This window comes from Virgibacillus litoralis (genome assembly GCF_017873675.1).
In the GTDB taxonomy this organism is placed as follows: Bacteria; Bacillota; Bacilli; order Bacillales; family Amphibacillaceae; genus Lentibacillus; species Lentibacillus litoralis.
In genome coordinates this window covers 1-57,671 of the sequence record NZ_JAGGKK010000019.1, presented here as the reverse complement: position 1 = coordinate 57,671, position 57,671 = coordinate 1, and the positions used below count along the sequence as shown (strand labels likewise).

Here is a 57,671-nt window from a genome sequence, read left to right as displayed (position 1 = left end):
ATGACAGCTCTGAAAACAAAGAAGATCCAATGCGCGTTAATGAAGTGCCCCGAACTTCAGTAACCGATTCAGGAGATAAAGCATCTCAAACCATTAATAAACAAAGTACATCTAAGGATGATATGAGTCCTGATGAAAAAGAACAAAGCGGAAAGTCAAAATCCATTCCAATACCTAACGAAGATTCAGAACGTCAGGAACTGATGATTAAACCTGGTTCATTACCGTCATCAGCATCAACGAGTGGTGGTGATTTTGGTGGACAAACCAGTTTTTCTTCAGTGGTAAAAGGAGATTTGCCAAATCCCCTCATGTTCTTTTCTAAGTCGCAAGTAATCGGCAAGAGATCCGAAGTTCTTCGGGATCAGTGGGTGAATGCACCGCCAGCAGAACCGCCAAAGATTGCTTCTTAATTTTTTAAGAGTGATAAATATATAAAAAATTAATTAAGGAGCGATTAAATTATGAAAAACGTACGGATGAAATCTCTAGTATTAGCAGGAGTTATGACATTAGGAGTATTTGCAGGTGTTCAATCAGCAGATGCAGCTTCTTCTAATGCAAAAAAAGAAGTACCTGTTGAAAAGAAACAAGAAGTAAAAGCTGAGAAAAAAGCTAAATCTCAAGGAAGCGCAAATGCCAGTGAAACAGCAAAAGCTAATGCATCATCACAGTCATCTATTGTAGCTGAATCTACAGAAGAAGAGGCTAATGTCGAAGTGACAGCTGAAGCAGATGGTGAGGCAACAGAAGAGGGAACAACAGAAGAAACTGAAGAATCAGTAACAGAGGAAGAAGCAACGGAAGAGGAAACAACTGAGGAAGAAAACACAGAAGAAACTGAAGAAGGAACAGAAGAAGAGGAAGTAAATAAATCTCAAGAAAATAAAGTAAACTCACAAGCTGCAGAAAATGCAAGTGATGTAGCTAAAGCGCATGCATCAGAAAACTCAGCAGTACTAGCTGTAGAGGCTGAAGAAGAAGCAACAGAGGAAGAGAGCACAGAAGATGCTGAAGAAGGAACAGAAGAAACCGAAGAATCAGTAACTGATGAAGAAACAACAGAAGAGGAAACAACAGAGGAAGAGAACACGGAAGAAGCTGAAGAAGGAACAGAAGAAACCGAAGAATCAGTAACTGATGAAGAAGCAACAGAAGAGGAAACAACAGAGGAAGAGAACACGGAAGAAGCTGAGGAAGGAACAGAGGAAACAGAAGAATCAGTAACAGAAGAAGAAGCAACAGAAGAGGAAACAACAGAGGAAGAGAATACGGAAGAAGCTGAAGAAGGAACAGAAGAAGAGGAAGTAAATAAATCTCAAGAAAACAAAATCAACGCACAAGCTTCAGCAAACGCTAGTGATGTAGCAAAAGCGAATGCTTCAGAAAACTCAGCAGTACTTGCAGTAGAAGCGAGTGACGAAGAAACAGATGAAGAAACAACTGAAGAGGAAAACACAGAAGAGACGGTAGAAACATCTGTGGAAGAATCTGCTGAATTAGAAATGGAAGCAAAATAAATAATTATTATTAAAAGCCGGGGGTTTTCCTCCGGCTTTTTCTAATGGTGCACGTCATTTGAGAAACTGTAATCCAAACGTCTGATTTTTTGGAACCTTTTGCAGTTATAATCGTATTACTTTAGTAAGAACGTTGCGATTGGCGGGTGAAGGTTATAGTTCGTCTTGGTGTTATCTTATTTCGCTGTGGTGTTGTTCTTGTTGGGATTTCCATTTTAACATTTTTGTTATCTTATACTGTTGATTTTTTTGCGATTAACATTTGGTATAATACTATCTTTTTGATTAGTTCTATTGTGATTGGAATGACAGGTGTTCTGGCAATTCTCATCGGAGTTATAAGAGACAGAATCAAAGACAAGAAGGAGGAAGATCAACATGATGTTAGTAAATACTGAAACCATTCCCGGGTATGAAATCACAGATGTGAAGGGTATGGTTAAGGGGAATGTTGTGCGTGCGAAACATATTGGTAAGGATTTTGTCGCGGGTTTCAGAAATATAGTCGGTGGAGAAGTGAAAGAGTATACGGAAATGTTAACAGAATCCAGACAAAGGGCTACAGAGCGAATGGTCAAGGAGGCAGAGAATTCCGGTGCTGATGCGGTTGTAAATGTTCGCTTTGTAACGTCCCAGATTGCCAATGGTGCTGCAGAACTTTTGGTGTATGGAACGGCCGTTAGTATTCAAAAAAAGTAAATGGAATAATACGTTAGCCGCATCTTCAGTTGAAGAACGCGGCTTTTTTCAAAGTGATTGAACTTGAAACAGAAAGCTATGAGTTGTTATTTTGCTGTGATATTTCTTTTTCTGCAAAGTATTCATTGGCTGCTTCAAGTTCCTTATGTTCATCAACAGAATCTCCAGCAAAATTGTCTTCCCCGGCAAAAGGATGCTTAGCATCTAGCCCGTCTTGAACACTTATCTCACCATCTGAATTTGCCACCGTTGGAATGGGAAACTCCTTTTTGCGTTGTTTTTTCATTTTTTCACCCCAGTAATAAATTGTGTTTCGTAACTATTTTTATACAGAGTATTTCTAGTTTTTTGCGATTGATATAAACTGCGACATAATCTGGAATAAGACTTGTATTTCTTTGTGAAAAGGTCCATTTAATGGAATGTGATTTCTACACAAAACTCGATAATTATCCTGGTATGAAGTTGTTCCGTTAAGCCTAATTTCACACTTGCTACGGCGAGAAATTAGGCTTTAATACAATTCCTTTGCTATGCTTTGTATTACATTTGACTGAGAGCGCAGATTGCTCCGGCCGGATATTCAATTACCGCAAAACTGCCGCACCCGGATCCTCCTGGTTCCCGCAAAACTTTTCCACCTAGCTTTCGGCATGTTTCCAAACTATCGTTCAGGTCGCTTACTTGGAAGTAGACCATCCATACGGGCGGCAACCCTTCATTGCTACCTACTTGGTGACAAACGCCGGCGACAGGTGTCCCATCCTTAGTGGTCATAATGTAATCGTTGTAACTTCCCATATTGACCTCGCTGTGCTCCCAGCCTATCACGTACTCATAGAAGTTGCGTACCTGTTCAGCCTCATGAACGGTCAAATCGGCGGAAATAATTTTTCCTTCTTGTTCCATGCTACCCATTCTCCTTTTTGTTTAACTTCATTTTGAGTATATCGTAAAGAGCCATCTTTAATTTCTTCAGGATTGCGGTTTTATTCGAATTCTGTTGAAGTTATTTTTTCATTAACAGTGGAAGCGAAACTAAGGTAGTAGGGTCTGTACTCTGTCTTGATCGCATTGTAAGATTGATTCCTTCTCTGAAATGAAAGGTTTGTTCCTTACCATTAGATTGGATCGCAGTTTTTAAGACTGATTGCTTGGAAATAGCAACAATCATCCATTATTAAATCAATATAAACCTTATTTATTGACACTAAGGTTTATCAGTATTATATTTATCTTGAATTAAAAATAAATATAACTGATTGAAGATAGAATTACAGCCACAAATAATTGGAGGAATTTTAAATGAATGGTTTAAAAGGTATGCACCATGTAACTGCCATAACAAGCAGTGCAGAAAAGAACTATGAATTTTTCACATATGTTTTAGGAATGCGTTTGGTGAAAAAGACCGTTAACCAGGACGATATCAAAACATATCATTTATTTTTTGCGGATGATAAGGGAAGTGCTGGTACGGATATGACTTTCTTTGATTTTCCTGGCATTCCAAAAGGATCACATGGAACAAATGAGATTTTTAAGACATCATTTCGTGTACCAAGTGATGCGGCACTAGATTATTGGGTGAAACGTTTTGACCGGCTGGAAGTAAAACACTCCGGAATTAAAGAGCAATTTGGTAAAAAGACACTTCCTTTTGTTGATTTTGATGATCAAAATTACCAACTGATTTCAGATGAAAATGATAATGGAGTTGCTGCAGGTACTCCTTGGCAAAAAGGGCCGATCCCACTAGAGTATGCTATTACCGGATTAGGGCCAATCTTTGTTCGTATTGCTAACTTTGATTACTTCAAAGAAATGATGGAAAAAGCTCTTCTATTTAAAGAAATAGATCATGAAGGGTCCTTCCATTTATTCGAAGTGGGAGAAGGAGGAAATGGTGCACAGGTTGTCGTAGAGTATAATACAGTTCTACCGCAGGCGAGACAAGGTTTTGGGACGGTTCATCATGCGGCATTCCGTGTTGAAGACCGTTCTGTGTTAGATGAATGGGATAAACGAATGAGAAGCATAGGATTCCAGACATCAGGCTTTGTTGATCGATTCTTCTTTGGGTCATTGTATATTAATGTGGCGCCACAGATTTTATTTGAATTTGCCACAGAGGGTCCAGGTTTCATGGGGGATGAGCCTTATGAAACGCTTGGAGAAAAACTATCGTTGCCTCCAATGCTGGAACCAAAACGTGAAGAAATTGAAAAAATGGTTCGCCCAATTGATACGGTAAGAAGTACAAAAGAATTTACGAAAGAGTAATTAAAGGCATTAAAAGCCCTGTCATGGAATCAATCCATAACAGGGCTCTTTTACTGTCTAGGAAATTATAAAATTTGAGCGCTGTGGATAACTAACTAAGCTATCTAGCCACGTCCAGCTCCAGCGCCTAGCGCCTAGTGGACTTCCCTCCCCGTGTCTACGATAAGTCAGCATCGAATCGCTTACGCTCTTCGTGTATCCTTTATCTCACACGGGTCAGTCCAGTCCATACGGCGCTGAACAGGCGCTTGCGCTTTTGTTCCTCTCACTGCCAGTTGCTAATAAGCTCACCAGCAGCGTTATTCAGGTCTTCCTTTGCATTTGTTGTAATGAATTTATTCATTGCTTTGTTATTCAAATGCTTTAGGAATCCTTCTGCTTTTTTAATCGCCTGTTTTCGATGCCCTTTATCTAATTGGTGTTCTGCTTGTTTCAGTTTATTCGTTAACTGAACTGCCAATGGATGATCGATTTCACCTGCTTGTTTCAAGTCCGCAACGTTCTGCTGGATAGATGAAAGTGTTACAGGCTTAGATAAGTCAATGTTAAATTTGGCAAAACCATTTGTTCCTTCACCGGAATAGCTGATATTCCCATCTTGCTGGATAAATTGCTGTGCATCTGGTGATGACTGGAATGTAAGCTTGGGATTGCCATCAATTGGTGCAAATGACCAATTCCCGTCAGCTGAAGGATCAATTGTTTCGTTTTCCTGAATATACTGAATTACCGCCTGACGGTTTTGTACCTGTGGAGATAGGACAATTTGACTTCCGTCTAAGTTAGGGAAGTTACCGCCTCCACCAGCACGATAGTTGTTTGTTGCAACAAGAAACTCCTGCCCGTCATTTACTGGTTCACCATTATATTGCAGGTTTACAATGCGTTGTGCATCCGGATTAATCAGCTCACCGTCATTGTTATAACGGGATGGTTCGGTCACATCGAACTCATAAGTAACACCATCAATTATGTCAAAATTATATGTTGAAAAATCAAGATCGACTAATGATTGCTGTTCTTGGGCATCTGGATCAACCTGATTAAATTGCCCGGCAGACATTTCGAGCCATTGACGAATTTGCTCCCCGTTTAGCTTAACTACCTTCAAGGTGTTCGGATATACGTATAGGTCAGCCACGTTTTTAATGGCAATTGGACCTTCTGGTATATACGTGTAATAGTTAGCTCCACTTCTGCCACCTGCTTTAAATGGTGCAGCTGCTGACAGGACTGGTAACCCTTCATATTCCGTTCCTTCTACTGCGTTTTTTGTATACCATTTCTGTGCATTGGATACGATTTGTACAGATGGATCGTCCTTAACAAGCGCGAAATAGCTGTGAATCGGTGCAGTTGTTTCGCCTACTTCAGAACGTACATAATCTAACGTTGCCTGATGTTCTTCTGAAACAGCATCAATGATTTCCTGATCTGGCTCGACAAGCGCTTCACCTGTTTCTTCGTCGTAAATGGACCGGACTTCCGCACTGGAATCAATCACATCCCAGTCTTCGCCATTTTTTTCGAGTTTCAGATCAACGAATCCCATGTGGTTCCCCCAAAAGCCTGCTTCTACAGATGGAACACCGTTAATTGTTCCTTTTTCCAAGTCCACACCGGGAATTCCTGCAAATGACTCGCTAGGAAAAGCTTCATGAGCATGGCCGAACAGAATCGCATCAATGCCCTCTACTTCCGTTAGATTGTAAGTAGCATTTTCTTCTCCTTTTTGCAGTTCAACTGAGCCAAGTCCAGAGTGTGGGACTGCTACAATGATATCGGCGCCTTGTTCTTTCATCTGTGGTATAAACTTTTGAGCTGTTTCATAAATTCCCTTGGTAATTACTTTTCCTTCCAGGTTAGTGCTATCCCATTGCATGATTTGTGGTGGAACAAAGCCAATTACCCCAACGTCAACGGTTTGGGTATTGCCATTTTCATCTTCCACTTGCTTGTCTATAATTTTGAATGGCTGGAAAAAGTTTTCGTCGTTGGTTGGGTCGCTGTCACCATCATCATAGTAGACGTTTGCATTGATATATGGGAAGTTAGCATCGTCAATGGATTCCTTTAAGTAGTCGATACCATAGTTAAATTCATGGTTCCCAATATTTGCGGTGTCATAATCTAAGAGGTTCATTGCTTTGTAGACAGGATGGACTTCTCCTTCTTCAAGACCGTTTCTGGCAACGTAGTCTCCAAGTGGATTGCCCTGAATCAGGTCCCCGTTGTCAAACAACATATGGTTCTTCGCTTCACTGCGAGCCTGTTTAATGAGTGTTGCTGTCATCGCCAAACCAAATTCATTAGTTGGCTTGTCCTGATAATAGTTGTAGTTAACAAGATTTACATGAATATCCGTCGTTTCCATAAGTCTCATGTTGACTATACTGCTGTCAGTTGTTGCCGCATGAGAAGAATTATTTTCGCCAAGCGGATTAAACAGAAGCAATGCTGTTAAAAATATAAAAGAGAACTTTATTATTTTTTTATTACCCAAATTTGTAACCCCTTTCAATAAATTGTTACTTACTAGATTAAAGGAATGTAACATTTTTTAAAATAGTCTGATTGTTGGGGGTCGATTGAATCAAATGGCATAGTTATTTTTAGCTATGTTATCATGGACGTTGATTTTTACGTATAAGGAGTTTAGATTTATGAATATACCTATCCTGTATGAGGATAATCATCTGCTTGTAGTTGAAAAACTGGTGAATATTCCGGTTCAGGAAGACCCTACCGGAGATCGGGATATGTTATCAATGCTAAAAGCAGATTTAAAGGTTCGACATAATAAACCTGGTAATGTTTTTCTGGCATTGGTTCATCGTTTGGACAGACCAGTGGGTGGAGTGATGGTATTTGCCAAAACCTCAAAAGCCGCCTCTCGATTATCTGATTCGATTCGCAGGAAGGCATTTGATAAAAAATACCTGGCTGTTGCAAGGGGAAATCCTCCCCAAAAGCAGGCAACGCTGGAACATTTTTTACTGAAGGATCGAAGTGAGAATAAAGTGTCGACCGTTTCTTCAAAGCGTCAAGAAGCGAAAAGAGCATTGCTGGATTATGAAGTAATTGGTAAGAAGGAGCAGTTGAGTTTATTGCTGATTGATCTTCATACCGGACGGCCACACCAGATACGAGTTCAGCTGTCTGAAACCGGTAATCCGCTTTTTGGTGACCAAAAGTACGGACTTAATATGAATCGTAAAGGGCAGCAAATTGCTTTGTGGGCTCATACATTGGCATTTGAACATCCAACTAAAAAAGAAAAGGTAGAATTTAAATCTTTACCGCCAAAAGAATATCCGTGGAACCTATTTTTCAGAGAAGGGGAGATGATAACTTGAGTAGTACATTATTTACTTTTAATATTTCCACGAAAGCAAAACAATCGTTTGTCGAGTTGGATCGTTATTTGGACGAAGCGCTAACTGAAAGTGGTATACAAGATGGAATAATGATTGTCTACTGCCCACATACGACTGCAGCGATTACGATTAATGAAAATGCGGACCCAGATGTGAAGACTGATTTAAAACTGGGGCTTGATGAAACGTTCCCGAATAAGTCTGCATATGTGCATATGGAAGGTAATTCAGATGGACATATGAAGTCTTCTGTTGTTGGGGCGAATGAAACATTAATTATTTCTGAGGGCAAGTTAATTTTAGGGACCTGGCAAAGTGTCTATTTTTGCGAATTTGACGGTCCAAGAACAAGGACGTTTCATGTCAAGGTGTTAGAGGGATAATTGATTACTATTACTGGTTAAAAGCCCTTTCTTCAAGTACAATGAGACTAGTTGTAATTAAAAAATACCAGTATGGAGGAATCACGATGGTTGAATTAAAAGAACTGCAATCAAATGAAGAATTGGAACAAGTTTGGGAGAAATCTCAGCAAAATCCTGTTCTATTATTCAAGCATAGTACGACATGTCCAATCAGCGCAGGCGCATTCGAGCAATATCAATCATTCCTGGAGTCATCTGAAGATAATCTGGATGGCTATATCGTGAAGGTGATTGAAACAAGAGATGTCTCCAATCAGGTGGCGGCCGAAACAAATATAAAGCATCAATCACCACAGATCTTTTTGATAAAAGACAAAGAAGTACTATGGCATACCTCCCATTCAAAAATAACTGCTGACTCTATAAACAGAGAGCTTAAGAATGCATAATTAGAATCGATGCTAACTGCTGCAGTATTAATAAAAACCTGTAGCAGAATGCATCGAGCTAACAATGACACATAACCTATTCATCCACTTTGGAATCATCAATCATCCTCAACATTATTATTAAACTCGCTATCTTTTAAAACCATTTTTTCTGGAATACGTATCTAAGAATATAAGTATTATAGGAGTAATGTAGAACAGTATATTTTATTCTTGTATATGGTGTATCATCATAGACAAGGAAATAGTGTGAATATCAGGGGGACAAACTTTGGATACTAAAGGAAGTTTTAGTGAAGAACAAAAAGAAAAATGGAAAAAGCGTTTGAATTGGATTGGCTACATATTAGTTGGTATTATTTTGATCATCATTGTAGGTTTAATAGCTAATCAATGGATTATAGATTATATTTGGATGGGCTCGCTTGGATTTGAAAACGTGTTTACTACCATACTGGGAAGCAAAGTATTGCTTGGCATAGTAGGGTTTCTTTTGTTTGCGGGAGGTACCTTCTTTACGTTATTTTGGATAAGGCGATCGTACATTAATCAATTTGATAGCAGTCAATTGTCACAGGTGATAGTTGATCGCAAAATGAGCTTATTGATTGTCGTTGGGATATCCATTCTGATAGGTCTTTTTGGCAGTAGTATTACACAAGGGTTTGGCTGGGAACGTACACTTAAATATTTAGAGCACGTTTCTTTCGGACAAACGGATCCCTATTTTAATCTAGATATTTCATTCTATATGTTTGTTTTACCATTTCTAAGATTTGTTGTTTTTCTTTTATTAGGATTAGGTATATTTTTCTTAGTTGCAGAAGTTGGGGCTTATTCAGTTTACAACATGTATAGGTTAAACCGCTCTGCTCAATTACAACTTGGGGTAACTCTTGGTTTCATAGGACTGCTGTTAGCAGCAATTCACCTTTTGGCTCCATATGGAACGCTTTTGACAAATCAAGTGAATCTATTTCAGGAAAGCGTTGTGTATGGTTTAAGCTACACAGATGATATCATCAACATTCCTAAGTCATACGTATTGGCTGCAGCTGCAGTTATTGCAACAGTATGGATGATTACAGCCCTTGTTCGGGGGAAGTTGAGTTCAATCGTAGTTCCAATTGTTGCATATATTGGATTAGTAATTGCAGGGCAGCTGACATCTGTTGTTGTTCAGAACTTTATTGTGTCCCCAAGTGAGTTTTCAAAAGAAAGTCCTTACTTGGAGCATAATCTGTCCTTCACAAGAGCTGCCTATGACTTGGATGAAATGAATGAAAAGCAACATCCGGCAAACGAATCATTAAGTGAGGCGATGATAGAACGAAATAAGAACACCGTGGACAACGTACGCATGAACGACTCAAGGCCACTGCTTGACGTTTATAACCAAAAGCAGACATTTCGTACTTACTATGAGTACAATGATGTTGATATTGACCGTTATATGATAGATGGAGAGTACCAGCAAGTATTCTTAGGAGCAAGGGAATTAAATACAGATGATCTTCCATCACAAGCAAAAACTTGGGTAAACCAAAACTTAAGGTATACACATGGTTATGGAATTGCGATGAGCCACGTTAATAAAGTGACACAACAAGGTCAGCCGGAGTTTATTGTAAATAATCTTCCGCCAAAAGGTGAATTGGATGTAAGCCGTCCGCAAATCTATTTTGGAGAAGAGCCTTATCAGAATGTCATTGTTAATAGCGGAGTTGATGAATTTGATTACCCTTCAGGAAGTGAGAATGTCGATACTCGCTTTGATGCAGATTCGGGAATTCCTTTAGGTGGAATCAACCGATTTTTATTTGCATTAAACGAAGGCTCATTTCGCATGTTTGTATCCGACCAAGTAACAAAGGACAGTCAATTGCTGGATACACGAAATATTATGGAACGTGTCAATCGAATCGCGCCATTTTTTAATTATGACGAAGATCCTTACATCGTTGTCCGTGATGATGGAAGTCTTGTATGGATTATTGATGCATACTTAACGGCAGAGCGTTATCCTTACTCTGAATCATATCAGGGGAACGTTAATTATATAAGAAATTCTGTCAAAGTAGTTGTTGATGCATATACAGGTGAAGTGAATTTTTATGTAACAGAACCAGATAATCCTTTATTACAAACGTATGAAAATATGTTTCCTGAGCTATTTACTAGTGAAGCTCCTGAGGATATTAAAGCTCATTTTCGATATCCGGAAAACTTGTTTTCTATTCAGGCTTCTATGTACGGCACATACCATATGACAAATTTAGAAGTATTTTATAATCGTGAGGATTTCTGGCAGTTCCCAACGGAGAAGTATTTTAATGAAGACACTGAAATGGAACCTTACTATATCACTATGAAATTGCCTGATCAAAATGAGGAAGAATTTATTCTGATGTTACCGTATACGCCAAAAAACAGGCAAAACATGATTTCCTGGATAGGCGTTCGTAATGATGGAGAACATTATGGTGAGATGTTTGTATATCGTTTTCCAAAACAGAAAAATGTATATGGTCCTCAACAAATTGAAAACCGAATCAATCAGGATAGTGACATTTCGCAGCAATTGAACTTATGGTCACAAGGTGGGTCACAGGTAATACGAGGGAATCTGCTGGCTCTTCCAATAGAAGATACCATTCTTTATGTCGAACCAATTTATATTGAATCCTCCAATGCAACATCTCTTCCTGAAGTGAAGCGAATTGTAATGGCATATGGTGACAATATTGTAATGGAACGAACTTTTGATGAAGCGCTTGACGAGATGTTGAACAAAATTAATCCGGATCGTCAAAATGAAGACCAAGCAGAAGAAGATGATGCAGCAGAAGAAGAGGACGATGGAACAGAAGAATCGGATGAAAACGCAGATGAACCTTCACAGGAGATAAATGAAGCAGAAGAAAAACTGCGACAGTTTGGTGACTTATTTAATGCCTATCAAAAGGCAATGTCTGAAGGAAACTGGGAAGAAGCGGGAAGGATTATGACTGAAATTGAGAACCAGTTAGCGGAACAAGAATAGCTTGATGAAAAGGATCTCCAGCACGGAGATCCTTTTTTTGGCAGACAAGAAAGTATAGATCCTTTCTTACTGCATAAGTGCAACTAAGGCTTATCTATATTAAGCTTGGCGATAAGCCAAGTTTTCTAACAGTATAGGAAATTATAAAATTTAAGTGCTGTGGATAACTGGACTTCCGAATCAGCGACGTCCAGCTCCGACGTACAGGACGTACTAGTGCCGATGACGCCACAGGACGTGGCGTTTTCATCGGCCAGCGCCTAGCGCCTAGTGGACTTCCCTCCCCGTGTCTACGATAAGAAATAAAGGATGTTCGACTAAAACCACCACATCCTGTGGCAACGTCGATCTACCCCACGTCCTGTGGGGCAGCTTACGCTCTTCGTGTATCCTTTATCTCAAGGAAAAGGAAGATCGACTAAGACCGCCACTTTGCGCGGCAACGTCGACCCACCCGCGATGCGCGGGCGCAGTCCATACGGCGCTGAACAGGCGCTTGCGCTTTTGTTCCAGCTAATTCTTTGGCGGTAAGCCTAATTTTCAAAAATTACATGTTTAAAGGCTAAATTTCATTTTTCGTATCTGCTTTCCATCTTTTTCTCATAAATAGAGTTACAATACCAATAATTGATACGAATAATAAGCTTATATAAAACCCTGGGCGAATACTTTCATCCATTAACGTTCCAATTACTGCACAAAGAATTAATGCGAGACCGGCCAGCGATACGACTTTATCCAAAATTTTCTTCTCTGTTAGGATGCTGAATGAAGAAATAATGATAAACGACCAATTGTAAAGCAGTAAAATACCTGCGGCAGTAGTAATGTACTCGTAAATTTTGCCTGGTAACACTAAAGCTGTTACAACTGAGACAAGAAGTCCTACTGCTCCAAGTCCTAAGGATGGCAAAGGCAAGCTCTTAAATTTCGTTAATTTCTTTCCAAAAAGGTGAGGAGCATTCCCATCTTTAGCTATCGTTACCATAAGTGTTGTGACCCCATATAATGCAGCTGTCATCGTTGAAAAACCAGCAATTATTATTGCTCCATTAAAGAGATGTGGAAAAAACGGAAGATTATAACTAGATAATGCTGTGACAAAGGGACTTTCTTCTTCATGAAACATATTTATAGATACCATAGTTACTGCAAGGCTGATCGATATGACATATATGGTCGTTAGTCCAACCATCATTACTTTACCAGCCTTTGGAGCATCTTCTTTTTTTCTGAGCTGCATTGCCATCAATCCAATAACCTCTACGCCTCCATAAGCATAGAAGGCGTAAATAAGTGAAGCCCAAAATCCCTTAAGTCCATTAGGGAAGAGTTTTTCTGCTGAAACAGGTATGCCTGGCTTCTCACTTCCTTCACCAGGTATCCAACCCAGTAGGGCGACTGCACCTAAAATAATAAAGATGATAATAGCTGCTGTTTTAATAACTGCAAAGATATCTTCTATTTTATCAAAGCCTTCTGTTCCCAGTAACACTACAGAAATGGAAAGAACAGCATACCCAGCAGCAAAAATCCACAAGGAAATATTCGGAAACCAAAATTGTGAAAGGATTGAAAGGGCTATTAGTTGACTGCCCATGATTAGAACATTCGAGCACCAGTAATTCCAGCCACTGCTAAAGCCTGCCCATCGACCATAAGCCTTTTCAGCATAGTAACAAAAAGATCCTTCCTGTGGATCCTTGGCTGTCATCTTTGCCAATAAGTTAAACACAATATAGGTTCCTAGTGAGGCAAGTATAAATGAAAAAACAATTGATGGTCCTGTAATGCTTATCCCTATACTAGAACCGAGAAAGTAGCCAGTCCCAATAGTACACCCTACACCAACCAAAGAAAGCTGCCACCACTTCATGCCGGTTTCTTTTGACCCTGTCCTCTTACGATCAGCGCCTGATTCTGTTCCACCCATTCATACTCTCCTTTAGCAATTAGTGCATAAGTGTATATTGTCCAAATAAGAGAGCAATTATCGATTTTTAGGAAAATCAAATATAGAATCCCTGATTGCTACGCTTGTTTCTGAGGACGGGATTAATAGTAATATTCAAATGTGAAAAAGTATTTTAATTGTTTGGATACCGAAGTATAAGCCGAATCCACACAGCACAAGTCCTGTAAAAACGGAAATGCCCTTTAGAGTACGCTGCGTAAGGAACTTCCTAAAGCTGCTGGAAACCCCAGCCATTGTTAAATCCCATAACATTAAACCGACTAGCATCGCTACGCCATATAAGATTAGATGGAAGTTATCATATCGGTTAATTGTATTTGCTAATACAGAACCATAGATACCTAGCCAAAATAAAATAGACAGTGGATTACTGATAGATATCAAAAAGCCAGTAGTAAATGTCTTTTTTAAGGATTCTTTTTTTCTGCTTTGATTAATTTGTAATTTTTCTGAGCTAACGATACTTTCAATACCAGTATAAAATAAAACAAAAGCACCAAATGACCATAAAAATGTTTTCATGAATGGAATCTCTAAAAAATGTACAACTCCAAAGAAGACAGCGATAATAAAGAATAGTTCCGCCACGATGGAACCTAGCCCAATTAACCAGGAATGGAAAAATCCATTTTTAATACCTTGATTAATCTGGGCAGCATTGATTGGGCCAAGTGGAGCTGCTAATGATAACCCAAGAAAAATATAACTGATGAATACACCCAAAGTTTTCACTCCCTAAGGATAAATATGGCTCGTACCATTGATATTCATCAGAATGATAATATATTACTTTAAAAGTTAACATAAAAAGGACATACTGCATGTTCCGCAGTATGCTTCATGTTTGGTGATTAATGGCCTGGTTTGTCTCCTCAATCAGTCTTAGCAAGTCAGTAGCACGCTGCATTTCTCGTGCGTTAACTTGGTTATTAATCACCGGATTATGTTTAGCTTCGTTCAAAATTTCTTCTGCTAGCTTCACTTGTTGTTGAGCCTCGCTAAATCCTGTTTGATCTTCTTGAGCCTTTTCCACAGCAAGCTTCGCACTATTCATATATTCCATAACAGTTTCCATGTCCTTGTTGTTTGAATGCATAGCTGTCCTCCTGTCTTGTTAACTAATTTTCCATATCAGAAATTTTTTATTCATCAAGGAAATTCATCCTAAGATGTAAAAGGCAGAAAAAATCAGGTATCCTCCCACAACTATTAGTGAAGGTGAAATATATGTCATTGTATTCCGTGTATTATCACGCTTTAAAATGCTAATTACAATTAATGTCAGCATGAATCCTACGGCCGCTGTAGAGATCTGCTGTTTGGATGCATCGGCCCAAATGCTGCCACTTCGATAGAAAATATCGGCAATTGGAATGACAAAAACGTTGAAAATGTTTCCCCCAAGAATAGTGCCTATTGCCAGATTGACATTTGCGGCCCGAAGCGCGACTAAAACACTTACTGCGTCTGGTAGTGAAGTTGTAGCTGCTATTAGTATACTACCTATCGCACTTGCGCTAATGCCACTTGACTGTGCAATAAAATCGCCTGAAACTGATAAGGAACTTCCTGATGCAAAAATGATAAATGAGAATAATATGAATCGAACAATGGCTTTCTTTACAGAAACAGCTGTTTTTTCTGTCTCCCGGGGTGCTGTTTCCTCTTCATGGATCTCTTGTTGGTGTTTTAACGATATGAGCCAAAGCCCACCTAAATAAACAACTGCAATTGCGATGCTTGGAAGTCCAATACGGATGAACTCCTGGTTTAAGTTAAAATAAAGTGACAAGATGATAATCGTGCATAAAGTCAATCCTAAAAGTCCTGTGTAAAAGTGGTTATTTGATACCTTTAGAAATAAACGTTTCTTACGAAAATATATATCAAAAAGGAATAAAGCAAATATGTTAAATGTAATGCTTCCCAGACCGTTTCCTACCGCGATGTCAGCATTATCGATAACTGCTGCTGAAATTGTGGCGGTTAACTCAGGGAGTGATGTTGCGACAGCAAGCAATACCGTACCTACAACAAGCCCGCCAGCCTTTGTTTCTCTGCTAATTATATCGGCGTAAGTTGCTAAGCGAATAGCTGCAAGTACAGATACCGCAGCTGCAATAATAAATATAATGATAGATGTAAGTAGCAAATAGTAGCTCCTTTCATACTGCTTAGTCATATATACCCACTAAATAAAGCATATAATCATAACATGAGAAGAGGCTGGGACATAAGTAAAACTAAGGTATTCCCAATTATGGCTTGCACTCCAAAGTAATAACGGTTCTTAGAAAGCATTGTACGTTTTCAAAAGAATCCCTTTAACGAAGGCCACGTTTTATGGAAGTTCATTTCCTGCTGCACGATAAATTTCGTACCATTCTTGTCTTGTTAGGTCGATATCAGCTGCCTCGGCTATTCCTGTTAAACGATCTGGGTTCATAGTACCAACAATTGGCTGGATATTTGCAGGATGCCTTAGAATCCATGCTATAGCAATGGCGGAGTCAGTTACCCCTTTTTTAGATGCTAATTCTTGAAGTTTTGCATTTATTTCCGGGAATTCATCATTTCCAATAAATGCACCTTCAATCATTCCATATTGGAAGGGTGACCACGCTTGAATCGTCATATTGTTCAGGCGACTGTATTCCAGAATACTGCTGTCTCTTACTGTTGCTGAGTTATTTTTCATATTTACATTCAGCCCTGCATCAATCATGCCAGTATGCATGATACTGAATTGAAGCTGGTTTACAATTAAGTCTTGCTTAAGGTATTTCTTAAGCAGTTCAATTTGCATTGTATTCTGGTTGCTCACACCAAATCGGCGTACTTTACCACTTTCTTTTAATCGTGTGAATGCCTCGGCAACTTCTTCTGGTTCAACCAATGCGTCAGGTCGATGTAGCAGTAAAATATCGATAAAATCGGTGCCTAGTCGTTGCAGACTATCATCAGCAGATTTTAGTATATGTTCTTTGGAGAAATCAAAATAACCATTGCGAATTCCGCATTTTGTTTGTAAAACCATTTCCTCGCGATTAGCAGGCGATAATTTAAGTGCCTCAGCAAAGACTACCTCAGATTTTCCATCACCATAGATATCTGCATGATCAAAGAAGTTAATTCCTAAATCTAAGGCATTATTGATTACGTGTTTTGCTTTCATTGGTGTAAGATCACTCATGCGCATACAACCTAATCCGATTGTGGATACTTCTAAGTCACTGTTGCCTAATGTGATTTTTTTCAAAAAAGCACCTCTTTTCATTTTATTAAGTCTATTTTAACATTCTTAAATGATTGACAGGGAAGATAGTGCTTTAACTAACTTGATTCTCATCCTAGAGGCGTAAATTCGCTACTTTGATAGCAGGGGTTATTTGTGTCTAATTATCATCCCATGTACCGATGACTGAAAGCTAGTTCTAAAGGTATGATTAATACAGAAAGTAACACACAGGGAGGCATAAATAATGGATTTTAACGTAAATGTTCTCGAGTATGAGATTAGTAATTATAAAGCACAGACAGAAAAAGCCGCAAATGCAAATTGCAGATTTGATAATTCACCAAGTACTTATCAAGTAAAACCAAAAAGAAGACGATGGTTCAAATCTTTTGTTCGGCAGTTAAGAAAGTAAAAAAACTTCCTTACTGCATAAGTGCATCTAAGGCTTAACTATATTAAAGCTGGCGATAAGCAAAGCTTTCTAATATCGCAGCCAAGTAAGCAATGCTGTTAACTTCATCTAGAAACCTCCAACGCTCATTACTTCGAAAAAAGAAAGGTTTATCCATCAATGATTTCTTATAATAAATACCTGCTCATCCAGATAACGAGGTCAGTTAAACACTAATATCAATGTAAATAACAAATCAACAGCATATCTTTCGACAGCATATTAGCACTATAAGCAGCAAGAAAAAAAGCTCAGAATTTATTCTGAGCTTTGCATATTGACCTTACTTCAGCTAAGGTTACCCGCTAGCATTCTTGTGCTTATTCACTAGACAGTCTGGTGTCCACCGATTTGGCGGATCCTCATTCCGTTATTTCCTTAAAAACGCCTATTTTGATCGTGTTATGTAATCCTCATTCCGCTATTCACCCTAATCAGCCACTTTTTTCATTGTTATTGGGTAAATAACGGAACCAGGGACCGTTTGAACCTTCTAAAACAGCTTTCTTACCCATTTAGCGGAACCACGATTCACTTCATTGGTTTGTGGATTCATATCCTGCTCCTAAACCCCTCATTCCTATATCATTCAAAATAACATTGATATATCAATAAAAATAAGTGCGATGGAGATTGAATAATCGCTGGGAAGACTGAATCTGATCCTTCCCTAGCTAATTCGGCCAGCGCACCCTCACATTACTCAATTAATATGGTTCAGCATCATGTGATTTTTTGACAGCTTCTTCAGGTGCTTTCTCGCTATCTTTATTCCCAAGCGGATTTTTACTTGTACCTCCTGTCATCATCTTGCTTGTCTCAGCTAATCCTTCTCGAAGGCGGCGGCCGTATTCTTCATCTGCCTCTTCAGCAAGTGCTACCATTTTATCCTGGATTCGCTGGTCACATTCTGAAATATCGCCAACAAGGTTAGCGATTAACTCATCTTTTTCCCAATCTTTGAACATGCGATATGTTTCGCCAGCTTGTTTTGTATTATTTTGGCGATCAATAGGTTCTCGAACGAGGTTTCCTTCAACTTTTGGAGTATATTCTTTACCAACCTGCTTTGCTTCTTTTAACCCGCCAAGCGTTGATGGCTCGTAGTTAACGTGCGGGTTTTTTCCTGATGAATTTTCTGGTTCATAGCGCATTTGTCCGCCTTCATGGTTTGTTGCCACCCTTTTTTTTGCAGCATTAATCGGTAACTGTAAATAGTTTGCTCCGACACGGTAGCGTTGCGTGTCTGAGTAGGAGAATGTCCGGCCTTGCAGCATTTTATCATCTGAGAAGTCAAGGCCATCTACAAGAACTCCTGTACCAAATGCAGCTTGTTCTACTTCAGTAAAGTAATTTTCTGGATTTTTATTTAATACCATTTTTCCAACAGATAACCATGGGAATTGGTCTTTGGGCCAGATTTTTGTGTCATCAAGCGGATCAAAGTCTAATTCCGGATGCTCATCGTCGCTCATAATTTGCACGTATAGCTCCCATTCTGGGTAATCACCTTTTTCAATAGCATCATATAAATCCTGTGTTGCATGATTAAAATTTGTGGCCTGGATTTCGTTTGCTTCTTTAACTGTCAGGTTTTTAATACCTTGTGTTGGTTCCCAATGATACTTAACAAGCACAGCTTCTCCGTCGTTGTTAACCCATTTATACGTGTTGACGCCAGAACCTTGCATCAACCGATAATTAGCTGGAATTCCCCACGGTGAATATACAAACGTAACCATATGAAATGATTCAGGAGAATTTGAACAAAAGTCAAAAAAACGCTCGCTGTCTTGAATGTTTGTTACCGGATCTGGCTTAAATGCATGAATCATATCTGGAAACTTGACTGCATCCCGAATAAAAAAGATTTTTAAGTTATTACCAACAAGATCCCAGTTTCCATCTTCCGTATAAAATTTAACAGCAAACCCTCGTGGATCGCGTAATGTTTCCGGGGAATGTCCACCGTGAATAACTGACGAAAAACGTACAAAGACAGGTGTTTGTTTACCCTTTTCCTGAAATAATTTAGCCCTCGTATATTTTGATACGGGGTCATCTCCAGCTGTTCCATATGTTTCAAAATAACCATGCGCACCTGCTCCCCGTGCATGAACAATACGCTCTGGAACTTCTTCTCTATCGAAATGGCTTATCTTTTCAATGTAATCGTAATTTTCCAATGTAGAAGGACCGCGATTTCCTACTGTTCTTATGTCCTGGTTGTTTGTAACAGGATGTCCTTGTCTGTTTGTTAATGTGTCTTCGTTTTCAATATTTGTTTGATTTTTATGGTCTTCTGCCATTTCCTATCACCCTCCATTCAAATTATCTACCGTTACGTTGTCCAAAATTATCCTATTTATGATTTTTTTTAATAAATTTGATTTGCATCAAAGTAACCGACGGCATAACAGCTTAAAATGAAGTTAGAAACAGGGAGGGAGCAATTAAAATGAAAACAATTAAATTTCAATTAGAACTATTAACATGTCCATCATGTATCAAAAAGATTGAAGGTAAAGTAGGGAAAATGGATGGAGTTGAAGAAGCAAAAGTCATGTTCAACTCCAGTAAAGTCAAAGCAACATTTGATCAGGACAAGGTAACTTCAGAAGACTTGAAAACAACCATTGAGAAACTAGGCTATCCGGTAGTATCTTAATAGCTCAAGACTGCTCTTTATATAACGTATTCTGTTATAATGTAGTTAGAGAAATTACTTTGAATTGTTGCGGAGGCGGAAAAAATGGAGAGCGATAGTCTTGAACATAATGAGTCTGCTAAAAAGCTTTGTGTGTCATTGGTGCCAATTTTTAACCACCTTGATCATTCAGAGCAGGTTGATGTTGCCCGAACAAGCAGAAGTAAAACATTTGAAAAAAAAGAAATCATCTTCCAGGCTGGGGATCCCTCAGAATATTTATATATCGTGCATCGAGGAAAAGTTAAAATCTATAACTTATCGGAATCAGGAAAAGAACAATTGATCCGAATATTAAATCCAGGAGATTTTATGGGAGAATTATCGGTCTTTACAGACGAACTGCTGACTAGTTACGCGGAAACTGTCGAACGGACAGAAATTTGTGCTATTCATAAGAATGACTTACAGGAATTTCTTGTCGAAAAGCCGACAATCTCCTTTAAAATTCTTGCCGAAAGCAGCAAGCGGCTAAAGGATGCTGAAAAGTCAATTGAACGATTAAGCTCACAGGATGTTGAGAAACGGTTGGCATCTTATTTAATGGAACAGGTAGAAAAAAAGAAAAGCTCAGGGCATGCTTCTGAAATTATTTTGCCAATGAGCAAGAAAGATCTCGCCTCTTATATAGGTAGTACGCAGGAAACACTTAGTCGCCGATTAACGAGCTTTGAGGAAAGAGGCTGGATTAAGCAAACGGGTCAGCGGAAAATCAGTATTGTTGACTTGGAAGCATTGCATGACATTGTTGAATAATGACTTAGATTGCCACATCAGCTTAAATGACAAACGAAATGTTAGCGGACATATTGGTGTCCGCTAACATTTTTAATATTATTTATTTTCTATACCAGAACAATGTAGGACGCGGTTATCCAACAATTAAAACAAGAAATATCGAGATTGTTATAATCGAAACTAACGTGGTGGCGAGTATGTATAACGGCACTTGCTTAACCAATGTATTATATTTTTCAGCAAAGACGTATACAATTGCCCCTGTTGGTAACGCGGAAAGAATAATAATTGTAGTTGCCCATAAATCGTCGTCGATTGGAAAAACAAAATAAACGAAAAAAATAGCCAGTAAAGGCAGAAATATTAATTTCAAGCTTAATAGCGTAATAAATTCAGATGCATTGTACTCTTTATTTTTCAGCACACTTCGTTCACCTGATAGACCTAGCCCAAGTGCAAATAAAGCAGTGGGACCTGCAGCAGGACCAAGTACCTCTGTAAATACATAGACAGATTCAGGCAATGGGATTTTTAAAAAGGCCACGATAATTCCTAATGCTAAAGAAGCGTTAATTGGATTTAACAGAATAGGCTTTACGATAGATCCAAACATAGGAACTATTTTCACCTTTTTGCCGTTCTTGGTATTCATCGCTTTTGCTGCTTCAAAGGAAACGATAATAAGTGTAATAACTGTTAGATCGTATATAAACGTTGCGATTGCGGCTGGTATTGCCGCTTCTTGTCCAAACGCAGCAATTAATAAAGGGATACCGAGAAATCCTGTGTTTCCGTATGTGGTAATCATGCCATACATCGTTACTTCAGGAAATTTCTTTTTAAAGATGAATTTAAATATAGCTACGGTCACAGCAAAGCAAATTAAAGTAATAACTAAATTTATAATAATAAAATTTGTATTCGTGATTTGCTCTATGGGTGCAGTAGATAACGAGAAAAATAGTAACGCTGGGAGTGCAAAGTAATAAACGAAGTAATTCAAAGATGATGTACCATGAATTGGTAATAAGGAAAGCCTTCCAGCTAAGAATCCACATAAAATAATAGCAAAAATCGGAATGACTACCTGAAACATTGTCCCCATCTGTTTCCCCCCTTAACGCTAGAATACATAGCATTTTCCATCGTAACAGTAAGCCGTTATCTATAAATTGTAATTTTGTCAGAATTTTATTGACCAATATGGTCTAAAGTGTTAATCTAAAATCGACCAACATGGTCTAACTCAGTTTGATTTGGAATAAACTAACGCAAAGGAGGGGATTGGATATTACAAAAAAATTTGAAAACCTCGATGATAGTAAACAACAGCGAATTATAAATGCTGCACTAAAAGAATTTGCTGAAAATGGATATGAACAAGCTTCCACAAATCGAATAGTAAAGAGCGCCGGAATTGGCAAGGGAATGCTATTTTATTATTTTAAAAGTAAAAAAGCACTTTATCACTATCTGACAGATTACACATTAGACATTGTAAAAAATGAATATCTAACCCTAATTGATACAACTGAACCTGATTTTATTGAACGAATGAAGCAGGCATCACGAGTGAAAGCGAAAGCTCTTTCGGATAATCCCGATACGTTTAATTTTCTTGGGACTCTACTGTTAACCAGTGAAGAAGAAGTATCAGCTGACCAGTTGAAGAAAATTCAGGAGTTACAAAAACTGGGGAACTCAAAGATTTATGACAACATTGATAATACTTTATTCCGTGCTGATATTGATGTTGATAAAGCGTTCAAGCTGATTCGCTGGTCCATCGAGGGCTACCAGAACGAAATATCAGCTCAACTTGCAGGTCGAAAAATGTCTTCTGTTGATTTACATCCATACTGGGAAGAGTTTTATGAATATCTGGACATCTTAAAAACAAGTTTTTATAAATAAGAGGGGGATTTTATATGAGCTTATTGAAAGTAACTAATCTAACAAAGAAGTTTGGCAAATTTACAGCATTGGATGGCATTAACATTGACGTCAATGAAGGGGAAATTTATGGCTTTATTGGTCCGAATGGTGCTGGGAAGTCAACCACCATTCGTGTGTTATTAGGTATTTTAAAGGCAACAGAAGGCGGTGCGGAAATTTTCGGCAAGGATGCCTGGGCAGACGCCGTTGAAATTCATAAACGTATTGCTTATGTGCCGGGGGATGTAAACTTGTGGCCGAACTTAACTGGTGGAGAGGTTATTGATCTATTTGTAAAATTACGGGGTGGTAACAACAAAAGTAAACGTGAAGAGCTGATTAAGAAGTTCGACTTGGATCCATCAAAAAAGTGCCGAACATATTCAAAAGGAAACCGTCAGAAGGTCGCATTAGTTGCTGCATTTTCATCAGAAGCGGATCTTTATATTCTGGATGAGCCGACATCAGGACTAGATCCGTTGATGGAACAGGTTTTTCAGGAATGTGTAATGGATATTAAAAAAGAAGGAAAAAGTGTCCTGCTTTCCAGTCATATTTTATCTGAAGTCGAAAAGTTATGTGACAGAGTTGGGATCATTCGTCAGGGTAAGATTATTGAAACAGGCTCTTTAAGTGAGTTACGTCATTTAACCCGCTCGAATTTACTTGTTGAAACGAAGCAGACAATCACTTCATTAAATGAGTTACAAGGTGTTCATGATATTGTAGAAAAAGATCAAGCACTTTCGTTCCAGGTAGATGCGGAAGAGTTAGATGCTGTTATTAAGCATGTTAGCCAATTTGGAATTGTGAGGCTTGAAAGCGCACCGCCTAAATTAGAAGACTTGTTTATGCGTCATTATGAAGGTGGGAAGCAAACAGAGGCAGGAGCAGGAGGTGTATCCTAATGGCTAGTAATTTATATAATAAAACCGGGCATCTTTCGCGGTTAATTGTAAGGCAGGATCGCATCCGTATTCCTTTGTGGCTAATTGGACTAACTTTTTTTACACTAATCGTACCACCAGCATTCGTTAGTTTATACCCTTCTCAAGCAGATAGAAATGTTATGGCTGAAACAATGATGAATCCTGCTATGACAGCAATGGTAGGTCCTGGTAATTTAGAGAACTATACACTTGGGGCCATGAATACACACCAGATGCTGCTTATGACGGCATTAGTTGTTGGGCTTATGAGTATCCTGCTTGTAACCCGCCATACCCGGGCCAATGAAGAAGATGGACGTATTGAAATGATTCGTTCCCTGCCAGTGGGACGTCTTTCTAATTTAAATGCGACATTTCTTGTTTCATGTGTAACGAACTTTGCGTTAGCGTTAATAACGGGATTGGGATTGTACGCGTTAGGTATAGAAAGTATGGGGTTAGAGGGGTCTTTATTATATGGTGCTGCATTAGGTGCAACAGGTATTTTCTTTGCAGGGGTTACGGGTTTGTTCGCACAGCTTTCAGAAAGTTCTCGTGGGACAATTGGATTTTCAATAACAGTGCTGATAATTGCCTATCTCGTGCGTGCTATTGGTGATGTGAGCAACGAAACGTTGTCAGGTTTCTCGCCTTTAGGATGGGTCACTTCGACTGAGGCATACTCCTCGAATAATTGGTGGCCGATTCTGTTGTTGATTGGAACATCTATCATTCTATTTATTCTAGCAAACTATTTAAATGCTATCCGTGATTTAGAAGCTGGCTTTTTGCCATCAAAACCTGGCAGAAAATATGCCGCGAAGCTTCTGCAAAGTCCTATAGGTCTAGCCTTCAGACTGCAGCGAACCGGAACAATCTCCTGGGCGATTGGCCTGCTTTTAATGGGATTATCTTATGGATCTATTTTCGGCGATTTGGAATCATTTTTTGAAGGAAATGAGATGCTGGTGAAGATGTTAGCGTCTAAGGAAGGCTATTCAATGACTGAACAATTTATTCCCCAGCTAATGATTGTTATGGCACTGCTGTCAACGGTTCCTCCTGTGATGGCCATGAATAAACTTCATGGTGAAGAGAAGAAAGGTCGTATAGAGCACTTACTTGGCAGAGCTGTTTCACGTACACGACTTATGGCTAGTTATTTGGCCATTTCAGTTGTCAATGGATTTGTTATGCTTTCACTTGCTGCACTTGGGCTCTGGGGCGCTGGAACAGCTGTTATGGAGGAAGGACTTAGCTTAGGGATGGTTTACGGAGCAGCTATCGTATATTTCCCGGCGATGTTAGTGGCTATAAGTATTGCGGTGTTACTGATTGGCTTTGTACCTAAGTGGATTAGTTTCATTTGGTTATACGTTTTTTATTCATTTGTCGTTCTTTATTTAGGCGGGATATTCCAATTTCCAGAGTGGGTTGGAAACCTTTCGCCATTTGGTCATGTTCCGCAGCTTCCGGTAGATGAAATGAACTTTGTGCCAGTTATCATCCTGACCATGATTGCGATCGCTCTGTTAATTATTGGGTTTGTTGGATATAATAAGCGGGATATTGAGAGTTGATTTATGTAATTTAATAGTGACTAGTATCGGTAATAATGATACACTTAAATTTGCGATGAGCTGATTTGTGTAAGACGAAGGACAACGCAATTCATGTGGATGTGAACACATGGTCTTTCGCCACAAATTTCGTAAAAGCGCCTGTACATTAAATGTATAGGCGTTTTCTTATTTTTATTTTGTTTTTTAAAAAGGTCATGAGAGTAATGAGAACCCGAAATCTGTTCAAACAGCGAGAAAAGGTCACTCATCAGTTAAGTATTTTCCGCAGCATTGGATTAGTACTTATCTAACTAAAATATGAAAGAAAATCACGATAATGTCGCATCAATACTTGGCGATAAGACAAGTTTTCTAATAACAATTGCAACCATCCTTTAGAAAACTATCTTAGAACTTCACAGGAAATGGTGATAATAAGGGAATACCTCGTTTATTAGCGGGAAAAAGCTTTGTATCCGCAATTAGATGACTGGTATAACCTAATACACAAACAATAAATATATTTTCAACAGGTACACTTAACGAAAATAAATGAGCGATATAACTGAAAAAGGCAAGACCTATTAAAGAATGTGTATACGAACGATGTGGTAATAAAGAAGCTGCAGCAACATAGATGCCGCTAAGCGTTATCCACAATGTGCTGAGCATAATTCCCAATGAAATTGCACCGATACCAGTTAATAAAAGCATCATTTTTTGCGAAACCATTTTGGAAATCATAATTACGGCAAAGCCAATCCCAACACCAATTAGCTTTTCAATTCCAATTCCGTTAACCCAGGAGTAGATCATCATGATAATGCCAGTTAAAATCATAACGTTTTGTAATAGTTTATGCGAAAATGAGATCTTTTTGGCTAAATTCCCCCCTGTATCCAGGTCTGGCACAAGTGCAGCTACAACGCCAGCTAATGTTAAGGATCCTATTGTCACATAGTCAGCACTTGAGAAAATTCCTACTGCAAGGCCGATTCCACTTCCAATTGTTGCGTGACTAATTCCATTCATTATTTTTCTCTCCTTTGAATTGTGTGAAGCAACCTTAATATCATAACGTAAATTAAATTCGTTTTAACAGTAATTTAGAAAAATGTAGACCTTTTTCCTATAGAGCATCACATATACTGAATCCTTTTCATCAAAAAAACGTATACTTTAATATAGATTGAATAAGGAAGGTTTTGAAAATGACAGACTATGAATTAAAGGTTTATGAGGAACTCCAAACGTGGCAGAAAAAAGTCTTGAAACAGTCTGGTCTGATAAATCAGTTATCAAAAAAAGCACAAACAAAAGTTAACGGGATGATCCCAGAGCGGGCCCATAAAATCATAACAGATAGTATTAAAAATATGGTTAAGGCAACCTTAGTCGGTTCAAATATTACAACAAAGAAAAAACAGCCAGCTGGGCTTAGTCTTTATAAGAGGGATGAGATTCTCAAGGAAAAACTCACTTCTTATCGTAAAACAGCAGTTATTGAGGGAGCAGGAACAGGTGCGGGCGGTATCTTCCTCGGACTTGCGGATTTCCCATTGCTTTTATCGATTAAAATGAAGTTCTTATTTGAAGCAGCAGCTGTCTATGGATTCGATACAGATGATTATGAGGAGCGTTTGTTCATCCTTCATGTATTCCAGCTTGCCTTTTCAAGTGATGATAAGCGAAAAGAAACTTTTCATATTATCGATAATTGGGAGGCAGAAAAGGTGCATCTTGCTGATATGGACTGGCGGGTATTTCAACAGGAATATCGGGATTACATTGATTTAGTCAAAATGCTTCAACTGGTTCCGGGGTTTGGCGCAATAGTAGGAGCGTATGCCAATCACAACCTGCTTGATACTCTAGGGGAGACTGCAATGAATGCATATCGGTTGCGATTGTTAACACACCAACCACAAGACTATTAGTAGTTGGTTATTTATATTTCGATGGATGAAACGCTGTTATGTTACTATTAAATAAGGTTAGGAGGCGGGATTTTGTTATGACGTGGTCTTGGGAGTTATTTTTTTCATATGAAGCAGTTAAAGATATTGGCATTTCAATTGGTATTATCCTGCTGTTTTTAATCTTTAGGAAGATCTTCGCAAAGTATATATTCAAGCTTCTTTTAAGGTTAAGCAAGAAAGCACCGAATGATTTCTTTTCATACATATTTATAGCGTTTGAGAAGCCTGTTCGATGGCTATTTATCATAATAGGGGTATATGTTGCCGTTGATTACTTTCCTTATTTGGAACAGGCGAATCCACTTTTTCAGAACATAATAAGGTCGTTTGTTATCTTTATGATAAGTTGGGGGTTGTATAATCTCTCCGCTTCATCTTCACTGTTTTTTACCAATATTGAAGAGAGACTTGATATTGATATAGACGATATACTAATTCCTTTTCTATCGAAGGCACTTCGGTTTATTATTGTGGCAATCAGTATTAGTGTGATTGCTCAGGAGTTTGGGTATAATGTCAGCGGTTTTGTTGCTGGGCTTGGCTTAGGTGGACTAGCTTTTGCTCTGGCAGCAAAGGATGCTATAAGTAATTTATTTGGCGGAATTGTTATTATAACAGAAAAGCCCTTTACAATCGGACATTGGATTAAGACAGAGAGTGTTGAAGGTGTCGTTGAAGATATTACATTTCGCAGCACACTAGTAAGGACCTTTGCTGATGCACTTGTCACAGTTCCTAATGCAACATTAGCAAATGAATCCATTACGAACTGGAGTCAAATGAATAAACGGCAAATAATGTTTTATTTAAGGGTGACTTACGATAACCCTCGCGAAAAAATTGAGACAGTTGTCAATCAGATTGAGGATTTACTTAAAAATCATGCCGAAATTCATCAGGAAACTATTTTTGTTTCCCTTGATCAATATAAAGAATATGGATTAGATATTTTGTTATATTTCTTTACAAAAACTACTGACTGGGGAGACTATTTAAACATACGAGAAGAATTAAACTTTAAAATACTGGAGATTCTTGAAAACGAAGGTGTTACCATCGCTATACCAAGCAGAAGATTGTATATGGACTCGGAGAATGATAAACAGAGTCCGGTTAGACAGGAATCTGAATAAATGTAAAGGAGCTGTTCTGGCAGCTCCTTTACTAATTCCTATCACGTACTAACTTAACGTTAACCTGTTGGGTTGGTGCCTCGTGATAACTTTCAATTAATCCTTTTTTTGAGATGGAGTTCTTGTCGACGACTTTTTGCTGTAAGGTAATTTTTAACGGTCTGTCAAAAAGGATTTCATCCGTTAAAATGGTTTTCTCATCTCCCCAGCGGAGGTTTATTTTATCGCGTTTAAACACGTCAATGGATGAGGAAACAGGAATTCCTTTCTGAAAAAAAGGATGTTCCTTTTCTTTTGGAGCACCAGGTTCATTCAAGCAAATATATAAAGATAAATTATCACAAAGCTGAAGCAAGCCATAATGGAAGTTAAATGCATCCTGATCAAAATCTGATAAAGATTGGATAATCTGTTTCTGGCGTTCTTCTTCTTGTTGTACAAAAAATTGAGCTTCTTTGGAAGTATCATCAAGGAGAAAACGTGCATAATGTTTACTGCATAAAAGTCCTGCATAGCTATCAATTTTCTCCACTTCTTCGATGCCATGTTTATAAAATACAGTCTTGGGCAGAACAGGAAAATCGACAAAAGTATACGGAGCCTGATTTTTGTCATTCCAAAAAGGCTGCTTGTCTATTAACTTCCAGCCATCATCATGTTTATAAATAGCATATTCAACAGACTCCCTGAATTCTTTTTCAGGGGTAAGTGATTCTTTTAGGTTTGCAGTGATTTCACCTGATAGGTAGGCATGATGCTCCTGTTCGATCATGACAAACTCATTTGTATGTTCCCTTACAATCATGAAACGTCACCCTTTTCAGTTCAGTTGGGATTTGCTTATTAAAGTATACGAAATATGAATAGAGGAATAAAGTGTTATGCGTTCAACGTAAATAGCTATAATCAAGGTTGACATTAAGAGGTATATTAATTATAATTACTTACATAAAGTAACCTGGTGTTTAATCGTAATTATAAAACGTAACGGAAAGGGACAAATAATATGGAAAAGAAATTCTTCGAGAAGCCAACCATATATGTTGGTGAGGTTAATATAAACGTTACAAATCTGGAAAAGGCACTTAATTTTTATCAATCTATTATCGGATTTAGTGTGCTTGAACAAACAGACAGTAAAGCGGTGTTAACAGCAGATGGTACAACGCCTTTATTAACATTAGAACAGCCAGCTGACGTTGTGCCAAAAGAGGATAGGAAAACTGGATTATTTCACTTTGCTATTCTTTTACCAAGTCGTGCGGATCTTTCTTCGTTCTTAAATCATATCGTACAGACAGGAACACGCTTGGGAGCCTCTGATCATTATGTTAGTGAAGCACTTTATCTTTCTGATCCAGATGGAAATGGTATTGAAGTATATCGTGATCGGCCTTCATCTGAATGGAATTGGACTGATGGTAAGGTTGCCATGGCGACCGAACCTCTAGATGGAGAAAGCCTGCTTGCAGAAAGTAAGAAAGAGTGGAATGGTTTGCCTAATGAAACTGTAATGGGGCATATTCACTTGCATGTAGCTAATTTGGCTGAAACAGAGAAATTTTACAAGAATGGCCTTGGATTTGATATTGTTACAACCTATCCTGGTGCACTTTTTACATCGACCGGCGATTACCATCACCACATTGGATTAAACGTATGGAATGGTGAAGGTGCTAAAGCTCCATCCAGGAACAGTGCAGGAATGAATTGGTTTACACTTGTTTACCCAAACAAAAAAGTAAGGGAAGAAACAATTAGCCAATTAAAACAGGTTGGAGCTGATGTGAAGCAAGAGTCAGATTATTATACAACACAAGATCCATCTGGAAATACAATACAATTGATCCTAAATTAAGGGATTCAAATGCTAATAACAATAGAAATATCATACGAATTAGCATATATTTCAGCAAAATAATAACAGTATAATTAGCAAATAAAAAAGCACAGAATTTAATTCTTGTGCTTTTTCAATGTTACAATTATTACCTTCTTCCACAATCGCATCCCGTTTAAGGAATATTATATCGTATAAAATCTCCATAAATAACACCCAATAAAGCAATTCTTACAAACTAGGATAGGTTGCTTTTATCCGCAATTGCCCATATTCTGTCCATTCTTCTTTCGTCTACTTTTTGTACCTCTTTAACGTTATACTTTTTGTCGAATATAAAGGCGATTAGTACGATAAGGGCTACTGGTGCTACTAAAAAGTATATCCAAATCAAGGTTTCCACCTCCTCCTTGACTTACTTTATACAACTAAATGTCCCACTTGTTTAATAATACTTGTGTGCTAATTTTAACATAAAAAAGTTTCGGTACCTTCGAAATAATTCAATAAAGCTAAAGTAGGCACTTATATTAGTAGTGCGAATCCACGTAAAATAACAAGAGTACATAAATTTATGTGCTTCTGTTATTTGCTATGTTTGCATCTCTAATTAGAGTTTTATTTGTATTTTCTCCCCGAAAACATGAACCCGTTATGCTTAAAGATTGTTGCTTTTTATTAATAAAACTTGAACGTAGTGGATATAAACTACGAACTAGTGAAATTTGTAAGTTTCTCTAAACACGCAGCTGGAATATGCTCCCTTTCCGTGGGCAAGTGCCGAGCCTCCTCAGCTCGTATCTCGCCTAGCTTGTTTTTCCCACAGGAGTCTCGCATATTCCAGCTGCTAGTTTAAATGGATTAAAAAATTTTTATTCTCTATCCATCACAATGTATAGTTTGTTATTTTATCAGGTTATAACGAGCAAAGCCCAGCGAAGTGTATTTCCGTAGCGGTATTACTGCACACAACTCCTAGTTCGCATTTTATATCAATTACGAAGTTATAAACCTAAGAATAGAGCCATTAAAAAACCGTTCTGCTATATAAAGTGCAGAACGGTTTCTTTAATTATATATTTTGATACCATTTGCTTGCTGCTTCTACTTCACTGTATGCTAACTGGTGACCATTTTTTTCCCAATGGAGTTCAACACTTGCGCCGGCATTTTCCAATAATGACTTTAGGTCCTCAGACTCCTGTGCCGGACAGATTGGATCATTTGTCCCTGCGCCGATAAATACATTTTTTCCAGCAAGATCTGGCAAATCAATACCTCGTCTTGGAACCATTGGATGATGCAGAATGGCACTTTTTAGTGAATCTTGATAATGGAATAACAGGCTTGCTGCAATATTTGCTCCATTTGAATATCCAATTGCGATTATATTGTTCCGGTCAAAGTCATTTTCCTCCGCTGCTTCATCGAGAAATTCATTTAATTCTTTTGTACGAGCGATTAAGTCTTCTTCATCAAATACACCTTCAGCTAACCTTTTAAAGAAGCGTGGCATACCATTTTCAGATACATTTCCGCGTACACTTAACACATTGGCATCCTTATCAACTTCTTTGGCTAGCGGAAGCAGGTCCTGTTCAGTCCCTCCAGTGCCATGCAGTAGTAATAATGTTGGCTTTGATTGGTCATTTCCTTTTTGGAATATATGTTTCATTGTATTTCTCCTTTCGACTTCAGTTTATTTATTCTTCACACTGTCTAAGCCTATTCTTTTTAGAATATCGATAACTGATTCCAGCTCTTCAGGACTCACATCTTCAAAAACCTTCTCTATTACCTTCTCGTGTTGTGGGAAGATATCATCCATCAGTTTTTTGCCCTGATTCGTTATTCGGACATGAATAACTCTTCTGTCTTCTTCACTGGTAATCCGTTCCAATAGTCCTCGCTGTTGTAGCTTGTCAATTACGTAAGTCATGGAACCACTATTTATCAGTACCGCATCACAAATCTGATTTACAGTTAGGTCACCTTTATGGTACAAAGCTTCCAAAATTGTAAATTCAGTGATGCTGACACCATAACTTTTTATATCTTTCTTAATACGCTCCTCAACAGACTTTGAAGCCCGCATCAATACTACAAAAGCGTTTAATGATAAATTCCTATTCATAATACCATCTCTCTCTGGGAGTTTATTCTGAATTAAAGATAATTATAAAGTATATAACATAAAGAAGTCAAGAATCGGTGCCTGTCACTTCCCGATTTTTGGCGAATTATCTTTCAGTTGATTTATTCGGTCTAATTAGGTAGTTTGGAGGAAGAAACACTAAAATCCGAACGGAGGGTGATTTTAAGTGGGAGTATGTAATATCGATCATTCACAGGAATCTGTTGTAAAGAAACTTAAGAGTCAAGAGGAATTTCTGCCACAGGATTTAACCGAAAAATTGTATCACTTTTTGGATGAGGACCGTTCGCAGGAAACACTAAACGAATTATTCCATCTTTTTAAAAAGTATGATTTGGCCACTAAAAGTGAACAGGAAGAGAGAGATGGCCAATTAACCGCACTCATAAGCTAAAATATAGATTAAAAAACTGCCATCCATATGTTTGAATTGGGTGGTATTTTTTTAGGCGATAGAATCTGACTCTGACTTAGTATAATCAGCAAGTTTCCCTTGATATACTAACTGAAAGGCAGGTTCCTCCTGCAAATCATGGGGGGTTATCAAGGATAGTGGCTTCTCGAAATTAAAGTTGTCAGATTCCATTAACACAGAAGCGACAAACTCCGAGCAAAAGAAGGCATTTTCTCTGTTAAACTTCTTATTTAGCATAATGGCAACTAACCCTAACAGGTTGTAACGATAGATTTCTTTTTGAGATTCTATTTTTTGTATATAGGCATTCATTTTATTGATCTGATAGTCATTGACTGTACAGCAATAAATGGCACACTTGGCATTCGTGAACAACTCCTCCGAAATATTTTCTTTAACAAACCCACCGAAAAAAGGGTTTCTGCGACTTATTCTTCCAAAACTATAGACTCCCATCAGATTCTCATCTAAAGCTATTGATGCATGATTAAATGGTTTTTTTGTGTACAGCTTTATCATTCGTGTAAATAGTGTACCAGTGTCTGTTAATAGCACATAGACCTTTTTGTTTTTCATAAAAAAATACTCCTCATCGTTTTCTATAAGGTAATTTTAGCGAGTACTTACAAATGAGAAAAGCACCCTGAGTAATATTTTGTAATAGGTCCTGAGACGTATTTAAAAATAAAATAACCTGTTCGCCTTTACAAATAAAGATTAATTTTATATAGTATAGATACCTAATAATTCTAGGTAGGTGAAAAACATGTTTAATCGTGAGCTTGTGAAAGGGAGTACGTCCCTGCTTGTTCTGCAATTGTTGAATGAACGAGACATGTATGGTTATGAGCTGGTTAAAGAGATGGACTTGCGAAGTGACCATCATTTCCAAATAAAAGAGGGAACGTTGTATCCTGCGCTACATAAGTTGGAGAAGCAGGAATACATTGATTATTACTGGGAAAATCGGGAAAAGGGCCCGGCCCGTAAGTATTATTGTATAACGTCCCAAGGCAAGGAAATTCTTGATGAACGAACGAATGAATGGCACCGTTACGTTCAGGTAATGAACAATCTGATTCGGAGAAATGAATCGTGACGTTAAAAGATCAAAGGTTCTTCCTGGAATTATCTGAGGAAATCGGGAATCACCCTGATAAGCAGGAGATCCTGGCAGATTATGAAATGCATGTATTTGAAATGCTGCAGGAAGAGTCCATTGATGATCAAAATCTATATAGTGAATTAGTTAAAAGGTTGGGGACACCTCAGGAAATAGCTCAAATATGGAAGCAAGAGACAACAATAACACCCAAAAGAACACAATGGTTATTTGTCATCATTAATGCTGGGATTTTTATTGGCGGGGCTCTGCTCACACTCAGCTATAATATTTTTCATTGGAACTGGGCGGAATTACTTTGGGAAAACCTGATAAATATACCTTTTATTATTATGCTGTTATACATAATGTTCTGGGGACTTATAGGCTATGAAATAGGGAAAGAATTTGGTCATGGTGGATACAGGTTATTGCAAAAAACGTTTCTTTTTTCAATTGTGCCAAACATATTACTGATGTACTTAATCATTTTTAAAATTATTCCGTACACATGGTTTCAGCCGCTTTTAAGTTTTCGGTTTATTGTAGTGTGTATTGTTTTTACTGCATTTCTTTATCCTGTCAGCATGGTTGGTTATCGATGGGGAAAGAAAGTATCTGTATAAATGGGCTGATGGTCTTTTGTGGAGTCAGTCCTGATTAGATATATATTTTTTTACCTATGTACATAGAATTACGATGTATATAGAATAACATTGTATTGGTGGGGTTTTATGGATATTAAAATTCAACAAAAAGATTGGCTGTTTTTGCTTGTTTGCTTAGGGTTGGGGATTCTGGCGGAGCTTAGTTTTTTTCATGGAAGTATAGGAGTTTCCTATCTGGTATTTATCGCTGGATTATATACAGTCGTGTTTCTTCGCTTTCGTCTTACATTTACCCATCGAAGGATTGGCCTGCTTGTCATGGTGGCTATCTGGCTGCTAGCTGCAAGTTATCTGTTGTATGATAATTTCCTTTTCTATAGCCTTAATAGTTTTATCATACCAGTGTTAGTCTTTTTCCATATTGTCCTTATAACAAGCCCGAACAAATTAAGGTGGAGCACACCAGTGTTCGTGACGCTCCTTACAAATAAACTTGGTGAAGGGATTAAATACAGCTCATCTTTTTGCAATAAAGGGTTTAGAAGAGTGTTTAAGAATATGGATGAACAAACAGCACAAACGGTGAAGCGGATTTTGATTGGGATAATAATTGGACTTCCACTGCTTTTGCTTATAACAGGACTGTTAATGTCGGCGGATGCTGTGTTTCAGGATATCGTGTTACGCTTTCCGCGCTATATCGTACAGCTTAATTTTCTGGAAGGAGCCTTTCGTTTTGTAATTGTAATCGTTTTGACTTTTGTATTCTTTGGTGTCTTTCAGGTTCTGCAGGGACGCCCGAATCCAAAGGTGTCTGATTATGATACAGAAGAATGGAATGTGCGATGGAACAGTGTTACAGCAATAACTATTCTGGTTCTACTTAATTCTGTGTACGTTCTATTTGCAGCGATTCAATTTAAGTACTTTTTCAGTAATGGGTTACAGGAGGGCTTAACATTTGCCGAATATGCAAGGCGAGGGTTTTTTGAGCTAATAATTGTTACTTTAATTAACTGGACGATATTAATAAGTTGTTTAAAACTAATAGATGAAAAACGTAAATCATTGAAGATAACCATTAAGATTATGTATTCACTGTTAATCGGGGTAAGCTGTGTTATGCTTGCATCCGCTTACCAACGTTTAAGTATGTATGAAGCGGCATATGGATTCACATTGGACCGGATTCTTGCACATGCATTTATGGTATTTTTAATCGTAATTTTTGCTTACACGTTAATTAAAGTGTGGGTCGAACGTTTATCATTACTTCATTTTTACTTAATTGTAGGGTTATTGTTTTATACAGGGTTAAATGTTATCCATATTGAAAAAATCATTGTCGATAACAACCTGGAACGCTATGAACGTACCGAGAAAATAGATATACACTATTTGAATTCGTTATCCTACACTGGTGTGAATGGGTTAATTGAATTATATGAAAAAAATCCAGAATATCCGCAATTGGAAAATGTTCTGGCTAAGCGAATAGAGTGGGTAGAGAGACGGTCTGAAGGCTCATGGCAATCCTTCAACTTCATGAAGCAAGAGGTAACACAAAAGCTGCAGGAACTTGAATTTAAGGAGGAGAGCAGATGAATTCATATGTACCAAAACATGTCGCCATTATGATGGATGGAAATGGCCGGTGGGGTAAAGCAAGAGGGCTCAGCCGGAGTGAAGGTCATTTTGCAGGTGCAAAAACAATGGAGAAAATTATCGATGCCAGCATAGAATTAGATATTAAAATACTTACATTGTATGCATTCTCTTCAGAAAACTGGTCACGGCCAAAGCATGAAGTTAGTTACTTAATGCATTTACCGGTAAAATTTTTTAATCAAAAGTTGCCTGAATTTATGAGAAGAAATATAAAGATACTAATTTCCGGAAACATGGCAGATTTACCAGAACTAACGAGGAAGGCACTTGTAAAGGCAGTCGAAGAAACAAAAAATAATGATGGGCTTATCGTGAACTTCGCGTTTAATTATGGTGGTAGAGCTGATATCCTCCAGGCAGTCAGAAAAGTAATTCAAGAGGTTCAAAACGAGCATACAGCTTGGGATAATGTGAGTGAAGAAATGATTCAGCAATATTTATACACGAAGGATCTGCCAGACCCGGAACTTGTAATTCGCACTGGGGGAGAGAAAAGAGTAAGTAATTTTCTGTTATGGCAATCCTCCATGTCAGAACTGTACTTTTCAGATGCTTATTTTCCTGATTTTAATAAGGAGTTACTTTGTGAGGCAATTAATGAATTGCAAAGGAAGAATTCTGTTCCGAACTATAGTTAATAAAGCTGCCATCAGATGTGGAATCTGGTGGCAGTTTTTTCGGTTATTAAAAGACTTAATATTGAGCGCTGTGGATTACTGGACTACAGAATCAGACCAAGCCATTGGTTGAAATAAAGGATTACCATTTACTTTTGATATAGTCTTTTGAAATGATCTTCCACAATCGGGCGCAAGAGTTGAATAAGAAGCTTTTGGTTGAACCAGATTATTGAGCAAGTGAATATAAGGGGCATGTGATGATTGGAATTACAGAAATGCACTATGTTGTCTTTGGAAAAGGAGAAGTACCTCTTATGAGAAAGAGTACAGAAATCCTCAAAGGCTTTAGCTTTCATATATCGATAATATGCTAAACAGGGTGTATGTTTGCAGTCGGAAGAACTACCTGCCAAGGTTTAGTACCACAATCCGTACTACAAGCATCGACGGTTTATATCATGTTTACACTCCTCCCTCAATTCTTCATCAAATCATTACACACAGTTAATGTACACTTTACATTTAGGTGATATGTTTGATATGTAATAGGAGGGAGGAAAAAAATGAATATACGTGCATTGTTCATTGATATGGATGGAACATTGCTGACGTCATCAAATGAGATTTCACAACGCAATGCGGAAACGATCAACAGATTGACAAATCAGGGTGTTAAAGTTTTTTTGGCGACAGGGCGTCATTATGAGATCACAGCACCATACCATAGTCTGCTTGGCTTGAAAGCACCGATGATCTGCCTGAATGGTGCTTCTATTCATGATGGATTCAGTGGAAGGGTTGCCCAGATGAATCCGGTTGTGCTAGATAAGGCGCATTTTCATCGTGTAACGAATGAAATTCCGTGCAATATCACTGTGCACACAACCGACGGTCTCTATTGCAACAAGACGTGCAAGGAGGTTGATGAGTGGATCAGGGAAGGTAAGGTTCCGCCAAGGTATATCGGCGACTTACGGTATGTAGATTACCGGAACGTGCTGAAATACAGTGTCAGGACAGGCTGCCATGGTTCGCATATGTCACATTTATTTAGTGATGCAGCGGATGTAATTAACTGGAAAGACGGGTTTGAGTTAGTTGCCCCGGGTGTTTCTAAATGGGCTGCCATTCAAGTGCTTATTAGAGCGTTTGGCATTAATCCGGAAGAAACAGCAGCCATCGGTGACGGCCCGAACGATATCCAAATGCTGCGTTATGCCGGAATCAGCGCCGCAATGGCAAATGCTGACCAAGAAGTGAAAGCGGCCGCAGATGTTATAACTGGTCATCATGAACAGGATGGTCTGGCTGAATTTATTGAAAAATACCTCGTTCAGTCATTTGCTGTCTGAGGTGTAACTGAACTAAAAAAGGATGAACGTGAAGAAATCGTTTATCAGATGATCATTCCCATATAGGTGGCCCTCTTTGTACAACCTTCAATCATTCTCCCCAAACCGAACCACATCGATCTAATCGTCATGCTTTAAATTCCATATTGCTAATTATCATACCTCCTTTGTTAAGTTAACAGGCGCTATTGTTGAATAACGAAAGGCTAATTTATCAGTAAAACAATGATAATTTAGCATGCCTTTATCTTCCAAAGCGTTATGCCATTGGTAAATGCGGTAGCAACAAATGGTAAATTCTGTGGTGGTCGATGGTAAAAAACATGACAGTAGTAGTACATTCTTCTGGCCGTAATCAACAGCCAGCTCCGACGTACAGAACATACTAGTGCCGGTGACGCCACAGGACGTGGCGTACTCACCGGCAAGGCAATTGTTTAACTAGATTATTTCTGTTTCGTGGCTTGAGTCATCTGGTGCCAAATAGATCCTTTGGCTTCTTCCCCGCCTTCAATTCTGGCCAGTGCCATCTTAACTTGCATGCGAACTTCAAATTCCGGGTCCTCCAAGGCTTCCTTTAATGCAGGTATGGCAGTTTCGTCACCAACTTCATATAAATACATAGCTGCACGCCAGCGGACAATGCGGCTTTTATCCGTTAGTGATTTGATCATTTCTGGGATTGCATCCTTAAATCCTAAGTCTGACAAACAATCACCGGCAGTGCGTCGTACGTTTACTGCTTTATCTTGGAGTGCTTTATATAAATATGGAAGTACTTCAGGTTCTTCAATCATACCCAAGTATGCTGCTGCAAGACGACGGACAGATGCCTTTTCATCATCAAGTGCTTTATCTAACACAGGAAGGTCATCAACAATGGGGTCCATCCTGTCCAGTGCGGCATAACGCTCCTTCCAGTTTGGCTTATCAAGCATATCGAGTGTAACCTTTTTTCGTGGAGCTGACTTTTGATCACTGGCTGTTTCATCTGCCTTAGCGAGTTTAACTAGCTCTGCTATTCGCTTGGAATCATAGCTTGCTTCTATTTCGTCAACAACATCCTGACCAATTTCCTCCACATCGCCATAACGTGGGCTTTGTTCTACCCACTTTCTTTCCATTAACATATTTTCAGAAGCGACAGATGCTTCCATTGTGGCGTTCATAAATCGTTCAGGGAGCCCAAAGCGGTGCTCATTGTCCCCTTCTTCCAGTTTCACTTGCATTGGGATGTACCGGAATTTCTGGATAAAAACTTTTACTTCCCCAAAATTCTCATCGCTTGATGCAGCTTCGTCTGTTAAACTATCTGAATTCTCTTCAGAAGATCCTAATACGGTACGAACTTCCGGCAAAATTTCCTCCCATGGAACGCGCGGATTGCGCTCAAGTGCGATAAAATCGATGACACGGTAAAGGCCTTTGACTCCGTTTACAGTAAACAGTTTCTGTACATAATCAGGAGCATGGGTGACGTCGTCAGTCAGTTTATAATTTTCTGTTTGTCCATCAGTTAACTGTTCGTCCACGTTTATTTTCATAGAATAAGGGCTTGGTGTTGGTTCAATTGATACAATCTTCATTATGATTCCCCCTCGACAGATTATCCTATGCTGATTCTAACAAAGATCAATTGGATTATCCATTCGATTGAAAAGGCTTTGGTATAAATTAAAATCAAAATTAGTCGAAGTGAATCCTCATTCCGTTATTTAGCAGAAAAGGTGCTCTCGGAGGGCGAGACGGATCCTCGTTCCGCTAAAAGCAGAAAATCAGTCAAATTTGAGGCAAAAATGACAAATAGCGGAATGAGGATTCATCCCCATGCATAAAATGATGATTTTTAAGGAAATAACGGAACGAGGATCCGCCGAACAGCCGAAGTGAATCCTCACTCTGTTAAATCATGCAAATCACACATGATAATTGTTCATTTTACTAATTAGAGCTATCTTTAACCGATTCAGTTGGTTTATCTTTTTCAAACAAAACAAGTAATCCTGGCATTAACACGCCTCGTATCAGGAAGGTATCGAGTAGAATTCCTACGGCCACGATGAACCCGAACACAAATAATAATTGGATCGGCTGTGTCATCAGCACGGCAAAAGTGGCTGCTAAGATTAGCCCGGCAGATGAAATAACGCCACCTGTATTGGCAACAGCAATTTCTACCGCTTTTTTGACAGGGTGATGTTTTCTTTCCTCCATAAATCGCGAAACAAGAATAATATTATAATCAATTCCCAACGCGACCAGGAATACAAAGGAATAGAGTGGAACCCTGTTACTAATCGTACCGATATCAAAGAATAAGCTGCTTAGAAAGACGCCTAAGCCTAACGCTGCAACAAACGACACTAAGATAGTTCCCATCATGTAAATAGGCATCTTAATTGATCTCGTTAAAAAGATTAACATGATAAAGATCAGAAGTGTTTCTAACAGAACAATTACGAGCAGATCTCGGTTATTGATGGAACGGTCATCCACGGATGAAGCTGTTTCACCTGCAAAATACAGCTCGCCGCTAAGATTGCTTTCATCCAGAATTTGCACGGAATCATTTCGGATTTCTTCTAATGCATCCATTGTTTCTACTGAATATGGATTTTTTTCAAAGGTCATGCTGTAGGAAATAACTGACTCATTGTCAGCGGTACCGTTGACTCGAACATTATTCACGAGTGGCTGTTCTGTCAGGTTTTCCGCTAGTTCTTTTCTGCTGTCCTCAGAAATAGTGTTCTCTGTTTCAAATAAGACAGTCGTTGGTGCCAAGTCACCAGCCTGAAACTTTTCTTCGAGGATTTCATAACCTTCTCTGGAAGGCATATCTTCAGGGAAAGACTTTAATGTATTAAACTCATATTCTATATTAAAAATATTACTTGCTGAAACAAGCAGAATGATACTAATAGCTGCGACTGAAATAATTGGCTTTCTTGTAACAATCCGACCAACCTTGCTCCAAAGGGAACTTGATTTTACTTGTGAATCTCCAACTCGTGGAATTACTGGCCAGAAAGACTTTCTTCCAAAAATAGCAAATAATGCTGGAACAAGTGTGACAGAAGCAAGCATGACAATAAAGATTGTTGTGCCAAAGGTTGGTGCAAAGTTTTTATAATCACCAAACTCAGCGAAGAAAAGGATTAGCATGGCTGCTAAAACGGTAGCCCCAGAGTAAAACACAGGTATACCGGTTCCTCGCATTGCCAGTTTCATTGCGTCCTGTTTATTCTCATGACTCTTCAGTTCCTCTCGGTATCGTGAGAAAACAAATAACGAATAATCGATAACCGCTGCAAACAGGAGAATTGTCATTATCGAAAGTGACTGGGAAGTCATGATTAATCCAGCTTTCCCCATTAGACCTAACGTTTGCATGACGACTTCATAGACAAATGCTGTTGCTAATAATGGAATTAATGCAAGCAATGGTGAACGATAGATTACAACCAACAATACTAAAATAATTCCAACAGTTGATAAAATAAGAACAATATCCGCCCTGGAAAATAAGTCATTTGTATCTGTTGCAATTCCTGCCGGCCCTGTTACATATAGACTCATATCCGTATTTTGCTCTGTCAACGTATAGATCGTATCTAATGATGATTTAATTTCCGTAGTTTCCAAGGAGCCATCAAAAGTCAGCGGTATTAATGCAGTAGTTCCGTCATCAGAAAAAAAGCTTTCAGCTGCTTGAGGCGGTAATTCAGATAGTGGAACGATTTCCTTTACGCCTTTAATGTCTTCTTCCTTGATAGTTGATAAGAACTCTCCAAGCACAGATTGCTCAACTTCACCTTCACTTGTCTGAAAAACCAGTAAGGCAGGCGTGCCATCACTGTCATCAAAGTATTTATCAACCTTTTCCTGAGCAATAATAGACTGAGCATCATCGGGAAGGGTTTGAATACTCGATACTTCATAATCCTTTGCGCTAGGAGCAAATACTGCTAATAACATAGCTGAAATGAGCCAAACTCCAACAGTAATCCACATTCCCTTTTTAGTGCTAACGCGGTCTGTAACATAGTGTATAAATGTTTTCATGCTTTATTTCTCCCTTTTTAACAAGAATAAAGTAACGCTTGTGTCACTTTTGATAATAAAAAAAAACGACAGTAAAGTACTCTTATTATAATCAACAAGACAAGAACGTCAATTACTTATCTGTGAACATTCCATGACTTATTAATTCTTTAATAGATCTAACCCACTCCGTTTGAGGGATTTCGGAATGATTAGGGATATCAACCGATTGAAAAATAAAACCTAAAATTAATTCGTCTTTTATGGATGGATTTAACAATTGTTCTTTTCGACCTTGCTGGATAAAGCTCTGAAGAACGGAATACATTTCCTGATGAAGTTTTTCTAAATGTACTTTCTTTACTCTTATGTTTTCACTGATGGTTGCAGTGATCTGGTATGAAAACCCAAGTACCTGATGTATTTTATGTGTTTAAACATCAGTTTAATTAGAAAATCAAATTGTGAATCGAAGCGATCATAATTGTTGATCTCTTTCAACTCAGCTAAAAATCGGTTCATTTCAAAAATCATGTAATCCATAATTAGCTCTTCTTTATTTTCATAATACTTGTATAATGCACCTCTGGATACCTTTAACTCATCAGCTAACAGACTAAAGGTGAACCCTTCATAGCCATTATTCAAAAGTATATGTTTTGCAGCATTGTATAATGTCTTGTCGGAAAATTTCCGTTCGCGCGCCATATGATCACCTCAGGTTTAATTATACCTAAAAACGATATAGGAATAAATTTATTATTTTAAAGAAAAATAGCATCTATAGGTACGACTAAGTTAAGGGAGGAGAATAGGCAGATGGCAATTCCACGTGAAAAAGGCTTGGATAATAGCTTGGCCCTACTAATGGAAGGGTATAAATATATCCCAAATAGACGAACCAGTTTCCAATCGGATATTTTTGAGACACGTTTGATGGGTGGCCAAAAAGTAATTTGTATAGGTGGAAAAGAAGCGGCAGAGGTGTTCTATGATAATGAAAAATTTCGCAGACAAGGGGCAGCTCCAAAGCGAATCCAAAAAACATTATTGGGTGAAAATGGTGTGCAAACACTTGATGGAGCGGGACATAAACATCGGAAAAAATTATTTATGTCGTTAATGACACCGGAGCGCATAAATGATCTTATCGGAATAACTAGTAACCAATGGCAAATTGCTATTGAAAACTGGGAGCAAAAAAAAGAGGTTGTGCTGTTCGATGCTGCAAGGGAAATTATGTGTCGCATCGCTTGTGAATGGGCTGGCGTACCATTGTGGGCGAAGGAATTACAACAGCGGACGACTGACCTTTCAGCAATGATTGACGCATTTGGAGCCGTTGGACCCAGACATTGGCGAGGAAGGCAAGCACGGAAAAGGTCTGAGCAGTGGATTCGAGGGATTATACAACAGGTTCGGCAAGGCCAGTTAATGCCCCATGAGGATACAGCCTTATATGCAATGTCATGGCACAGTAATTTGGATGGAAAACTGATGAACATAGAAATGGCAGCTGTAGAGTTACTCAACATATTGAGACCAATAGTGGCGATAGCACGATATGTAACATTTGGTGCATTAGCAATGTATAATTATCCCGAGTCAAAAGCCAATTTGCAGACAGATAGTGAGGAATACAGCCAGATGTTTGTACAGGAGGTCCGCCGTTTTTATCCATTTGGTCCATTTTTAGGGGCGAAAGTACGCAGTGATTTTAATTGGAATGGTTATAACTTCACGAATGGAACCCTTGTGTTACTTGATATTTATGGAACGAATCATGATCCGTATTTATGGGAGGAGCCTGAAAATTTCAAACCAGAGCGGTTCAAAGATTGGCAAGGCAGTCCTTTTAGTTTTATTCCGCAAGGTGGAGGAGAATATGATATTGGACATCGCTGTGCCGGTGAGTGGGTAACGATTGAAGTAATGAAAGTAAGCTTGAATTTTTTGGCAAACCGAATTGATTATCAGGTTCCGAAGCAAAATTTACACTTTAGTTTGGTAAGAATGCCGCCAATACCTAAGAGCAGGTTTGTAATTCGAAAAGTTAAACAAAAGTAATCACTATTTAAATCATAAAATTACTTGATTTTTACCCCAGTTTGTTACTAGGACAATCATCTGATGAATACGATGGTATGTAGTAATGCAAACAAATTGGGGGAGAGAAAATGCAAATTCATGTGGTTGAACGTGGTGATTCACTTTGGCAGATAGCCCGCAGCTATGGTTCAAAAATAAAACAAATTGAATTACTTAATCAATTGGATGATCCTAATACACTTGTAGTAGGGCAGTCACTTATTATCCCTGATCCGAACCGTGAGTATGTTATTAATGCTGGTGATAATTTATGGGCGATTGCAAATATGTTTGATGTGTCCGTTCAGGAACTGGCGAAGGTTAATAATATCACGAATCCTTCACTAATTTATGTTGGCCAAATGCTGGAGCTTCCTTATTTTCCTCACATTGTAAAAGCTGGTGAATACATCTGGTCAATTGCCGAACGCTATGGTGTAACTGCTGAGGAAATCATTCAAACAAATAATTTGGGAGATCCGGGGTTAATCTTTCCGGGACAAACGTTACGTATTCCGGTCGCTGATAAGCCGGTGGCTGAAGTGAACGCTTATACCACCCAGTTAAATGAACAGGGTGGACAGGAAGTTCTAGCCTTAGGAAGATACTTTACCTATCTTTCACCATTTACCTACAGTATTACAGCTGATGGAACACTCATTGAATTACAGGATCAAATCGTTTTGGAGGTGGCAAAATCGACTAATGTGTCCCCGCTTTTAGTACTGACAAACATTACAGGTGATGGATTTGATTCAGATGTGGTAGCCAATATCCTTCGTAATCCAGGTTTGCAAGATACATTGATTACTAATCTGTTAGAAAAAATGAATGCCAAAGGTTATCGAGGAGTAAACTTTGATTTTGAATATATTTATCCAGAAAATCGGGAGAATTATAATAACTTTTTACGACGTGTAGTGTTACGGTTACATCCAGCAGGGTATCTGGTCTTCACAGCATTGGCACCAAAGGATACAGCTGATCAAGAGGGATTGCTTTATGAAGCTCACGATTATGCTGCCCATGGGGAAATTGTCGATTTTGTCATCGTAATGACCTATGAATGGGGATGGGCCGGTGGCAGACCGTGGGCGATTGCCCCAATTAATGAAGTGCGTGAGGTGCTGGATTATGCGGTAACGGTAATTCCTCGTGAAAAAATTCTAATGGGAGTTCCCTTATATGGACGTGATTGGGAGATTCCGTGGGTGGAAGGTACGATTGCCACAACAGTAAGTCCAAAAGAAGCAATTCAGTTGGCAGAAGAATATGGTGCAGCTATTCAATATGATGAAACATATCAATCTCCTTATTTTACCTATGTTGACGAGACTGGACAAAAACACGAAGTATGGTTTGAGGACGCACGTAGTGTTCAGGCTAAATACGACACCATTAAGGAATATGGCCTTGCGGGACCCAGTTATTGGGTGCTGGGAAGCGAATTCCCACAAAATTGGGCAGTTTTGCAGGATAACTTTGCTGTTAGGAAGTTGTAGATATATAGTTTAAGAAAAACCTTTGAATGGGAGCATCACTTTTCAAGGGTTTTTTGGCAGTTGAGAAAGCAAAACTGGCCGTAATAAGAATCTCTTTAATGATAAATTTTCTAAATAAATTATAGAAGGAATTTACTAAAATTTGTTGAATAAATAATAGGGATATTAACTTATTTATCAGGAGGAATGTAAATGAGCGGGAGTCTAATGAGAGTCGGAACATCATATTTTCCAGTACAGGATATTGAATTGGCAGCCGAATGGTATGTAAACATTGGTGCAGTACTTAATTATCAAGATAAGGAAAAGGCGATACTAGATTTAGCTAATCAAAGTATCTTCCTAGTTAAGTCTAGCGAAAAACAAAGTGCTAACTTTTACGATATTGGTGGCAAGGAACATTTCTCACTTACATTTGAAGTTAATGGAATGAATGCACTAACATCATTACATAGGGAATTTAAGAAAAAAGGAATAAAAGTAGGTGAAATAGAAGATAGGGGTCATGCTGGTAAGAACTTTGTTTTTCAAGACTTGGACGGAAATATGTTTGATGTATGGAGTGAATTAAGTCCCATATTTAAAGAGAAATATAGGATTAATTAGAAAACTTGGCATTTGTAAAGGGAGGAATTCTTAGCGTATTTTGCCTTTCATAGAACCCGTTATACTCTGGAGTTCAAGCCTTAAGGCGAATTGCCATAGTTGCACTTATGCAGTAAGAAAGGATTTATAAATTCTTAACTGCCTAAAAAGGAGGAGCTTTAATGAAAAGTCCAATAAAAAACAAGATTAATCTAGTATTTATACCAGTAAGGGATATTGAAAAAGCGAAGGAATGGTATTCAAAAATGTTAGGTATTGAGGATGGTGATGTGATGTTTGAGCATCTATTTGTAGCCAAAATGGATGGAGTTGGGATGATTCTGGATACGATGCCAATGTGGCGGGATGAGAATGGTGAAATTGCTACTTTAAATGTCCCTGTTATTCAGTTTGGTACAGATGATATTCATGCATCGTATCAGTTTATGAAGGATAATGATGTCGAACTAGTCACGGAAATTGAGCATGACCATTTCTTTGTGTTTAAGGACCCCGATGGTAATAAGTTAATGGTATGTCAGGATTAAGCAGTTAGTATCGGCCAGAATTAAATCGATTCTGGTCGAATGTGTCTCCTCTTTTTTACCCCCTCTGTGTGAGAAATTACCAATGAAATTCTGACAAATTCAAATTACGAACGATGGGAACGAATAGAAACCTTATGCTAAACTAGAAAACAAGAAAATAAATCAGATAACAATCAAGAAGGGACAAGCATAGTATGGATATTATGAAGAAAGAGGATTGGGAACAGGTTCGGGATATTTTTATAGAGGGTATTAATACGGGCAATGCGACGTTTGAAACGAAGGCACCAACGTGGGAAGAATGGGATAGAGGTCATTTTTCAGTGTCCAGACTTGTCGCCCGGGAAGGAAAAGATGTAATCGGGTGGGCCGCATTAAGTCCAATTTCTACAAGAGAAGCACATTCAGGTGTTGGTGAGGTTAGTATTTATATTAGTGAACGCAGCATCGGTAAAGGGATTGGAACTAAGCTCATGGAAGAATTAATTGTCTCGAGTGAAACGAACGGTTTTTGGACATTACAAACAAATATTTTTCCTGAAAATGAAACAAGTATTAAGTTACATAAAAAGTTTGGGTTTATCGAGGTAGGAGTTCGAAAACGTCTTGGGAAATTAAATGGAGTATGGCGGGATGTGATGCTCCTTGAACGACGCAGCAGTGTGGTCGGGAACGACTGACATAATCATTTAGCACCAAAATAAATCCGACAAAGATTGATAAAAATCGGGATGGGATAGGCATCCCACCCTATTTTAGCTTCTTCTGGAGCAGATGGCTGAATTTTTTTTCGTCTTCGGTGGTGTATGCTTTTGGGCCTTTTGTTCGCTTACCGCTTTTGCGGGCCATGGCGCTTGCATAACGCGTTTGCAATAGCTGATCGATATTGTCATTTGAGTATTCAAATCCCTTATGGTGAAGGACAGTACATCCTTTTGCAAGACCAAGCGATGCGAGGCCATAATCTTGGGTGATGATCATATCATTCTTTTGTGCTAGCCTCATAATTCGGTAATCCGCAGCTTCTGCGCCAGTATCAACATATATTGTTTTGACGCCAGGTTGTTCATCATCATGTGAAAAGTGAGCAAAGCTTTTCACAAGAATCACTTCTATATTATGATCTGAAGCAATTGATATAATGGTTTCTTTGACAGGGCAAGCATCCGCATCAACGTATATTTTCATCGAATTCTCTCCTAAACGTTTTATGTTCGCAGTTACGAATAAGTACAACTATAAGACTTGGACTCAAGAGCATAAGGGGTTCTAAGAAACAAAATACTTATTCATAAGAATCCTTTAACGATTGCCAAGTTTTTTAAGAATTGATAGTGATGATAATAACAGCATAGCAGTTTGTCAAATTATTAACCACCTTGTGTGGATAACGGGTTCCGTTTCTTATCAACTTAAATCGAAGAATGATTGGATAGGATCCGTGAAATCAATGGGGAACCAAACCTGTTTAGTGATTAAATACACTTAGATAAATAGAAGAAAAATCTCAGTTATTGAACTGAGATTTTTTATTGTTAAACAAATACAGGGCAATTAGTTATACCAGCTGCATCTTATAGGATTTTGTGTTAGGTATAAGAACCGTTCTTGTTTTTAATTGGAAAGCAAATGTTTTTTTAATTATATTAATGTTAACTTTACAATAGTGTATGTCATACAGTATAATAAAAAGCGGGAGCTGATAGCATGAGTGATGCAAAAGAACACATTGATAAATTAATGCAGGAGCTGCGACGAGGCACGACTACGATTGGAGTGCTAAGCCAGCTTTGGGAACCTCAGTATGGCTATTCCTTAGTTTCTAAATTAGCGGATAACGATATTCATGTTGAGGCTGGCACGCTATATCCGCTTCTTAGAAGGCTGGAGAAGCAAGGGTTATTGGAAAGCAAGTGGGACACAAATGAAACCAGACCACGTAAGTATTATTTATTAAGCGAAACAGGTAAAGAAGTATACGATTTGTTATGTGTTGAATGGAAAAGTATTGTGACAAGTTTGGATCGTCTAATTGATCCAAAAGGAGGCGAAAGTAATGGAAATGATTGAACGGTATATTTATGCGGTCACTCAAAAATTACCACAATCGCAAAGAGCTGACATTGCTAAGGAACTTCGCAGTTTAATTCAAGATATGTTGGATGAACGTGTTGTAGACAGGGAAGCAAACGACCAGGATGTAGAAGAAGTACTGCTGGATCTTGGTAGTCCTAAGCAATTAGCGCAAAGATACCGAGGAGTTAACAAATATTTAATAGGGCCTGAGTTTTACGATTCATATATATCATTATTGAAGATCGTATCATTATCAATTGTGGTAGCTATGGGTGTTATTTTTGCTATACAATTTATTTTCGATCCCACTGGATTCTTCGATTATCTTGGCGGTTTTATCGCTTCATTGGTCACAGTAATTCCTCAAGGGTTTGCTTGGGTTACGGTTGGATTTATTTGTATTGAATATTTTGGAGGTGTAAAGGCAGAAGATATTAAACTAGGTAAAGAATGGAGGCCTAGTGAAATTCCACCTATTCCAGAGACGAAGCGGCAAATTAAACGAAGCGAACCGATTGTTAGTATCATATTTTACGTAATAGTAATTATGATGTTTCTTTTTTCAAATAGGTTTTTCGGTATCTTTGTTTTCGAAGTTGACCAGGATGGTAGATTTTCGACAGTCGTACCATTTTTAAATGAAGCAACATTCTCAAATTACTTACCATTTATCATTTTAGTTTTAGGATTATCCATATTTAAAGAGGCTTTAAAGCTAATTTCAGGGAAATGGACGTTTAATCTTGTATTGTATTCGACGTTCATTAATGCTATTACATTTGTAGTGGTATCCATTATGATAATGAGTCAATCATTTTGGAATCCTGATTTTATGTTTGACCTTGTACAGGCGGGAGTTATAACAGAAGATAATGAAGCATATGGCACTATTAGTAAAATCTGGGATACTGCTACATTAGTGATCCTGGCCACCTTTATCATTGGGCTGATTTGGGATTCAGTGAATGGTTTTATTAAGGTCCGAAAACAGTAGAATGCTGCAAAAATCCTCTATAAATGAATAGAGGATTTTTTGGTAGATAAGAAAATACTATCTAACTGCATAAGTGCAACAAGAAAGCAAAGTACGCTTCGCTAAAATTTCTTTAACATAGCTATGTTTTCTTATATTGATTTATTTTGAAGAGTGTAATATACTACATTACATAACTAATGCACTGACCTACATAAAGGAGGGCAAGCTTGATGATCAATACGGATGGTACTAAACCAATATACATACAGATTTCTGAGTGGATTGAGACGGAAATATTGAATGGTAATTTTGAAAAAGACAAGAAAGTACATTCCCAATACAAGCTTGCTGAAATGTTCAATATTAACCCAGCTACTGCAGCAAAAGGGTTAAATATATTATTTGAACAAGAAATCCTATATAACAAACGAGGGTTAGGTAAATTTGTTTCAACTGATGCACGAAGAATCATCCTGGATAAACGAAAAAACCAGACATTAAAAGGCCTCATACAAGAGGTTGTGCTTGAGTCTGAACGATTAGATGTAAGCGAAGAAGAAGTAATAGAGATGATTAAATTAGTTAAGGGGGATGCGAAGTGAAGGTTGTTGAATGTAATGAATTGACTAAAGAGCACGGGCAGCGAAAAGCTTTAAGTAATTTATCTGTGACGATTGAAGAAAACAAGATTACAGGCTTGATAGGGAGGAACGGTTCTGGAAAGACAACTCTTCTAAAAATCTTGGCAGGGTTCTGGGCTGAATCATCTGGGCAAGTGAATGTATTTTCAAACAGACCTTTTAATAGCCTCTTCGTTTCAGCTAACACCGTTTTCGTTGATGATCAAATGAACTTCCCTACAGCATTAACATTAAAAGAAATCCTCGAGCAAGCTAGCAAGTTCTATGAAAAGTGGGATATGGATCTGGCACTTCGACTTTTTGATTATTTTTCATTTGATTCCAAGCAGATTCATAACAACCTGTCAAAAGGTAATCGGAGCACTTTCAATATGATTATCGGATTAGCATCCAGGTGCGCGTTGACAATTTTTGATGAACCGACTACAGGAATGGATGCAGCGGTTCGGAAAGACTTTTATCGTGCATTATTGAAGGATTATCTGGCACACCCGCGTTCCATTATTATTTCAAGTCATTATCTTGATGAACTTGAAGTCGTTTTGGAGGATGTATTACTTATTGAGGAGGGTTCGAATCTTCTTCACATGCCGATTGAGGAACTGAAGGAATATGCAATTGGATTGAGTGGAAGCTCAGATCAAATCGATGGATGGATATCTGACATAGATGTTGTGCATACAAATACGGTTGGATTAGACAGTAAATATGCAGCAGTGAAGAACGATTTCACGGGCGAGGCCTTGGAGCAAATTAAACGTAGCGGTGTGCAAGTGTCTTCCGTATCCCCAGGTGATTTGTGTGTATATCTGACCCAAACGACGACGGGAGGAATAGATGATGTCTTTGACAGATCCTAGTTTGGCGGTAGTAGTGAGGAAACAAATACAGTTTAAAATGAAGTCTTGTATTGGGATGTTTAGTACATTAATTGTTTTGCAGCTTATTGCACTTGTTTTTTCGTTTGGCGGAACTGGTATGATGGGTGGAACAAGGTCTTCATTGGAATACGAAATGAACTATTATTCAGCGGATATTATTCTTGTGTTTACCATGTTATGGGCATTTATAAACGCTATTCTAATAAAAACAAAAGATTATCGGGAGGATGACTTTGTATTTGTAACTAATAGAGTTAGCAGCAATTTATCTAATATTGTATTATTGTTAATAGTAAGTATTGTTGGCGCAATTACAGCCATGTTATCCAGCTATTTATTAAGAATAGGTATTTATTTCTTTAGCGATAATAAGGAGATAATTTATACGGAAGTTGAATTCCTGGAACTGCTCACAGGTATCATTGCAGCGGGTTTATTCATCTTTTTATTTAGTGGTCTTGGTTATATTATCGGGACATTGGTACAACTCAATAAGACATTTGCTTTCATCATTCCTGTTGTATTTCTTGGATTTATTTTTTTAGTTGAGATGAGTTCAGAAGTTCATTTGCTATTGGAAATAGGTAAGTTTTACTTTAATGAAGAATCGTTTTGGCTACTCACTTCTAAGACAATCATGACTTCCGGGTTACTTTTTACTGCGGCGATGCTGGTTTCAAATCGATTGGAGGTTAAACAATGAATATCATAGCTTCTCTCATTCCAATCATTATATTACTGGTTGTAGTAGTTTCTGTTTTCCTAGTAGTTTTTAAAGTTAAAAGAATACCGATGAAAACGAATAAATATAGCTATGTTAATAGAGTCAAATTGATGTTTGGAGGATATATGGCTCTGTTAATTATCTCTGTAGGAATTTTTTATATGCTTCCTATTGATTCGGATGCAGTGACTGAAGGAGCTGACATAGTCAAGGAGGAATCTCTTTATAATAGAGCTGAAAATGGAATGATTGAGACCGTTGATCGTTCTTATAGAAAACAAACATGGGAATTTACCATTGAAGGAAATGAAATAAATTTAAGAGCTCCAAATAATAGAATGTCCATATATGTGGAGGTTAAAAAAGAAATGAACAATAAAGTGAAAACTGCATTCTATCAATCTCCAGTTGTTATCGATGGCATCGATTTAACTGATCGCATGAATGTTCCACATATAACTTTCTCATCAGACAATATGACAGTAACTGAACCGAAGTCTGTTGAGATAAAATACACTGCATTCAAGGAATCGTTTGTAACTAGACAGGTTACTGGTGAACGCTGGATAGGGGATAGGTCGCTAGGCTTGAATGAGCAATTATTATACATACAGATTCCTTATGATATTGATTTAAACTATGATCCGGGTGTTTTTGTTAAGTTTGTTGGTGAAGGAGGAGGTTAATAGCTCTCAGTTTATAGGTTAAATAGTACTTCCTGCTATTTTCCAGTATAATAGGGTAAAGATAACTATTTGGACTTAGAATAAAGGTGGTTTTGGGATGGCAGATAATAGTATCCAGCAAGAGGTAATGTTCATTGGAACGAAAATAGATGAGTTAAAGTATGATATTGCTAAAAAAATGGCTCGGAATGAAAATGTAGATGAACAAGCGATGAATGTACGATTGGAATTTCTGCGAATGGTTGTAGATGCATTTAAGTCAGAGGAAAATGTAATGGATCAAGTTACAACTTTCGGGAGAAAAACAGGAGAGCTGGCGATTGAATATGGTGCCAAGATGGAGGAGTCATTAAAGGCTACTTCTCATATGAGGACAACTATATGGAATTCCATTAAAGGTATCCTATTAGAAAAGGATTTCTCTCTAGAAACTGCATTTGAAGTGGCGGATATCGTCAATCCTTTACTGGATCAGGCTGTTTATGCGTTTAGTACAGCCTATATTGAGTCATATAGGGAACGCATTGAAAAAGCGCATGAAGACTTTATGAAACTTTCTGCACCAGTTGTGCCGCTGATTGATAGTGTGGCGGTACTTCCGATCATAGGCGGAGTTAGCACGGAGCGAGCGGAACAATTGATGAATAAAGCATTAAGTGAATCAAATAAAATGGATCTTTCACATTTATTTATCGATCTTTCGGGAGTTCCCCTTGTTGATACAACGGTTGCTTATAATATTTACAAAATTATTCAGTCACTTGAAATGGTTGGTGTTGAAACAGTTATAGCTGGAATTCGCCCCGAGGTAGCACACACAATGGTTAGCTTAGGTATTGATTTTCGGAAGATTGAAACGTACAGTTCTTTACAGCAAGCCTTATCAAGGCATAAAGTTTTCTCAGCAGCTAAGAAAGCATAAACACTTTCTTAGCAGATAAGAAAGTATAAATATTTTTTTACTGCATAAGTGCAACTAAGGCTTATCTATATTAAGGCTTGGCGATAAGCCTAGTTTTCTAATGAAAGTTTAACTAAGGCATATCTATATTACCATTACTATGTATAAGGGATTCTTAGAAAGCAAAATACGCTTACATAAGAATCCTTTTAACGATGAGGGTTATCTAACCTTAATGGTTCGTTTTTTCTGAATAATAATCATAGGTATCCATAGCTAAGGTTACACCTTGAGAAAAAGCGGCGCCTCCGCCTAAGGCAGCACTAATCGCGATGGTCTCCATAATTTCATCTTCGGAACATCCATGTTGAACAGCACCTTTCGTATGGTACATAATACAGTATTCATCCTGTGCATAAATACTAATCCCAAGTGCCATTAGTTGTTTTTCTTTTTTTTCAATTGCCCCTTCTTCAAAACATGATTCTGTGAAATCAAAATATCCTTGTGTCATTTTTGGTAATTTTTTTTGAAGGCGGCTACTTCCTTGTTTGTAATCTAAAATAGATTGATCAAAATAATTAGCAAAGTCATCTTCTGAATGTATATCCATGATATTTCACTCCATTACTGTATTTAGGTCCATTAAGTATTTTTTATTAAAGGCTGGGGAAACATACATGGTATTAGTTGGTACTAATCAATCATTCATTAATTGTTCAATAAACAGTTGACGAATTATCCAGGCAAAACTATAATACAAAACTATGTAAGATAAAATTTTGAGCAAGCTGATGGTTGTAAGGTAGTATAAATGATTTTCAACAGGTGATCACTTTCCATCCATCGGTCTGTAATGACTAGGTTGTGTTTTTGCAGTAAAAAGAGTATCAATACTTTCTTACTGCATAACTGCAGGCTTTCGACACTAAGGCTTGGCGATAAACCAAGATTTCTAATGATGTTATAGACACTTGCTCCTAAAAAATTAGGAGGAGAAGCGTGCAAGAAAACAAGAAAGTTAAAACAGATTGGACAGTATTTGCAGTAAGTGGCGGATTCTTAATTTTATTTATTATTTTATCCTTCATTGATAGTGAGATGGTTGGAAACTGGATAAATAAATTATTTGGTTATTCCGCAGATTTATTTGGTGCTTATTGGCAGCTATTATTATTTGGTAACTTTATAATTGGGATATTTTTAGCTTTCTCAAGATATGGAAAGGTTCGATTGGGTAATCTTGATAAGCCTAAATATAGTTATTACCGCTGGGTTGCTATGATTTTAGTTACATTGCTGGCAAGTGGTGGTATTTTCTGGGCTGCGGCCGAGCCAATGTATCATTATATGGCTGAACCTCCATTATTTGGAGGTGGTGAATTTTCTAATATTCCGGGTGCTTTTGCGCAAGCATTTTTCCATTGGGGATTTGCTGCCTGGGCAATTCTTGGAACACTGGCTACTATTGTAATGATGTATGTTCATTACACGAAAGGCTACCCAATGCGCCCAAGATCATTATTATATCCTATTTTTGGAGAGAAGATATTCCACAAAAGTATACTTGGGTCAACGGCTGATATTTTCTCGATTATAGCAACAGCAGCCGGAACTTTAGGGCCACTTGGTTTTCTTGGTTTACAAATTTCATATGGGCTTAATCATCTATTTAACGTTCCGAACACAGTAACAACAAGTATTATGGTGGTTATTGTTCTTGCTATAATTGCAGCAATTTCTGCGGCAACCGGAGTAGACAGAGGAATTCTTCTATTAAGCCGTGTAAATGTTGGAATGACAATTGTATTAGGAGCGATTGTACTTCTTATTGGACCAACTTTGTTTATAATTGATGCGTTCGTTGGAGGAATGGGCTTTCAGCTGCAAAACTTCTTTACGATGAGTTTTTACCGCGGTGATGATGCATGGCTTGGGTTATGGACTATATTTTTCTGGGGCTGGTTTATCGGTTATGGTCCAATGCTTATTATATTTATTAGTCGCATTTCTCGCGGGAGAACAATACGGGATTTAATTATTGCAGTGTCCATTGTTGCTCCGCTTGTTACGAATTTCTGGTTCTCGGTTGTTGGTGGAACAGGAGTATTTTTCGAAATAGAGAACCCCGGATCGGTCTCAGGTGCCTTAAATGAAGCGGGTATGCCTGCTGCGGTTATGGCAATCATGGATCAATTGCCAATGGGAACCGTTATGGCAGTTCTATTCCTGATAATATCGGTCATATTTGTTGCAACTACAACAGATACGATGTCGTATACAATAGCTGTAACCTTGACAGGAAATGACCACCCTGATCGCTGGCTGCGGGTTTTCTGGGCACTAATCTTTGGTGGTACAACAATGGTAATTTTAACAATTGGTGAAGGAAGTATAACGGCGATTCAAAATTCAATTGTTATAACCGCCGTGCCAGTGTCGATTTTATTACTACCCCCATTGTGGACAGCTCCGAGAATAGCTAGGAAAATGGCGCTTAAACAGGGACTTATTTGGGAAAGGCCGAGAAGGAAGTCTAACTAAATCAATAATTGGAAATGGAGTACTTAATCGGTACTCCATTTTTTGGTTACAAAAGTAAATTTATATAAATAACGCCTGTTTTTTGTTATACTTAGATTATCAAGGGAGGCGTCACGGGTGAGTGAATCGAGGAAGTTACAAAAAGAAGCAATGCACATGCTAAAGCTAACGAGCAGAACTTTTTACATACCAATTAGTTTGCTCAAACCGAACCTGAAAAAAACTGTTGCTTCCGCATATTTATGTATGCGGGCGGTTGATGAAATTGAGGATCATGAAGAATTGGATTCGGAAACAAAGCAACGATTACTTCGGTCTACCAGTGAACTTTTGAAGAGCGATTTTGATCAACAAGCATACCGTGAATTGTTAAAAGCCTATGAATCGCTTTTGCCTGAAGTGACGTTACGTTTAGGTGATTGGATATCTATTTGTCCACCTGATATTGTGGAAGAAGTAAAAAAATCTACAGGTATTATGGCAGATGGAATGGCAAAATGGGCAGAAAAGGATTGGCATATAAAGACTAAAGAGGATCTGGATGATTATACATATTACGTGGCTGGGCTAGTTGGTGTCATGCTTTCTGATATTTGGAGATGGTATGATGGTACCGAAACTGATTATGACTTGGCAATAGGGTATGGTCGTGGCTTGCAAGCCGTAAATATTTTAAGAAACCAGGGTGAGGACAGCGAACGCGGTGTGAATTTTGTTCCAAATGGCTGGAATAGAGATGACATGTTTCAATATACCGAAAACAATCTCGCCAAGGCTGATGAATATATGAAGGATATTCATACGCGGAATATTCAGCTGTTTTGTCAAATCCCACTAGCATTAGCTAAAAGAACTGTTAAAGCATTAAAAGAAGGACGGGAAAAGATATCCCGAAATGAAGTGGAAACAATTGTAGAAGATATTAGAAACGATTAAATGGAAGTCACTATTCTAAGGGATGGTGACTTTTTAGTAGTTTACCAGTGGTCTATTTGAAGAGCAGATGAAAGTAAGTGACCGTTTGAATAACGGGTTCTATTTTGGGAGGGAAAAATGCTAATAACATTAGAAGATTAGCCCCTAATGTTGAAGAATCCACTTATTAACGGAATGAGGATCCGGTTTACTGTTTTGGCGGATCCTCATTCCGTTATTTCCTTAAAAACCCTCATTTAAAGCTTGGGTTCGGATTCTCTGGACTTCTGTCAAGAAAGTAGACACCTAAATAACGAAACAGTTCTGGCATTGTTTTTGTGCAGTAGGCGGTTCTTCACTTTTTAAAATCATAGATGATAAAGTGGATGCATCAAGCCCAAACCGCTTGACCCCTCCACT

At 38.1% G+C, this 57,671-nt stretch carries 59 protein-coding genes (1 of these 59 running past the window's edge); 38 read left to right on the top strand and 21 right to left on the bottom strand.

What is annotated here, in order from left to right; all coding sequences use genetic code 11:
- The 4 genes from J2Z82_RS15470 to J2Z82_RS15455 form a co-directional block, all read left to right on the top strand.
- Window positions 1-413, top strand: partial view of a hypothetical protein gene (locus J2Z82_RS15470; RefSeq protein WP_209481668.1) — the 3' end only. 526 nt of this gene lie to the left of the window's left edge; 413 of the gene's 939 nt are visible here — the last part of the coding sequence; the start codon falls outside the window, past its left edge; its stop codon occupies window positions 411-413.
- A 51-nt stretch (window positions 414-464) separates the two neighbouring features.
- Window positions 465-1,520 carry a hypothetical protein gene (locus J2Z82_RS15465; RefSeq protein ID WP_209481666.1) on the top strand — a complete coding sequence of 352 codons (1,056 nt, stop codon included), beginning with the start codon at window positions 465-467 and terminating at the stop codon, window positions 1,518-1,520.
- Window positions 1,521-1,666: 146 nt separating this feature from the next.
- On the top strand, window positions 1,667-1,918 hold the full coding sequence (locus tag J2Z82_RS15460) for a hypothetical protein (RefSeq protein ID WP_209481665.1): 252 nt from the start codon (window positions 1,667-1,669) through the stop codon (window positions 1,916-1,918).
- On the top strand, window positions 1,899-2,219 hold the full coding sequence (locus tag J2Z82_RS15455; protein ID WP_092494010.1) for a YbjQ family protein: 321 nt from the start codon (window positions 1,899-1,901) through the stop codon (window positions 2,217-2,219). Before J2Z82_RS15460 ends, J2Z82_RS15455 begins: the two co-directional genes overlap by 20 nt.
- A gap of 76 nt (window positions 2,220-2,295) precedes the next feature.
- Here the strand turns inward: J2Z82_RS15455 and J2Z82_RS15450 are convergent, their stop codons facing one another.
- Both J2Z82_RS15450 and J2Z82_RS15445 read right to left on the bottom strand, forming a co-directional pair.
- Window positions 2,296-2,505: a hypothetical protein gene (locus J2Z82_RS15450; RefSeq protein WP_209481663.1), complete on the bottom strand. Its 210-nt coding sequence runs from the start codon at window positions 2,503-2,505 to the stop codon at window positions 2,296-2,298.
- A gap of 257 nt (window positions 2,506-2,762) precedes the next feature.
- Complete coding sequence (locus J2Z82_RS15445; RefSeq protein ID WP_209481661.1) at window positions 2,763-3,128, bottom strand: VOC family protein; 366 nt, start codon at window positions 3,126-3,128, stop codon at window positions 2,763-2,765.
- 396 nt (window positions 3,129-3,524) lie between these two features.
- Between J2Z82_RS15445 and J2Z82_RS15440 the strand changes: the two genes are divergently transcribed.
- The gene (locus tag J2Z82_RS15440) at window positions 3,525-4,502 is read left to right on the top strand and encodes a ring-cleaving dioxygenase (RefSeq protein ID WP_209481659.1); all 978 of its coding nucleotides are present in this window, start codon (window positions 3,525-3,527) and stop codon (window positions 4,500-4,502) included.
- A gap of 265 nt (window positions 4,503-4,767) precedes the next feature.
- Here J2Z82_RS15440 and J2Z82_RS15435 read toward each other — a convergent pair whose 3' ends face one another.
- Entirely contained in the window at window positions 4,768-7,005 is a 2,238-nt protein-coding gene (locus J2Z82_RS15435; RefSeq protein ID WP_245251741.1) for a bifunctional 2',3'-cyclic-nucleotide 2'-phosphodiesterase/3'-nucleotidase, read from the bottom strand.
- 160 nt (window positions 7,006-7,165) lie between these two features.
- Here J2Z82_RS15435 and J2Z82_RS15430 point away from each other — a divergent pair, with 160 nt between their 5' ends.
- From J2Z82_RS15430 to J2Z82_RS15415, 4 genes are all read left to right on the top strand, one after another.
- Window positions 7,166-7,858, top strand: coding sequence for an RluA family pseudouridine synthase (locus J2Z82_RS15430; RefSeq protein ID WP_209481655.1), 693 nt, complete (start codon window positions 7,166-7,168; stop codon window positions 7,856-7,858).
- On the top strand, window positions 7,855-8,262 hold the full coding sequence (locus J2Z82_RS15425; RefSeq protein ID WP_209481654.1) for a secondary thiamine-phosphate synthase enzyme YjbQ: 408 nt from the start codon (window positions 7,855-7,857) through the stop codon (window positions 8,260-8,262). The genes J2Z82_RS15430 and J2Z82_RS15425 overlap by 4 nt, the downstream gene beginning before the upstream one ends.
- Before the next feature lie 86 nt (window positions 8,263-8,348).
- Window positions 8,349-8,693 carry a bacillithiol system redox-active protein YtxJ gene (ytxJ, locus tag J2Z82_RS15420; RefSeq protein WP_209481652.1) on the top strand — a complete coding sequence of 115 codons (345 nt, stop codon included), beginning with the start codon at window positions 8,349-8,351 and terminating at the stop codon, window positions 8,691-8,693.
- A gap of 271 nt (window positions 8,694-8,964) precedes the next feature.
- On the top strand, window positions 8,965-11,736 hold the full coding sequence (locus J2Z82_RS15415; RefSeq protein ID WP_209481650.1) for a UPF0182 family membrane protein: 2,772 nt from the start codon (window positions 8,965-8,967) through the stop codon (window positions 11,734-11,736).
- 562 nt (window positions 11,737-12,298) lie between these two features.
- On the opposite strand, the gene J2Z82_RS15410 is transcribed toward J2Z82_RS15415, so the two are convergent.
- From J2Z82_RS15410 to J2Z82_RS15390, 5 genes are all read right to left on the bottom strand, one after another.
- Window positions 12,299-13,669: an amino acid permease gene (locus tag J2Z82_RS15410; RefSeq protein WP_209481647.1), complete on the bottom strand. Its 1,371-nt coding sequence runs from the start codon at window positions 13,667-13,669 to the stop codon at window positions 12,299-12,301.
- Between the two features lie 135 nt (window positions 13,670-13,804).
- Entirely contained in the window at window positions 13,805-14,434 is a 630-nt protein-coding gene (locus tag J2Z82_RS15405; protein WP_209481646.1) for a LysE family transporter, read from the bottom strand.
- A 115-nt stretch (window positions 14,435-14,549) separates the two neighbouring features.
- Complete coding sequence (locus tag J2Z82_RS15400; RefSeq protein ID WP_209481645.1) at window positions 14,550-14,807, bottom strand: hypothetical protein; 258 nt, start codon at window positions 14,805-14,807, stop codon at window positions 14,550-14,552.
- A gap of 63 nt (window positions 14,808-14,870) precedes the next feature.
- A complete protein-coding gene (locus J2Z82_RS15395) occupies window positions 14,871-15,863 on the bottom strand; it encodes a sodium:calcium antiporter (RefSeq protein WP_209481644.1) in 993 nt (330 codons plus the stop codon).
- Window positions 15,864-16,052: 189 nt separating this feature from the next.
- Window positions 16,053-16,970, bottom strand: coding sequence for an aldo/keto reductase (locus J2Z82_RS15390; protein WP_209481643.1), 918 nt, complete (start codon window positions 16,968-16,970; stop codon window positions 16,053-16,055).
- Between the two features lie 223 nt (window positions 16,971-17,193).
- Between J2Z82_RS15390 and J2Z82_RS15385 the strand changes: the two genes are divergently transcribed.
- Window positions 17,194-17,361 carry a hypothetical protein gene (locus tag J2Z82_RS15385; RefSeq protein ID WP_209481642.1) on the top strand — a complete coding sequence of 56 codons (168 nt, stop codon included), beginning with the start codon at window positions 17,194-17,196 and terminating at the stop codon, window positions 17,359-17,361.
- A 746-nt stretch (window positions 17,362-18,107) separates the two neighbouring features.
- Here the strand turns inward: J2Z82_RS15385 and J2Z82_RS15380 are convergent.
- Window positions 18,108-19,709 (bottom strand): catalase, encoded by a 1,602-nt coding sequence (locus tag J2Z82_RS15380; protein WP_209481641.1) that lies wholly within the window; start codon window positions 19,707-19,709, stop codon window positions 18,108-18,110.
- A gap of 149 nt (window positions 19,710-19,858) precedes the next feature.
- Between J2Z82_RS15380 and J2Z82_RS15375 the strand changes: the two genes are divergently transcribed.
- Together J2Z82_RS15375 and J2Z82_RS15370 are read left to right on the top strand one after the other, a co-directional pair.
- Window positions 19,859-20,068, top strand: coding sequence for a heavy-metal-associated domain-containing protein (locus J2Z82_RS15375; protein ID WP_209481640.1), 210 nt, complete (start codon window positions 19,859-19,861; stop codon window positions 20,066-20,068).
- A gap of 84 nt (window positions 20,069-20,152) precedes the next feature.
- A complete protein-coding gene (locus J2Z82_RS15370; protein WP_209481639.1) occupies window positions 20,153-20,863 on the top strand; it encodes a Crp/Fnr family transcriptional regulator in 711 nt (236 codons plus the stop codon).
- Window positions 20,864-20,978: 115 nt separating this feature from the next.
- Here J2Z82_RS15370 and J2Z82_RS15365 read toward each other — a convergent pair whose 3' ends face one another.
- Entirely contained in the window at window positions 20,979-21,950 is a 972-nt protein-coding gene (locus J2Z82_RS15365) for an AEC family transporter (protein WP_209481638.1), read from the bottom strand.
- Window positions 21,951-22,129: 179 nt separating this feature from the next.
- Between J2Z82_RS15365 and J2Z82_RS15360 the strand changes: the two genes are divergently transcribed.
- The 3 genes from J2Z82_RS15360 to J2Z82_RS15350 are packed head-to-tail and all read left to right on the top strand — an operon-like array spanning window position 22,130 to window position 25,289.
- A complete protein-coding gene (locus tag J2Z82_RS15360) occupies window positions 22,130-22,759 on the top strand; it encodes a TetR/AcrR family transcriptional regulator (protein WP_245251740.1) in 630 nt (209 codons plus the stop codon).
- 14 nt (window positions 22,760-22,773) lie between these two features.
- A complete protein-coding gene (locus tag J2Z82_RS15355) occupies window positions 22,774-23,688 on the top strand; it encodes an ABC transporter ATP-binding protein (protein ID WP_209481637.1) in 915 nt (304 codons plus the stop codon).
- Window positions 23,688-25,289 carry an ABC transporter permease gene (locus J2Z82_RS15350; protein ID WP_209481636.1) on the top strand — a complete coding sequence of 534 codons (1,602 nt, stop codon included), beginning with the start codon at window positions 23,688-23,690 and terminating at the stop codon, window positions 25,287-25,289. Before J2Z82_RS15355 ends, J2Z82_RS15350 begins: the two co-directional genes overlap by 1 nt.
- Before the next feature lie 390 nt (window positions 25,290-25,679).
- Here J2Z82_RS15350 and J2Z82_RS15345 read toward each other — a convergent pair whose 3' ends face one another.
- The gene (locus tag J2Z82_RS15345; RefSeq protein WP_209481635.1) at window positions 25,680-26,303 is read right to left on the bottom strand and encodes a metal-dependent hydrolase; all 624 of its coding nucleotides are present in this window, start codon (window positions 26,301-26,303) and stop codon (window positions 25,680-25,682) included.
- Between the two features lie 179 nt (window positions 26,304-26,482).
- Here J2Z82_RS15345 and J2Z82_RS15340 point away from each other — a divergent pair, with 179 nt between their 5' ends.
- Both J2Z82_RS15340 and J2Z82_RS15335 read left to right on the top strand, forming a co-directional pair.
- Complete coding sequence (locus tag J2Z82_RS15340) at window positions 26,483-27,208, top strand: EcsC family protein (RefSeq protein WP_209481634.1); 726 nt, start codon at window positions 26,483-26,485, stop codon at window positions 27,206-27,208.
- 77 nt (window positions 27,209-27,285) lie between these two features.
- Window positions 27,286-28,383 (top strand): mechanosensitive ion channel family protein, encoded by a 1,098-nt coding sequence (locus J2Z82_RS15335; protein ID WP_209481633.1) that lies wholly within the window; start codon window positions 27,286-27,288, stop codon window positions 28,381-28,383.
- A gap of 31 nt (window positions 28,384-28,414) precedes the next feature.
- Here J2Z82_RS15335 and J2Z82_RS15330 read toward each other — a convergent pair whose 3' ends face one another.
- The gene (locus J2Z82_RS15330; protein WP_209481632.1) at window positions 28,415-29,188 is read right to left on the bottom strand and encodes a DUF3891 family protein; all 774 of its coding nucleotides are present in this window, start codon (window positions 29,186-29,188) and stop codon (window positions 28,415-28,417) included.
- A gap of 201 nt (window positions 29,189-29,389) precedes the next feature.
- Between J2Z82_RS15330 and J2Z82_RS15325 the strand changes: the two genes are divergently transcribed.
- Window positions 29,390-30,241 carry a VOC family protein gene (locus J2Z82_RS15325; RefSeq protein WP_209481631.1) on the top strand — a complete coding sequence of 284 codons (852 nt, stop codon included), beginning with the start codon at window positions 29,390-29,392 and terminating at the stop codon, window positions 30,239-30,241.
- Window positions 30,242-30,461: 220 nt separating this feature from the next.
- Here J2Z82_RS15325 and J2Z82_RS15320 read toward each other — a convergent pair whose 3' ends face one another.
- From J2Z82_RS15320 to J2Z82_RS15310, 3 genes are all read right to left on the bottom strand, one after another.
- Window positions 30,462-30,617: a hypothetical protein gene (locus tag J2Z82_RS15320; protein ID WP_209481630.1), complete on the bottom strand. Its 156-nt coding sequence runs from the start codon at window positions 30,615-30,617 to the stop codon at window positions 30,462-30,464.
- Between the two features lie 678 nt (window positions 30,618-31,295).
- A complete protein-coding gene (locus J2Z82_RS15315; RefSeq protein ID WP_209481629.1) occupies window positions 31,296-31,898 on the bottom strand; it encodes an alpha/beta hydrolase in 603 nt (200 codons plus the stop codon).
- Between the two features lie 24 nt (window positions 31,899-31,922).
- Window positions 31,923-32,357, bottom strand: a complete 435-nt coding sequence (locus J2Z82_RS15310; RefSeq protein ID WP_209481628.1) for a MarR family winged helix-turn-helix transcriptional regulator — start codon at window positions 32,355-32,357, stop codon at window positions 31,923-31,925.
- A gap of 187 nt (window positions 32,358-32,544) precedes the next feature.
- On the opposite strand from J2Z82_RS15310, the gene J2Z82_RS15305 reads away from it, so the two are divergent.
- Entirely contained in the window at window positions 32,545-32,772 is a 228-nt protein-coding gene (locus J2Z82_RS15305) for a group-specific protein (RefSeq protein ID WP_209481627.1), read from the top strand.
- Window positions 32,773-32,823: 51 nt separating this feature from the next.
- On the opposite strand, the gene J2Z82_RS15300 is transcribed toward J2Z82_RS15305, so the two are convergent.
- Window positions 32,824-33,369 carry a hypothetical protein gene (locus J2Z82_RS15300; RefSeq protein ID WP_209481626.1) on the bottom strand — a complete coding sequence of 182 codons (546 nt, stop codon included), beginning with the start codon at window positions 33,367-33,369 and terminating at the stop codon, window positions 32,824-32,826.
- A 190-nt stretch (window positions 33,370-33,559) separates the two neighbouring features.
- On the opposite strand from J2Z82_RS15300, the gene J2Z82_RS15295 reads away from it, so the two are divergent.
- From J2Z82_RS15295 to J2Z82_RS15275, 5 genes are all read left to right on the top strand, one after another.
- A complete protein-coding gene (locus tag J2Z82_RS15295; RefSeq protein ID WP_209481625.1) occupies window positions 33,560-33,892 on the top strand; it encodes a PadR family transcriptional regulator in 333 nt (110 codons plus the stop codon).
- Complete coding sequence (locus J2Z82_RS15290) at window positions 33,889-34,521, top strand: HAAS signaling domain-containing protein (protein WP_209481624.1); 633 nt, start codon at window positions 33,889-33,891, stop codon at window positions 34,519-34,521. The genes J2Z82_RS15295 and J2Z82_RS15290 overlap by 4 nt, the downstream gene beginning before the upstream one ends.
- A 108-nt stretch (window positions 34,522-34,629) precedes the next feature.
- A complete protein-coding gene (locus J2Z82_RS15285) occupies window positions 34,630-36,108 on the top strand; it encodes a DUF4153 domain-containing protein (protein WP_209481623.1) in 1,479 nt (492 codons plus the stop codon).
- A complete protein-coding gene (locus J2Z82_RS15280) occupies window positions 36,105-36,809 on the top strand; it encodes an undecaprenyl pyrophosphate synthase (protein ID WP_209481622.1) in 705 nt (234 codons plus the stop codon). The genes J2Z82_RS15285 and J2Z82_RS15280 overlap by 4 nt, the downstream gene beginning before the upstream one ends.
- Before the next feature lie 545 nt (window positions 36,810-37,354).
- A complete protein-coding gene (locus tag J2Z82_RS15275) occupies window positions 37,355-38,143 on the top strand; it encodes an HAD family hydrolase (protein ID WP_209481621.1) in 789 nt (262 codons plus the stop codon).
- Window positions 38,144-38,589: 446 nt separating this feature from the next.
- Here the strand turns inward: J2Z82_RS15275 and J2Z82_RS15270 are convergent, their stop codons facing one another.
- From J2Z82_RS15270 to J2Z82_RS19430, 3 genes are all read right to left on the bottom strand, one after another.
- Complete coding sequence (locus J2Z82_RS15270; RefSeq protein WP_209481620.1) at window positions 38,590-39,729, bottom strand: conserved virulence factor C family protein; 1,140 nt, start codon at window positions 39,727-39,729, stop codon at window positions 38,590-38,592.
- A gap of 355 nt (window positions 39,730-40,084) precedes the next feature.
- Window positions 40,085-42,205, bottom strand: a complete 2,121-nt coding sequence (locus J2Z82_RS15265; RefSeq protein ID WP_209481619.1) for an MMPL family transporter — start codon at window positions 42,203-42,205, stop codon at window positions 40,085-40,087.
- Window positions 42,206-42,550: 345 nt separating this feature from the next.
- Complete coding sequence (locus J2Z82_RS19430; protein ID WP_245251739.1) at window positions 42,551-42,892, bottom strand: TetR/AcrR family transcriptional regulator; 342 nt, start codon at window positions 42,890-42,892, stop codon at window positions 42,551-42,553.
- Between the two features lie 111 nt (window positions 42,893-43,003).
- Between J2Z82_RS19430 and cypC the strand changes: the two genes are divergently transcribed.
- The 5 genes from cypC (at window position 43,004) to J2Z82_RS15235 (ending at window position 47,587) form a co-directional block, all read left to right on the top strand.
- Window positions 43,004-44,251: a CYP152 family fatty-acid peroxygenase CypC gene (gene cypC / locus J2Z82_RS15255; protein WP_209481618.1), complete on the top strand. Its 1,248-nt coding sequence runs from the start codon at window positions 43,004-43,006 to the stop codon at window positions 44,249-44,251.
- 110 nt (window positions 44,252-44,361) lie between these two features.
- Window positions 44,362-45,774, top strand: coding sequence for a LysM peptidoglycan-binding domain-containing protein (locus J2Z82_RS15250; protein WP_209481617.1), 1,413 nt, complete (start codon window positions 44,362-44,364; stop codon window positions 45,772-45,774).
- 192 nt (window positions 45,775-45,966) lie between these two features.
- Entirely contained in the window at window positions 45,967-46,380 is a 414-nt protein-coding gene (locus J2Z82_RS15245) for a VOC family protein (RefSeq protein ID WP_209481616.1), read from the top strand.
- A 161-nt stretch (window positions 46,381-46,541) separates the two neighbouring features.
- Window positions 46,542-46,907 carry a VOC family protein gene (locus tag J2Z82_RS15240; protein WP_209481615.1) on the top strand — a complete coding sequence of 122 codons (366 nt, stop codon included), beginning with the start codon at window positions 46,542-46,544 and terminating at the stop codon, window positions 46,905-46,907.
- A 194-nt stretch (window positions 46,908-47,101) separates the two neighbouring features.
- Entirely contained in the window at window positions 47,102-47,587 is a 486-nt protein-coding gene (locus J2Z82_RS15235; protein ID WP_209481614.1) for a GNAT family N-acetyltransferase, read from the top strand.
- 70 nt (window positions 47,588-47,657) lie between these two features.
- On the opposite strand, the gene J2Z82_RS15230 is transcribed toward J2Z82_RS15235, so the two are convergent.
- Window positions 47,658-48,095 carry a YaiI/YqxD family protein gene (locus tag J2Z82_RS15230; RefSeq protein WP_209481613.1) on the bottom strand — a complete coding sequence of 146 codons (438 nt, stop codon included), beginning with the start codon at window positions 48,093-48,095 and terminating at the stop codon, window positions 47,658-47,660.
- Window positions 48,096-48,614: 519 nt separating this feature from the next.
- Between J2Z82_RS15230 and J2Z82_RS15225 the strand changes: the two genes are divergently transcribed.
- The 7 genes from J2Z82_RS15225 to J2Z82_RS15195 all read left to right on the top strand — a co-directional run bounded on the left by J2Z82_RS15225 (window position 48,615) and on the right by J2Z82_RS15195 (window position 53,813).
- Window positions 48,615-48,977, top strand: a complete 363-nt coding sequence (locus tag J2Z82_RS15225; protein ID WP_209481612.1) for a PadR family transcriptional regulator — start codon at window positions 48,615-48,617, stop codon at window positions 48,975-48,977.
- Entirely contained in the window at window positions 48,964-49,977 is a 1,014-nt protein-coding gene (locus J2Z82_RS15220; protein WP_209481611.1) for an HAAS signaling domain-containing protein, read from the top strand. The genes J2Z82_RS15225 and J2Z82_RS15220 overlap by 14 nt, the downstream gene beginning before the upstream one ends.
- Before the next feature lie 209 nt (window positions 49,978-50,186).
- Complete coding sequence (locus tag J2Z82_RS15215) at window positions 50,187-50,561, top strand: GntR family transcriptional regulator (RefSeq protein WP_209481610.1); 375 nt, start codon at window positions 50,187-50,189, stop codon at window positions 50,559-50,561.
- Window positions 50,558-51,460 carry an ATP-binding cassette domain-containing protein gene (locus tag J2Z82_RS15210; RefSeq protein WP_209481609.1) on the top strand — a complete coding sequence of 301 codons (903 nt, stop codon included), beginning with the start codon at window positions 50,558-50,560 and terminating at the stop codon, window positions 51,458-51,460. The genes J2Z82_RS15215 and J2Z82_RS15210 overlap by 4 nt, the downstream gene beginning before the upstream one ends.
- Entirely contained in the window at window positions 51,438-52,184 is a 747-nt protein-coding gene (locus tag J2Z82_RS15205; RefSeq protein ID WP_209481608.1) for a hypothetical protein, read from the top strand. Before J2Z82_RS15210 ends, J2Z82_RS15205 begins: the two co-directional genes overlap by 23 nt.
- The gene (locus tag J2Z82_RS15200; RefSeq protein ID WP_209481607.1) at window positions 52,181-52,891 is read left to right on the top strand and encodes a hypothetical protein; all 711 of its coding nucleotides are present in this window, start codon (window positions 52,181-52,183) and stop codon (window positions 52,889-52,891) included. The genes J2Z82_RS15205 and J2Z82_RS15200 overlap by 4 nt, the downstream gene beginning before the upstream one ends.
- Before the next feature lie 97 nt (window positions 52,892-52,988).
- Window positions 52,989-53,813 (top strand): STAS domain-containing protein, encoded by an 825-nt coding sequence (locus tag J2Z82_RS15195; RefSeq protein ID WP_209481606.1) that lies wholly within the window; start codon window positions 52,989-52,991, stop codon window positions 53,811-53,813.
- A 211-nt stretch (window positions 53,814-54,024) separates the two neighbouring features.
- Here J2Z82_RS15195 and J2Z82_RS15190 read toward each other — a convergent pair whose 3' ends face one another.
- Window positions 54,025-54,405 (bottom strand): carboxymuconolactone decarboxylase family protein, encoded by a 381-nt coding sequence (locus J2Z82_RS15190; RefSeq protein ID WP_092505414.1) that lies wholly within the window; start codon window positions 54,403-54,405, stop codon window positions 54,025-54,027.
- Window positions 54,406-54,794: 389 nt separating this feature from the next.
- Between J2Z82_RS15190 and J2Z82_RS15185 the strand changes: the two genes are divergently transcribed.
- Together J2Z82_RS15185 and J2Z82_RS15180 are read left to right on the top strand one after the other, a co-directional pair.
- Window positions 54,795-56,336, top strand: a complete 1,542-nt coding sequence (locus J2Z82_RS15185; RefSeq protein ID WP_209481605.1) for a BCCT family transporter — start codon at window positions 54,795-54,797, stop codon at window positions 56,334-56,336.
- 117 nt (window positions 56,337-56,453) lie between these two features.
- Window positions 56,454-57,272 carry a squalene/phytoene synthase family protein gene (locus J2Z82_RS15180; RefSeq protein WP_209481604.1) on the top strand — a complete coding sequence of 273 codons (819 nt, stop codon included), beginning with the start codon at window positions 56,454-56,456 and terminating at the stop codon, window positions 57,270-57,272.
- The last annotated feature ends 399 nt before the right edge of the window (window positions 57,273-57,671 follow it).

Bases quoted from the DNA above. Each gene is read 5' to 3' on its own strand.
- J2Z82_RS15465 (WP_209481666.1), top strand. From the start codon at position 465: ATGAAAAACGTACGGATGAAATCTCTAGTATTAGCAGGAGTTATGACA.
- J2Z82_RS15365 (WP_209481638.1), bottom strand. From the start codon at position 21,950: ATGGGGACAATGTTTCAGGTAGTCATTCCGATTTTTGCTATTATTTTA.
- J2Z82_RS15380 (WP_209481641.1), bottom strand. From the start codon at position 19,709: ATGGCAGAAGACCATAAAAATCAAACAAATATTGAAAACGAAGACACA.
- J2Z82_RS15230 (WP_209481613.1), bottom strand. From the start codon at position 48,095: ATGAAAATATACGTTGATGCGGATGCTTGCCCTGTCAAAGAAACCATT.
- J2Z82_RS15330 (WP_209481632.1), bottom strand. From the start codon at position 29,188: ATGATTGTAAGGGAACATACAAATGAGTTTGTCATGATCGAACAGGAG.
- J2Z82_RS15285 (WP_209481623.1), top strand. From the start codon at position 34,630: ATGGATATTAAAATTCAACAAAAAGATTGGCTGTTTTTGCTTGTTTGC.
- J2Z82_RS15345 (WP_209481635.1), bottom strand. From the start codon at position 26,303: ATGAATGGAATTAGTCACGCAACAATTGGAAGTGGAATCGGCCTTGCA.
- J2Z82_RS15190 (WP_092505414.1), bottom strand. From the start codon at position 54,405: ATGGATATACATTCAGAAGATGACTTTGCTAATTATTTTGATCAATCT.
- J2Z82_RS15355 (WP_209481637.1), top strand. From the start codon at position 22,774: ATGAGCTTATTGAAAGTAACTAATCTAACAAAGAAGTTTGGCAAATTT.
- J2Z82_RS15350 (WP_209481636.1), top strand. From the start codon at position 23,688: ATGGCTAGTAATTTATATAATAAAACCGGGCATCTTTCGCGGTTAATT.
- J2Z82_RS15250 (WP_209481617.1), top strand. From the start codon at position 44,362: ATGCAAATTCATGTGGTTGAACGTGGTGATTCACTTTGGCAGATAGCC.
- J2Z82_RS15300 (WP_209481626.1), bottom strand. From the start codon at position 33,369: ATGAAAAACAAAAAGGTCTATGTGCTATTAACAGACACTGGTACACTA.
- J2Z82_RS15410 (WP_209481647.1), bottom strand. From the start codon at position 13,669: ATGGGTGGAACAGAATCAGGCGCTGATCGTAAGAGGACAGGGTCAAAA.
- J2Z82_RS15385 (WP_209481642.1), top strand. From the start codon at position 17,194: ATGGATTTTAACGTAAATGTTCTCGAGTATGAGATTAGTAATTATAAA.
- J2Z82_RS15455 (WP_092494010.1), top strand. From the start codon at position 1,899: ATGATGTTAGTAAATACTGAAACCATTCCCGGGTATGAAATCACAGAT.
- ytxJ (WP_209481652.1), top strand. From the start codon at position 8,349: ATGGTTGAATTAAAAGAACTGCAATCAAATGAAGAATTGGAACAAGTT.
- J2Z82_RS15375 (WP_209481640.1), top strand. From the start codon at position 19,859: ATGAAAACAATTAAATTTCAATTAGAACTATTAACATGTCCATCATGT.
- J2Z82_RS15220 (WP_209481611.1), top strand. From the start codon at position 48,964: ATGGAAATGATTGAACGGTATATTTATGCGGTCACTCAAAAATTACCA.
- J2Z82_RS15445 (WP_209481661.1), bottom strand. From the start codon at position 3,128: ATGGAACAAGAAGGAAAAATTATTTCCGCCGATTTGACCGTTCATGAG.
- J2Z82_RS15245 (WP_209481616.1), top strand. From the start codon at position 45,967: ATGAGCGGGAGTCTAATGAGAGTCGGAACATCATATTTTCCAGTACAG.
- J2Z82_RS15240 (WP_209481615.1), top strand. From the start codon at position 46,542: ATGAAAAGTCCAATAAAAAACAAGATTAATCTAGTATTTATACCAGTA.
- J2Z82_RS15265 (WP_209481619.1), bottom strand. From the start codon at position 42,205: ATGAAAACATTTATACACTATGTTACAGACCGCGTTAGCACTAAAAAG.
- J2Z82_RS15335 (WP_209481633.1), top strand. From the start codon at position 27,286: ATGACGTGGTCTTGGGAGTTATTTTTTTCATATGAAGCAGTTAAAGAT.
- J2Z82_RS15205 (WP_209481608.1), top strand. From the start codon at position 51,438: ATGATGTCTTTGACAGATCCTAGTTTGGCGGTAGTAGTGAGGAAACAA.
- J2Z82_RS19430 (WP_245251739.1), bottom strand. From the start codon at position 42,892: ATGGCGCGCGAACGGAAATTTTCCGACAAGACATTATACAATGCTGCA.
- J2Z82_RS15235 (WP_209481614.1), top strand. From the start codon at position 47,102: ATGGATATTATGAAGAAAGAGGATTGGGAACAGGTTCGGGATATTTTT.
- cypC (WP_209481618.1), top strand. From the start codon at position 43,004: ATGGCAATTCCACGTGAAAAAGGCTTGGATAATAGCTTGGCCCTACTA.
- J2Z82_RS15280 (WP_209481622.1), top strand. From the start codon at position 36,105: ATGAATTCATATGTACCAAAACATGTCGCCATTATGATGGATGGAAAT.
- J2Z82_RS15195 (WP_209481606.1), top strand. From the start codon at position 52,989: ATGGCAGATAATAGTATCCAGCAAGAGGTAATGTTCATTGGAACGAAA.
- J2Z82_RS15370 (WP_209481639.1), top strand. From the start codon at position 20,153: ATGGAGAGCGATAGTCTTGAACATAATGAGTCTGCTAAAAAGCTTTGT.
- J2Z82_RS15270 (WP_209481620.1), bottom strand. From the start codon at position 39,729: ATGAAGATTGTATCAATTGAACCAACACCAAGCCCTTATTCTATGAAA.
- J2Z82_RS15400 (WP_209481645.1), bottom strand. From the start codon at position 14,807: ATGCATTCAAACAACAAGGACATGGAAACTGTTATGGAATATATGAAT.
- J2Z82_RS15340 (WP_209481634.1), top strand. From the start codon at position 26,483: ATGACAGACTATGAATTAAAGGTTTATGAGGAACTCCAAACGTGGCAG.
- J2Z82_RS15295 (WP_209481625.1), top strand. From the start codon at position 33,560: ATGTTTAATCGTGAGCTTGTGAAAGGGAGTACGTCCCTGCTTGTTCTG.
- J2Z82_RS15315 (WP_209481629.1), bottom strand. From the start codon at position 31,898: ATGAAACATATATTCCAAAAAGGAAATGACCAATCAAAGCCAACATTA.
- J2Z82_RS15450 (WP_209481663.1), bottom strand. From the start codon at position 2,505: ATGAAAAAACAACGCAAAAAGGAGTTTCCCATTCCAACGGTGGCAAAT.
- J2Z82_RS15310 (WP_209481628.1), bottom strand. From the start codon at position 32,357: ATGAATAGGAATTTATCATTAAACGCTTTTGTAGTATTGATGCGGGCT.
- J2Z82_RS15275 (WP_209481621.1), top strand. From the start codon at position 37,355: ATGAATATACGTGCATTGTTCATTGATATGGATGGAACATTGCTGACG.
- J2Z82_RS15225 (WP_209481612.1), top strand. From the start codon at position 48,615: ATGAGTGATGCAAAAGAACACATTGATAAATTAATGCAGGAGCTGCGA.
- J2Z82_RS15325 (WP_209481631.1), top strand. From the start codon at position 29,390: ATGGAAAAGAAATTCTTCGAGAAGCCAACCATATATGTTGGTGAGGTT.
- J2Z82_RS15440 (WP_209481659.1), top strand. From the start codon at position 3,525: ATGAATGGTTTAAAAGGTATGCACCATGTAACTGCCATAACAAGCAGT.
- J2Z82_RS15430 (WP_209481655.1), top strand. From the start codon at position 7,166: ATGAATATACCTATCCTGTATGAGGATAATCATCTGCTTGTAGTTGAA.
- J2Z82_RS15200 (WP_209481607.1), top strand. From the start codon at position 52,181: ATGAATATCATAGCTTCTCTCATTCCAATCATTATATTACTGGTTGTA.